This is a genomic window from Mesorhizobium sp. M0800, assembly GCF_040320095.1.
Taxonomy (GTDB): domain Bacteria; phylum Pseudomonadota; class Alphaproteobacteria; order Rhizobiales; family Rhizobiaceae; genus Mesorhizobium.
The window spans coordinates 57,672-114,078 of the sequence record NZ_JAMYOZ010000019.1; the positions used below are offsets into that span (position 1 = coordinate 57,672).

Annotated in this window: 51 protein-coding genes, 5 pseudogenes and 1 riboswitch (2 of these 57 only partly in view); of the genes and pseudogenes, 37 read left to right on the forward strand and 19 right to left on the reverse strand. The window is 59.6% G+C overall.

The annotated features are described in order from the left end of the window. From thiC to NKI18_RS21265, 6 genes and pseudogenes are all read left to right on the forward strand, one after another. Window positions 1–314, forward strand: a pseudogene (gene thiC / locus NKI18_RS21240) (phosphomethylpyrimidine synthase ThiC); it begins 1,521 nt to the left of the window's first position. After that, entirely contained in the window at window positions 311–1,312 is a 1,002-nt protein-coding gene (thiO, locus tag NKI18_RS21245) for a glycine oxidase ThiO (RefSeq protein WP_352859941.1), read from the forward strand. Before thiC ends, thiO begins: the two are co-directional and overlap by 4 nt. Beyond that, window positions 1,281–1,478, forward strand: a complete 198-nt coding sequence (gene thiS, locus NKI18_RS21250) for a sulfur carrier protein ThiS (protein WP_254818579.1) — start codon at window positions 1,281–1,283, stop codon at window positions 1,476–1,478. Before thiO ends, thiS begins: the two co-directional genes overlap by 32 nt. 3 nt (window positions 1,479–1,481) lie before the next feature. Beyond that, the gene (locus NKI18_RS21255; RefSeq protein ID WP_352859944.1) at window positions 1,482–2,255 is read left to right on the forward strand and encodes a thiazole synthase; all 774 of its coding nucleotides are present in this window, start codon (window positions 1,482–1,484) and stop codon (window positions 2,253–2,255) included. Continuing rightward, window positions 2,252–2,857 (forward strand): thiamine phosphate synthase, encoded by a 606-nt coding sequence (locus NKI18_RS21260; RefSeq protein WP_353020370.1) that lies wholly within the window; start codon window positions 2,252–2,254, stop codon window positions 2,855–2,857. The genes NKI18_RS21255 and NKI18_RS21260 overlap by 4 nt, the downstream gene beginning before the upstream one ends. Beyond that, window positions 2,848–3,609, forward strand: a complete 762-nt coding sequence (locus NKI18_RS21265) for a hydroxymethylpyrimidine/phosphomethylpyrimidine kinase (protein ID WP_353020372.1) — start codon at window positions 2,848–2,850, stop codon at window positions 3,607–3,609. Before NKI18_RS21260 ends, NKI18_RS21265 begins: the two co-directional genes overlap by 10 nt. A 21-nt stretch (window positions 3,610–3,630) precedes the next feature. On the opposite strand, the gene NKI18_RS21270 is transcribed toward NKI18_RS21265, so the two are convergent. Further along, a complete protein-coding gene (locus NKI18_RS21270) occupies window positions 3,631–3,804 on the reverse strand; it encodes a hypothetical protein (protein WP_353020373.1) in 174 nt (57 codons plus the stop codon). Window positions 3,805–4,007: 203 nt separating this feature from the next. On the opposite strand from NKI18_RS21270, the gene NKI18_RS21275 reads away from it, so the two are divergent. Beyond that, the gene (locus NKI18_RS21275) at window positions 4,008–4,427 is read left to right on the forward strand and encodes a hypothetical protein (RefSeq protein WP_353020375.1); all 420 of its coding nucleotides are present in this window, start codon (window positions 4,008–4,010) and stop codon (window positions 4,425–4,427) included. Window positions 4,428–4,847: 420 nt separating this feature from the next. After that, a pseudogene (locus NKI18_RS21280) lies at window positions 4,848–6,048 on the forward strand (IS256 family transposase). Between the two features lie 465 nt (window positions 6,049–6,513). Here NKI18_RS21280 and NKI18_RS21285 read toward each other — a convergent pair. Genes NKI18_RS21285 through NKI18_RS21295 form a run of 3 tightly spaced genes read right to left on the reverse strand, consistent with a single transcriptional unit; the run spans window position 6,514 to window position 8,733 of the window. Continuing rightward, on the reverse strand, window positions 6,514–6,915 hold the full coding sequence (locus NKI18_RS21285) for a ubiquitination-like system serine protease family protein (protein WP_032898265.1): 402 nt from the start codon (window positions 6,913–6,915) through the stop codon (window positions 6,514–6,516). Continuing rightward, window positions 6,915–8,102 (reverse strand): ThiF family adenylyltransferase, encoded by a 1,188-nt coding sequence (locus NKI18_RS21290; RefSeq protein WP_352859948.1) that lies wholly within the window; start codon window positions 8,100–8,102, stop codon window positions 6,915–6,917. Before NKI18_RS21290 ends, NKI18_RS21285 begins: the two co-directional genes overlap by 1 nt. Continuing rightward, on the reverse strand, window positions 8,077–8,733 hold the full coding sequence (locus tag NKI18_RS21295; RefSeq protein ID WP_032898264.1) for a multiubiquitin domain-containing protein: 657 nt from the start codon (window positions 8,731–8,733) through the stop codon (window positions 8,077–8,079). Before NKI18_RS21295 ends, NKI18_RS21290 begins: the two co-directional genes overlap by 26 nt. Before the next feature lie 150 nt (window positions 8,734–8,883). Between NKI18_RS21295 and NKI18_RS21300 the strand changes: the two genes are divergently transcribed. From NKI18_RS21300 to NKI18_RS21315, 4 genes are read left to right on the forward strand one after another with little or no spacing between them, the layout of a single operon-like run. Beyond that, on the forward strand, window positions 8,884–9,090 hold the full coding sequence (locus tag NKI18_RS21300) for a ribbon-helix-helix protein, CopG family (protein WP_010913797.1): 207 nt from the start codon (window positions 8,884–8,886) through the stop codon (window positions 9,088–9,090). Beyond that, window positions 9,087–9,734: a hypothetical protein gene (locus tag NKI18_RS21305; RefSeq protein WP_023697175.1), complete on the forward strand. Its 648-nt coding sequence runs from the start codon at window positions 9,087–9,089 to the stop codon at window positions 9,732–9,734. Before NKI18_RS21300 ends, NKI18_RS21305 begins: the two co-directional genes overlap by 4 nt. 15 nt (window positions 9,735–9,749) lie before the next feature. After that, window positions 9,750–10,280: a helix-turn-helix domain-containing protein gene (locus tag NKI18_RS21310; RefSeq protein WP_023830723.1), complete on the forward strand. Its 531-nt coding sequence runs from the start codon at window positions 9,750–9,752 to the stop codon at window positions 10,278–10,280. Then, window positions 10,277–11,233: an ImmA/IrrE family metallo-endopeptidase gene (locus NKI18_RS21315; protein ID WP_352478730.1), complete on the forward strand. Its 957-nt coding sequence runs from the start codon at window positions 10,277–10,279 to the stop codon at window positions 11,231–11,233. The genes NKI18_RS21310 and NKI18_RS21315 overlap by 4 nt, the downstream gene beginning before the upstream one ends. Before the next feature lie 108 nt (window positions 11,234–11,341). On the opposite strand, the gene NKI18_RS21320 is transcribed toward NKI18_RS21315, so the two are convergent. The 4 genes from NKI18_RS21320 to tnpA all read right to left on the reverse strand — a co-directional run bounded on the left by NKI18_RS21320 (window position 11,342) and on the right by tnpA (window position 14,018). Further along, on the reverse strand, window positions 11,342–11,575 hold the full coding sequence (locus NKI18_RS21320; protein WP_353020377.1) for a hypothetical protein: 234 nt from the start codon (window positions 11,573–11,575) through the stop codon (window positions 11,342–11,344). A gap of 2 nt (window positions 11,576–11,577) precedes the next feature. After that, on the reverse strand, window positions 11,578–13,254 hold the full coding sequence (tnpC, locus tag NKI18_RS21325; RefSeq protein ID WP_353020379.1) for an IS66 family transposase: 1,677 nt from the start codon (window positions 13,252–13,254) through the stop codon (window positions 11,578–11,580). A 66-nt stretch (window positions 13,255–13,320) separates the two neighbouring features. Next, a complete protein-coding gene (tnpB, locus tag NKI18_RS21330) occupies window positions 13,321–13,668 on the reverse strand; it encodes an IS66 family insertion sequence element accessory protein TnpB (protein ID WP_352531377.1) in 348 nt (115 codons plus the stop codon). Further along, window positions 13,665–14,018, reverse strand: a complete 354-nt coding sequence (gene tnpA, locus NKI18_RS21335) for an IS66-like element accessory protein TnpA (RefSeq protein ID WP_353020381.1) — start codon at window positions 14,016–14,018, stop codon at window positions 13,665–13,667. The genes tnpB and tnpA overlap by 4 nt, the downstream gene beginning before the upstream one ends. A 1,048-nt stretch (window positions 14,019–15,066) precedes the next feature. Here tnpA and NKI18_RS21340 point away from each other — a divergent pair. The 4 genes from NKI18_RS21340 (at window position 15,067) to NKI18_RS21355 (ending at window position 19,095) form a co-directional block, all read left to right on the forward strand. After that, a complete protein-coding gene (locus tag NKI18_RS21340) occupies window positions 15,067–15,432 on the forward strand; it encodes a hypothetical protein (RefSeq protein ID WP_352478728.1) in 366 nt (121 codons plus the stop codon). A 280-nt stretch (window positions 15,433–15,712) separates the two neighbouring features. After that, entirely contained in the window at window positions 15,713–17,368 is a 1,656-nt protein-coding gene (locus tag NKI18_RS21345) for an MFS transporter (RefSeq protein WP_353020383.1), read from the forward strand. 180 nt (window positions 17,369–17,548) lie between these two features. Next, window positions 17,549–18,046 carry an NAD(P)/FAD-dependent oxidoreductase gene (locus NKI18_RS21350; RefSeq protein ID WP_353020385.1) on the forward strand — a complete coding sequence of 166 codons (498 nt, stop codon included), beginning with the start codon at window positions 17,549–17,551 and terminating at the stop codon, window positions 18,044–18,046. Window positions 18,047–18,903: 857 nt separating this feature from the next. Continuing rightward, window positions 18,904–19,095 carry a hypothetical protein gene (locus tag NKI18_RS21355; RefSeq protein WP_023727257.1) on the forward strand — a complete coding sequence of 64 codons (192 nt, stop codon included), beginning with the start codon at window positions 18,904–18,906 and terminating at the stop codon, window positions 19,093–19,095. 175 nt (window positions 19,096–19,270) lie between these two features. Here the strand turns inward: NKI18_RS21355 and hemN are convergent, their stop codons facing one another. Continuing rightward, window positions 19,271–20,632 carry an oxygen-independent coproporphyrinogen III oxidase gene (hemN, locus tag NKI18_RS21360; RefSeq protein ID WP_352859951.1) on the reverse strand — a complete coding sequence of 454 codons (1,362 nt, stop codon included), beginning with the start codon at window positions 20,630–20,632 and terminating at the stop codon, window positions 19,271–19,273. Between the two features lie 1,044 nt (window positions 20,633–21,676). Between hemN and NKI18_RS21365 the strand changes: the two genes are divergently transcribed. The 10 genes and pseudogenes from NKI18_RS21365 (at window position 21,677) to NKI18_RS21410 (ending at window position 31,552) form a co-directional block, all read left to right on the forward strand. After that, complete coding sequence (locus NKI18_RS21365; protein WP_352859952.1) at window positions 21,677–22,837, forward strand: porin; 1,161 nt, start codon at window positions 21,677–21,679, stop codon at window positions 22,835–22,837. A 14-nt stretch (window positions 22,838–22,851) separates the two neighbouring features. After that, a pseudogene (locus NKI18_RS21370) lies at window positions 22,852–23,061 on the forward strand (bifunctional hydroxymethylpyrimidine kinase/phosphomethylpyrimidine kinase); the annotation flags it as partial. Window positions 23,062–23,463: 402 nt separating this feature from the next. Next, window positions 23,464–24,180 (forward strand): hypothetical protein, encoded by a 717-nt coding sequence (locus NKI18_RS21375; RefSeq protein WP_352859954.1) that lies wholly within the window; start codon window positions 23,464–23,466, stop codon window positions 24,178–24,180. Then, window positions 24,177–24,995, forward strand: a complete 819-nt coding sequence (locus NKI18_RS21380) for a Fic family protein (protein ID WP_352859955.1) — start codon at window positions 24,177–24,179, stop codon at window positions 24,993–24,995. The genes NKI18_RS21375 and NKI18_RS21380 overlap by 4 nt, the downstream gene beginning before the upstream one ends. 15 nt (window positions 24,996–25,010) lie before the next feature. Further along, window positions 25,011–25,133 (forward strand): hypothetical protein, encoded by a 123-nt coding sequence (locus NKI18_RS21385; RefSeq protein ID WP_023679689.1) that lies wholly within the window; start codon window positions 25,011–25,013, stop codon window positions 25,131–25,133. A 37-nt stretch (window positions 25,134–25,170) separates the two neighbouring features. Further along, on the forward strand, window positions 25,171–25,908 hold the full coding sequence (locus NKI18_RS21390; protein WP_352859957.1) for a hypothetical protein: 738 nt from the start codon (window positions 25,171–25,173) through the stop codon (window positions 25,906–25,908). A gap of 235 nt (window positions 25,909–26,143) precedes the next feature. Continuing rightward, a complete protein-coding gene (locus tag NKI18_RS21395) occupies window positions 26,144–26,854 on the forward strand; it encodes a hypothetical protein (RefSeq protein WP_352615354.1) in 711 nt (236 codons plus the stop codon). 1,029 nt (window positions 26,855–27,883) lie between these two features. Continuing rightward, window positions 27,884–29,221: a serine hydroxymethyltransferase gene (gene glyA / locus NKI18_RS21400; protein ID WP_353020420.1), complete on the forward strand. Its 1,338-nt coding sequence runs from the start codon at window positions 27,884–27,886 to the stop codon at window positions 29,219–29,221. Between the two features lie 54 nt (window positions 29,222–29,275). Then, a complete protein-coding gene (gene metK, locus NKI18_RS21405; RefSeq protein ID WP_352842145.1) occupies window positions 29,276–30,451 on the forward strand; it encodes a methionine adenosyltransferase in 1,176 nt (391 codons plus the stop codon). 108 nt (window positions 30,452–30,559) lie between these two features. After that, window positions 30,560–31,552 (forward strand): adenosine kinase, encoded by a 993-nt coding sequence (locus NKI18_RS21410; RefSeq protein WP_352842147.1) that lies wholly within the window; start codon window positions 30,560–30,562, stop codon window positions 31,550–31,552. A 32-nt stretch (window positions 31,553–31,584) separates the two neighbouring features. On the opposite strand, the gene NKI18_RS21415 is transcribed toward NKI18_RS21410, so the two are convergent. Continuing rightward, window positions 31,585–32,247 (reverse strand): transposase, encoded by a 663-nt coding sequence (locus tag NKI18_RS21415; RefSeq protein ID WP_352542143.1) that lies wholly within the window; start codon window positions 32,245–32,247, stop codon window positions 31,585–31,587. Between the two features lie 289 nt (window positions 32,248–32,536). On the opposite strand from NKI18_RS21415, the gene NKI18_RS21420 reads away from it, so the two are divergent. Together NKI18_RS21420 and NKI18_RS21425 are read left to right on the forward strand one after the other, a co-directional pair. Further along, window positions 32,537–32,788: an MFS transporter gene (locus tag NKI18_RS21420; RefSeq protein ID WP_352842149.1), complete on the forward strand. Its 252-nt coding sequence runs from the start codon at window positions 32,537–32,539 to the stop codon at window positions 32,786–32,788. A 62-nt stretch (window positions 32,789–32,850) separates the two neighbouring features. Then, entirely contained in the window at window positions 32,851–33,684 is an 834-nt protein-coding gene (locus NKI18_RS21425; protein ID WP_352515945.1) for a helix-turn-helix transcriptional regulator, read from the forward strand. A gap of 22 nt (window positions 33,685–33,706) precedes the next feature. Here the strand turns inward: NKI18_RS21425 and NKI18_RS21430 are convergent, their stop codons facing one another. After that, window positions 33,707–34,255, reverse strand: coding sequence for a hypothetical protein (locus NKI18_RS21430; RefSeq protein ID WP_353020387.1), 549 nt, complete (start codon window positions 34,253–34,255; stop codon window positions 33,707–33,709). Between the two features lie 562 nt (window positions 34,256–34,817). Next, window positions 34,818–35,017, forward strand: a riboswitch (cobalamin riboswitch). A 95-nt stretch (window positions 35,018–35,112) separates the two neighbouring features. Between NKI18_RS21430 and metE the strand changes: the two genes are divergently transcribed. Continuing rightward, window positions 35,113–37,458: a 5-methyltetrahydropteroyltriglutamate--homocysteine S-methyltransferase gene (gene metE / locus NKI18_RS21435; RefSeq protein ID WP_353020388.1), complete on the forward strand. Its 2,346-nt coding sequence runs from the start codon at window positions 35,113–35,115 to the stop codon at window positions 37,456–37,458. A 44-nt stretch (window positions 37,459–37,502) separates the two neighbouring features. Here the strand turns inward: metE and NKI18_RS21440 are convergent. The 3 genes and pseudogenes from NKI18_RS21440 to NKI18_RS21450 form a co-directional block, all read right to left on the reverse strand. Further along, window positions 37,503–37,727: pseudogene (locus tag NKI18_RS21440) on the reverse strand (FMN-binding negative transcriptional regulator); the annotation flags it as partial. After that, window positions 37,714–38,616: a dihydrodipicolinate synthase family protein gene (locus tag NKI18_RS21445; protein ID WP_352572127.1), complete on the reverse strand. Its 903-nt coding sequence runs from the start codon at window positions 38,614–38,616 to the stop codon at window positions 37,714–37,716. The pseudogene NKI18_RS21440 and the gene NKI18_RS21445, both read right to left, overlap by 14 nt. A 52-nt stretch (window positions 38,617–38,668) precedes the next feature. Next, a complete protein-coding gene (locus NKI18_RS21450; RefSeq protein WP_353020390.1) occupies window positions 38,669–39,901 on the reverse strand; it encodes a trans-sulfuration enzyme family protein in 1,233 nt (410 codons plus the stop codon). A 73-nt stretch (window positions 39,902–39,974) separates the two neighbouring features. Between NKI18_RS21450 and pdxR the strand changes: the two genes are divergently transcribed. The 4 genes and pseudogenes from pdxR to NKI18_RS21470 all read left to right on the forward strand — a co-directional run bounded on the left by pdxR (window position 39,975) and on the right by NKI18_RS21470 (window position 43,409). After that, the gene (gene pdxR / locus NKI18_RS21455; protein WP_352572149.1) at window positions 39,975–41,480 is read left to right on the forward strand and encodes a MocR-like pyridoxine biosynthesis transcription factor PdxR; all 1,506 of its coding nucleotides are present in this window, start codon (window positions 39,975–39,977) and stop codon (window positions 41,478–41,480) included. 161 nt (window positions 41,481–41,641) lie between these two features. Beyond that, window positions 41,642–41,719 (forward strand): annotated as a pseudogene (locus NKI18_RS21460) (MOSC domain-containing protein); the annotation flags it as partial. Window positions 41,720–42,091: 372 nt separating this feature from the next. Next, window positions 42,092–42,643: a B3/B4 domain-containing protein gene (locus tag NKI18_RS21465; protein ID WP_353020392.1), complete on the forward strand. Its 552-nt coding sequence runs from the start codon at window positions 42,092–42,094 to the stop codon at window positions 42,641–42,643. A gap of 439 nt (window positions 42,644–43,082) precedes the next feature. Beyond that, the gene (locus NKI18_RS21470; protein ID WP_352822101.1) at window positions 43,083–43,409 is read left to right on the forward strand and encodes a helix-turn-helix domain-containing protein; all 327 of its coding nucleotides are present in this window, start codon (window positions 43,083–43,085) and stop codon (window positions 43,407–43,409) included. Between the two features lie 274 nt (window positions 43,410–43,683). Here the strand turns inward: NKI18_RS21470 and NKI18_RS21475 are convergent, their stop codons facing one another. Together NKI18_RS21475 and NKI18_RS21480 are read right to left on the reverse strand one after the other, a co-directional pair. Then, a complete protein-coding gene (locus NKI18_RS21475) occupies window positions 43,684–44,739 on the reverse strand; it encodes a cytochrome-c peroxidase (RefSeq protein ID WP_353020393.1) in 1,056 nt (351 codons plus the stop codon). A gap of 799 nt (window positions 44,740–45,538) precedes the next feature. Continuing rightward, window positions 45,539–45,841 carry a DUF982 domain-containing protein gene (locus NKI18_RS21480; RefSeq protein WP_353020395.1) on the reverse strand — a complete coding sequence of 101 codons (303 nt, stop codon included), beginning with the start codon at window positions 45,839–45,841 and terminating at the stop codon, window positions 45,539–45,541. 549 nt (window positions 45,842–46,390) lie between these two features. Between NKI18_RS21480 and NKI18_RS21485 the strand changes: the two genes are divergently transcribed. Then, window positions 46,391–46,861: a Ros/MucR family transcriptional regulator gene (locus NKI18_RS21485; RefSeq protein WP_352823474.1), complete on the forward strand. Its 471-nt coding sequence runs from the start codon at window positions 46,391–46,393 to the stop codon at window positions 46,859–46,861. A 227-nt stretch (window positions 46,862–47,088) separates the two neighbouring features. On the opposite strand, the gene NKI18_RS21490 is transcribed toward NKI18_RS21485, so the two are convergent. Beyond that, on the reverse strand, window positions 47,089–47,301 hold the full coding sequence (locus NKI18_RS21490) for a cold-shock protein (RefSeq protein ID WP_023679670.1): 213 nt from the start codon (window positions 47,299–47,301) through the stop codon (window positions 47,089–47,091). A 450-nt stretch (window positions 47,302–47,751) separates the two neighbouring features. On the opposite strand from NKI18_RS21490, the gene NKI18_RS21495 reads away from it, so the two are divergent. The 3 genes from NKI18_RS21495 (at window position 47,752) to NKI18_RS21505 (ending at window position 52,662) form a co-directional block, all read left to right on the forward strand. Further along, on the forward strand, window positions 47,752–47,928 hold the full coding sequence (locus NKI18_RS21495) for a hypothetical protein (protein ID WP_353020397.1): 177 nt from the start codon (window positions 47,752–47,754) through the stop codon (window positions 47,926–47,928). 1,404 nt (window positions 47,929–49,332) lie between these two features. Further along, window positions 49,333–50,679, forward strand: coding sequence for a M16 family metallopeptidase (locus NKI18_RS21500; protein ID WP_353020422.1), 1,347 nt, complete (start codon window positions 49,333–49,335; stop codon window positions 50,677–50,679). Between the two features lie 525 nt (window positions 50,680–51,204). Beyond that, the gene (locus NKI18_RS21505; RefSeq protein ID WP_353020398.1) at window positions 51,205–52,662 is read left to right on the forward strand and encodes an NAD-dependent succinate-semialdehyde dehydrogenase; all 1,458 of its coding nucleotides are present in this window, start codon (window positions 51,205–51,207) and stop codon (window positions 52,660–52,662) included. 619 nt (window positions 52,663–53,281) lie between these two features. Here the strand turns inward: NKI18_RS21505 and NKI18_RS21510 are convergent. Both NKI18_RS21510 and NKI18_RS21515 read right to left on the reverse strand, forming a co-directional pair. After that, the gene (locus NKI18_RS21510) at window positions 53,282–55,297 is read right to left on the reverse strand and encodes a class I tRNA ligase family protein (protein ID WP_353020400.1); all 2,016 of its coding nucleotides are present in this window, start codon (window positions 55,295–55,297) and stop codon (window positions 53,282–53,284) included. 332 nt (window positions 55,298–55,629) lie between these two features. Then, on the reverse strand, window positions 55,630–56,407 hold the 3' portion of the coding sequence (locus NKI18_RS21515; protein ID WP_353020402.1) for a phytanoyl-CoA dioxygenase family protein. It continues 2 nt past the right edge of the window; only the last 778 of its 780 coding nucleotides appear in the window; the start codon is cut by the window's right edge — 1 of its three bases falls inside, at window position 56,407; it ends in the stop codon at window positions 55,630–55,632.

Here is a 56,407-nt window from a genome sequence, read left to right on the forward strand (position 1 = left end):
TCAGGGACGATTCCCTTTCCCGCGCGCGCTTCGAGTTCCGCTGGGAGGACCAGTTCAACCTGTCGCTCGATCCCGAAACCGCGCGGTCCTTCCACGATCAGACCTTGCCCAAGGAGGCGCACAAGCTGGCGCATTTCTGCTCGATGTGCGGGCCGAAATTCTGCTCCATGCGTATCTCCCACGACATCCGCGCCGAGGCGCAGAAGGAGGGCATGGCGGCGATGGCGGCGAAATACCGCGAGGGCGGCAATCTCTACATACCGGCGGACGAGACCGGCGCACCGGCCATGCCACAGGCGCGTGCGCCATCATGAGGGTGCTGGTCAAAGGGGCCGGTGTTGCCGGCCTCACCGCCGCCTTCGAGCTCGCCGCACGCGGCGCGGTGACCACCGTTGCCGAGACAAGGCCTGCCATCGAGGGCAATGCGTCGTGGTTCGCCGGTGGTATGCTCGCGCCATGGTGCGAGCGTGAAAGCGCCGAGCAGCCGGTGCTGGATCTCGGACGCGACGCCGCCGACTGGTGGGATGCGGTGCTACCGGGTCAGGTGATACGTGCCGGAACGTTGGTCGTGGCCGCGCTGCGTGATACTGGCGAGCTCGACCGGTTCGCCAGCCGCACGTCGGGATATCGGCGGGTCGCCGAAGATGAAATTTCGCTCCTGGAACCCGACCTCGCCGGCCGCTTCTGGCGCGGATTGCTCTTCCCCGATGAGGCTCATCTCGACCCGCGCCAGGCGATGGTAGCACTTCATGACAAGCTCGCGGCCATGGGCGTCGAATTTCGCTTCGGCGCCGACGCCCAGCCTGTTTCCGATTTCGATCGTCAGATCGACTGCACTGGAATCGCAGCAGCCGATGACAGGCTGCGCGGCGTTCGCGGCGAAATGCTGATCCTGCGCACGCGTGATATCTCGCTGTCGCGCCCGGTCAGGCTGCTGCATCCGCGCTTTCCGCTTTATGCGGTGCCGCGTGCCGACACGCAGTTCATGATCGGCGCGACTATGGTTGAAAGCCAGTCCGCCGGACCGGTGACGGCGCGTTCGATGATGGAACTGCTCGGTGCCGCCTATGCCCTCCACCCGGCTTTTGGTGAGGCCGGGATCGTTGAAACAGGTGTCGGCATCCGTCCAGCCTTTCCCGACAATCTGCCGCGCGTGGAGGCACTTGGAACTGCCGTCGCGATCAATGGACTCTATCGCCATGGTTTTCTTCTCGCGCCTGCCATGGCGCGCCAGGCGGCCGACCTCGTTTTCAATCAAGACGCAACCAAGGAACTTGCTCATGAAACTGATGGTCAACGGCGAAGCGCATGAGGTTGCCGCCGCCACGCTGGCCGAACTGCTTGCCGCGCTCGACTATGAGGGCGATTGGCTGGCGACGGCGGTCAACAGCGACCTCGTGCACAAAGCCAAGCGGGCGGAATTCCAGTTGAGCGACGGCGACCGGATCGAAATCCTCTCGCCCATGCAAGGCGGTTAGACCATGTTAGAGCTTTATGGAACCGAGCTTCCGTCGCGCCTGCTTCTCGGTACCGCTCAATATCCTTCGCCGGCCATCCTTGCCGAGGCCGTCAAGGCGTCGGGAACCTCGGTGGTGACCGTCTCGCTGCGCCGCGAGATGGCAGGCGGCAGGGCTGGCGAAAAATTCTGGTCACTGATCCGCTCGCTCGGCGTCAGAATCCTGCCCAACACTGCTGGCTGTCACTCCGTCAAGGAAGCGGTCACGACCGTGAAAATGGCGCGCGAAGTCTTCGGTACGAACTGGGTCAAGCTCGAAGTGATCGGCAACCACGACACCCTGCAGCCGGATGTGTTTGGTCTGGTCGAAGCCGCCCGCATCCTGTGCGAGGACGGTTTTGCTGTATTCCCCTATACCACCGACGACCTTGTCGTTGCCGATCGGCTGCTTGCGGCGGGCTGCAAGGTCTTGATGCCGTGGTGCGCGCCGATCGGTTCCGCTCTCGGACCGATCAACATCACGGCGCTGCGCTCGATGCGCGGACATTTCCCTGATGTTCCGCTGATCGTGGATGCGGGGCTCGGACGGCCGTCGCACGCGGCAACCGTCATGGAGCTCGGCTTTGACGCCGTACTCCTGAACACCGCGGTCGCCAGGGCGGCCGATCCGGTCGGCATGGCGCGCGCGTTCGGCAAGGCGGTCGAGGCCGGTCGTGAAGCTTTCAGCTCCGGGATGCTCGAACCGCGCGACGTCGCCGTGCCGTCGACGCCGACAATTGGCAGGGGGGTTTTTTCATGAGGCTCGATCCCTTCTACCTGATCCTCGACAGCGCCGCCTGGATCGAACGGCTGGTGCCGCTTGGCGTTAAGATGGTTCAGTTGCGCATCAAGGATAGGGACGAGGCCACGCTGCGGACGGAAATCCGCCGCGCGAACGGCGTCTGCGCGGTCCATGGTTGCCAACTGATCGTCAACGACTATTGGCGGCTCGCAATTGAGGAAGGCTGCGACTTTGTCCATCTCGGCCAAGAGGATTTGGCCGCGGCCGACCTGCTGGCGATTAAGTACGCCGGATTGAAGCTCGGGCTCAGCACGCACGATCATCTCGAACTGGAAACGGCCATCGCTGCCGAGCCCGACTATATCGCGCTCGGCCCCATCTATCCCACCATCCTGAAGCAGATGAAATGGGCGCCGCAAGGGCTCGAGCGGATCAGCGAGTGGAAGCATCGGGTGGCGCCGATCCCATTGATCTCCATCGGCGGCCTCAACCCCGACCGGCTCGACGGTGTCTTCGAGGCTGGTGCGGACAGCGCGGCGGTGGTCACCGACATCACGTTGAATGCCGATCCCGAAGCGCGCACGCGAGAATGGATCGAAAAGACAAAGCCATGGCGCTGAGGCGAGAACCGCATGTGCTCGTGGTCGGCGGATCAGACTCCAGCGGTGGGGCTGGAATTGCACGCGATATCGAGACGATCTCTTCCATTGGCGTGCGCACCTGCCTGGCTGTCACAGCGCTGACGGTGCAGACGCACGACGCCGTCATGGAAATCCATCCTTCGCAGCCCGATCTTGTGGCCGATCAGATGTGCGCCGCGCTGCAGGCCAACAAGGTGGCGGCAATTAAGATCGGCATGCTCGCAACGGCTGAGATCGTCGTTGCCATTGCCGGCGTGCTGCGCGAAAATCCGCAGGTGCCGGCAGTGCTCGATCCGGTGCTGGCCTCGAGCTCCGGCCGGGGGCTTCTGGAAGCAGGCGCCATCGCTGCCATGAGGCGCGATCTGATGCCGCTTTGCTGCCTTGTGACCCCCAATCTCTTCGAGCTGGCACTCCTTGTTGGCTCGGAGCGGGCAGTGGATGAGGACGGCGTAGTGTGGCAAGGCCAAGAATTGCTGGCAGCCGGCGCGCGGGCTCTGCTGATCAAGGGCGGCCATGCATCGGGACCGCAATCAACCGATATTCTGTTGCGCCCCGATCACGAACCAGTCCGCTTTGACACGCCGCGCCTTGCCGCATCGATGCGCGGGACGGGCTGCATGCTGGCCAGCTCGATTGCGGCACATCTGGCGAAGGCGCAATCAATCGAGTACGCCGTGCGCCAGGGCAAGCTCTTTGTGTTAGAAAAGCTTCGGAAAACCCCAGCCGAATAGCCGTAGAGCCGGCTCAAGCGTTCAGCGGCTGACGCTGAAATGGAAGCCGTAGCCCTCCTGCCCTTTTTTCACAGGGCGTGACGGGACGAGGCCGCTTTGCAGATCGGAATTCAGCGGCGCCGAGACAAGCTGCCCTGCCAGGCCGGGAAAGTAACGGGACTCTTCCTGCGGCGAAGCGCACTGCCAGTCAGGCATGGGGATGCACTTGTGCCTCCTGGCGAGTGTGAGGCCGCAGGAGCGAGGCATTTCAGCGCGGCGGGGGCCGCCGGATCTGGCCCCGCAGTGCTGGAGCAAAGCAAAGGCCGGTTTGAGACGATTCCGGGGATTTCTACGAGGCTGCTCGCGACGCCGGCGTTGAGTTCTACCAGCTCCTGAGCGGCATACGCGACCAAACCCGGTTGAGTGTCACCGCAGGGATGTTCCACGAGTGGGACAAACAGCTGCGGGACTGGCTGGTCCGCGAATTACGACACTGGCATCGAGGGGATACGGCAGCTGCGAAGGTCTGGTCAGCGGATTTCGCCAAGATTGCAAACCTCCTGGAAAGTTTCGGCTGGAAAGTCCGAAGCACGGACTGCTTCAAGACGCTCGATGCGTGCCGGTTGGTGGTCAACGTCTACAAGCACGGCGCCGGAAAATCGCTGGATGACCTGAAGAAAACCTGCTTCGAGTATCTAGACGATCCGCTCAAAGGCACTCGGCCGCCGTGGTCAGAGAAACTGCTGAACCACACGCACCTCAAGGTGAGCGATGACCAGTTCCAGACGTTCTCAGACGCGATTGTCGCGTTCTGGCGCGACGTCCCGGCAATGCCGTAGGTGGCAGCAACAGGTTCCTGATTGGTTTGAAAAGGCCATTCTCAGTGATCGCGCCCAACGATAAGCATGCCAAGGTTTTACCCTCGCATATATCTTCGCTCCCGCTCCCGGCCATAAATTCTGCCACATATCTGCATTGCCGGGAAAGGTGCCATGCGTAACGCATTGGTCGATGGGCGAAGATTCCGCCCGCAAGCGGGTTTCGGGGGCTCTTGCCCGCATTGCGGTACAGACATGATCCCGCGCGCGGTAGCGTCTGGGTTGGTCGTGTCCCATCAGGTGGTGTAGCTCGGCGGTAGCGAAGCCGCTCACGAGCGCGCCGTTAGTAGCGCTGTAGCGAGCGAGCGGCGTGTGGGTGGTCATCGGCGCTTTCCGGTAGGGTTTGGTTGTTGACGCCAACCCATTTCGGAAGGACCACCGATGACCGACGACATGATGAACCTGCGCACGCTCGTGGAGAATACCCCGGATGCCGATCTGCTGCGGGAGATGATCGGCTTTGCCGCCGAGCGACTGATGGAAATGGAGGTGGGCGCGGCCACCGGCGCCCGCTATGGCGAGAAGAACCCGCTGCGGCTCGCCCAGCGCAATGGCTACCGCGACCGGGACTGGGAGACGCGGGCCGGCACGGTCGAGCTGCGCATCCCGAAGCTCAGGAAGGGAAGCTACTTCCCAGGTTTCCTCGAACCGCGCCGCATGGCCGAGAAGGCGCTAACCGCCGTTATCCAGGAAGCTTATGTGCAAGGCATCTCGACCCGGTCGGTTGACGACCTGGTCAAGGCCATGGGTATGAGCGGCATATCCAAGAGCCAGGTCTCGCGGCTGTGCGAGGAGATCGACGGGAAGGTGAAGGCCTTCCTCGAGCGGCCGATCGAGGGCGATTGGCCATACCTGTGGATCGACGCCACTTACCTGAAGGTCCGCCGCGGTGGGCGGATCGTCTCGGTCGCCGTTATCATCGCCGTCGGCGTCAACGCGGGCGGCCGGCGCGAGGTACTGGGCATGGAGATTGGCACCTCGGAGGCCGAGCCGATCTGGACAGAGTTCCTGCGCAAGCTGACACGTCGCGGCCTGCGCGGCGTCAAGCTCGTCGTCTCCGATGCTCACGAAGGCCTCAAGGCGGCCGTCACCAAGGTGCTGTGCGCGACATGGCAGAGGTGCCGCGTCCACTTCATGAGGAACGTGCTGGCCCATGCCGGCAAGAGCGGCCGCAGGGTCGTCTCAGCCTTCATCGCCACCGCTTTCGCCCAGGAAACGCCCGAGGCCGCGTCCGTACAATGGCGCGCCGTCGCCGACCAGATCCGGCCGAAGGTGCCGAAGCTGGCGACAATCATGGACGACGCCGAGCCCGACGTGCTGGCCTACATGACCTTCCCCAAGGAACATCGCGCCAAGCTCCACTCGACGAATCCGATCGAACGTCTCAACGGCGAGATCAAGCGGCGCACCGAGGTCGTCGGAATCTTCCCGAACGACGATGCGGTCGTGCGCCTCGTCGGCGCAATCCTGCTCGAACAGAACGATGAATGGGCAGTGCAGCGGGCCAGATAATATGACTCTGGAAACGATCAGCCAGATGAGCGATGATCCCCTGATCAGCCTGCCAGCCGTGGCGCGCTGATCAGCCCGGCCCATGCCGGAGAGCACGGCGACTAATGCCGCCACCTACACCACGCCGCGGGACACGATCTCTGGGTTTGGCATTAGGCCAATAAACGAACACATCGTTGGGTCAGCAGACACCTATCTGTTCGGCCGGTCAGACCGCCAAATTCGATTCATTCAGAATTGGATGGGTACCGACCAAAATGAATCCCTAATCGACCGACTTCACAGAAAACGAAGCGATCTCCGGCCCTGACGAGCGAGTTTCGGCGTTGTCCGGGTGCTCCTGGATGAAAGATCGGGCTTCGCGCCTCATTTGGACAACGCCGCCAGGTAACCGTTTCCCTGAAACCTGCCCTTCATTCAGATTTGCAACATCAACGACTACCGGCTTCCTAGACCTACTTGGAGCCAATCGGAGGACAGCCGTGTCGGCGCCAGCCCGACCGCAAATTGCGGCCGACCCCATGGCAAACGTTGATTAGCCAATGAACTTGATCCACAGGCGCTTGAACCATGCGACGATGGCCCTGAGCCCCTTCGGCTGGGCGCCGCGCTTGAGCAGACGGTCATGGACGCGGCCCGCTTCGATCTGCGCGCGAGACATCTTGCCGGCCCATTGGATGCGGCCGCTTTTAATGATGTAGTGCGAGCCACAAGGGAAGTCGTGATTGCCGATCGACGGCCATATCGAGGCTCCCTCGTCTTCCATAATGAGGTCATATTCAGTCGGAACGAGCGGTGTTGAAACCTCCTCGCCGCACCCACACGCGCAATTATGCAGCGCGACGTGGCATTCGCGCGACACGTAAAGGACACCGTCTTCCAGTTGTTCCGGAATGTCTTCGACGAAGACCGTTGTAAGACAATCCACCCGAGCCATCATGTCACCCGGTTTGTGATATTGTTGCCCTCGATCATGTATGTCGCGTTCCTTTCGTTGCGCTCATCACGATAGAAGGTCAGCCAGCGTTTCCAGCGCATGACCGCCATAATCGCGTTCAAAGAATTGAGTTCGGCGATCTGGATTTCGGTTCCGTACACATCGGCCTCTTCGTCGTCGTCACCGAACGACAGATGGGTAGCCACTTCCGCCCACGGCATGCCAGGGGCAATAAACGTTGCCCTTGCGCAACCGTCGAGCGTGTTGTCGTCCAGCCCTATACCTATGCCAGTGTCGACGAATGCAATGCCCAGGCGAACCAGCCCTTCGGCAATCACGCGCCGCGACGATCCCTTATCAACGCAGACAAATACGAAGTCATAGGCTGAAAATTCGTCAATGTTGTCAGCCGTCACTCGAGTGGTGTGCGGCTTCACGCCCTTGTGCATGCGCGCGTAGAGCGCAGCGTAATAATCTACCTTGCGGGGGAAATTCTTCGCTAGCACCAGTTCGGGAGCACCAGGCGAACGGAAAAGATTGTGGTTGAGAAGCTGGTCGTCATCGTAGATGTGGATCTCGGCAACACGGGTCTTGGCGGCGAGGTCGAGCAGATAGGCACCGGTTCCGCCGAGGCCGATGATCGCGATGCTGCCCCTGAGTTTGCAGTTGGCGGCGAGGATTCCGTAGCGGACTGACGCAGAATCGGGAATCGCGAAGGGACTATCGTCCTCCGCACTGGCCAACGTGACGCCTGTACGCGCGTTGGCGGTCTTGTCGTGAGACCGCGCAGCAGCACCGAGGTGAGACTCATAGGTGACAACCTTGTCGTAAATGTTGGCATACTGGCCGGTGCCTTCTGGCTTCGACGAGAAATAATGGTGGACCTTGATGTCCGACCCCACAGTCGCTTCCTGACTATTATGGATGATATTTGTCATTGGCGTGCCATCGCGATGGCAAGGCGTCTCGCCGGCGAACCACATGGTGTGGTCCGTCAGTGGAGTCGAGGTCAGGCCTTCCGTATCCAGCGACAGAGTGCAGACAAGTGTGCCTCGACCAAGCGACATGTCCCGCTTCACATAGGGCACGCTGTGAACGAGGAGGACGAGGTCGCGCATCTCAAGCTCAAACCCCTCGTCCAGCAGTTGCTTCAGATGTGGATCACGACTTATCAGATCGGCGGACATTGAAGACCATCCCATTCTTGACTTCGATCTTTTCGCCCTCCACCAGATCACCTTCCGCGCCGTGTACACCTTTCAGGTAAGTTATCGTGTACTTGAATTTCTCGAAGTCGGCGTCAGGGTAGGCGAGAAGTGCAACCTCACGATAGCTGAGCTTTTTCTTGGGCACCGTACGCGGTCGCCCGTTGACTTTGATGACCACCGTCTTCGCTTCGCGGCTGCGGATGCGCTCGACTCCCTGTCCGCCCAGAGTCACCTCGCCATCAGCGGGAATGACCGCGTCGCCGGCGCTGTCCAGGATTAGCTCGAGTTCCTCATCGATGCTGGCGTAACGGTAGATGTCAGCTGCGGAGAGTTTGGCCGCCCCCCATTCCCAGCCGCGCTCGTTGACGGTGAGGGAGAAGGTCCGATCACCTTCGAATGAAAGGAACTCAGGCTGCGGCATCTGTCGCAGGTCGGTCGGCTCCTCAAGCCCGATCGAACGCGTCGACCCGTCCGCAATCTGGATGAGAATATAACCGCTAGCTGGATTGAGCCCGCCGATGGTGCGGACCTCGCGACCTGAGATTATGGCGTCATTGGTGGCGATCACGCGACCATCCAGCTTATATGTAAAGTTCGTTACGTCAGGCATTGAAGCCTCCTTGTTTCGCATTCTGCACAAATCATATATGGAGTTTTTAGCCAATGTCTAGCTATTAATTGGCTAATTAATGATTGTTTTTTGATTGACAGGTATGGACTTTATAGCTACATGGAGAGTGCTGGTTAGGGAGAAGCGCCTGTGAAGCGTACGATGACGCTTAATTTGTCGGACGCAGAAATGAGCGTCCTTGAAACCATGTGTGAAGAAAAAGGATTGTCTAAAACCGCACTCGTTCGCCAAGCGCTGCGGCTCTACAAATCAGTCGATGATCGACTGGCGCGGGGCGAAAAGGTGTTCGTCGAAAGCGCGGATAAATCAGAAAAAGTAGAGCTTATGGTTCTATGAAAGGGCTGATCGATCGAGTCTTTCTCAAAAATCGTGCCACAGGCCTGTACGAAGATGCACACCTGTATCATGGCTTGGACAGCACGAATCTCGCGCATATCGAAGGACGCTGGCGACCTCTTTTTGAGTTGCGTCGGAGGGAGGCTAAGGCTTCCCTTCAGACGTTAGCAGAGGTCAATGCTGAAGACGCCCATTGGGAATGGGGCAAGAAGGCGCTGGTTGCGCTGAACGACCCCTTCCTGTTCGATTTCTTCGTGCTTGAATGTGGTGGCAGTACCCAAGCCATCATGATGACGCGCAAAGGCGGTCAGGATTGCTTCAGTCGCCACCCCGAGCATCAGCGAGCGCCGCTGATCTACGTGGAGTTTTTGGCGACGGCTCCATGGAACCGACCAAAGTTGGTTGCTGACCCAACTTACAAGGGCGCGGGCCGTGTGCTCATCGGTACGGCCGTCAGCTTGAGCCTAGAAGAGGAATTTGGTGGCCGAATTGGTCTGCATTCACTTCGTGGCGCAGAAGTTTTCTACCGGGATGCGATCGGAATGACGGATTTCGGAACGGATAGCGAAGGAGTACATAAAGGACTTAGATACTTCGAGCTTTCCAGCAGGGATGCTGCGACTTTCCTATCCGTGCAACACTAACAAGAGGAGTCGACCATGAAATTACATTTCACTGCCGATTGGCTGCGCAGCCATATCGAACATGATCCGGATGTCGATTGCGACGTGGGGCTCCCGCTCCGCGACGCAGCTCCGCTTGAGCGTCTTATGCAGGAGAAGTCTCGTCATCAAGCAACTGCGGGGCAGCCTAATTCGGCTGCCCCCGAACAGAAATCTGCTGTGTTGTTTAAGTTGGTGCATCAGCTTCGACGCAAGGACGGTTTAAGCATTGCGCAGTTGGCTGCCAAAATTCGTGTTGATGCGGCGGAATTGGAGCAGGTGGAGAAGGATCCCAACTATGTTCCAGGCCCGCGTACCGTTCATCAGCTAGCCGAGTTTATTGGGGTTTCAGCACGTGCTGTAGGACTGCTGACTGCGGCGGCGTCCGCGCAGAATGACAATCTCACCGAAGCGGTGCATCGTTTTGCTGCGAGTTCAGACGACCTATCGAAACTAAGCCAGGCTGAAAGGCGCGACCTCAACGATTTCGTTAAGGTACTGGCGTCAATCGATAAGAAGAATGGATGACCATGTCTGCGATTGAGCCGATAATCGGGAACTTTGAGCGCCGAGATATCCATGAGCACATATCACGTTTGCTACGTGATCTCGGCAATCCAGAGCCCCCATTAAGGCTCGAGCAGGTGCGCGCGCTGCAAAAGCTTGACCTTACCTATTATAGCAAGGCGAACTTGAGCCTATTAGATGAGATCGCCCACAGGGCGCGAATGGCTGGGAACGAGATCACCAGCACGGCTAAGCGCATGGTCGATGTAGTCCAGCAATATGGCCTTCGTGGTATCCTAATGTTGAAGGAAGGCGACAAAAGAATCTTCATCGATGACGAGGTAGCCGAGCTAAAGCGACGCTTCCTCATCGCACATGAAATTACACATGACCTTCTACCGTGGCATCGCTCCCTGCTTCTGGGCGACAACGAGTTCACGCTGAACCCAACATTCCATCAGGCAATGGAAGCAGAAGCTAACTATGGCGGACGCCATCTCTTGTTTCTCGGAGGAAGGTTTCGACCGGAAGCGCTGGACTGCTCATTGGAATGGAAGAGTATCGAGCAGCTTCGCAAGCGCTATGGGAACACACTTACAACAACACTTTGGCAAATGGTTTGTGAACGCGACCCGGAGTTTCCTGCCTTCGGCGTTGTCAGTCGGCATCCGTATCACAGAGATATTTGCGAGAAGGCGGGGAATGACAATGTAGCGTATTTTCCAAGATCGAAAGCTTTAGCTGAGCACTTTCCCGGAATCACCACCACAGTTGCCTATTCCGCGATCTGCGATCACGCAACGAACCGCAAACGGGGTCCAGTAGGCGAAGGCGAAAGCATCTTTTATGATGCGAACGGCGAACCCCATGTATTCTGGTTGCACAGCTTCTCAAACACCTACGATCTGCTCACTTACTGCATCTACAAGAAGAAACACCAGCGCATTTTCCCTGTCGGCTATAGGGCAGCCTAGGCACAGGCAGACGGTTATCTCAACGGCAGCTTGCCCCATATGTAAGGTACCTATCCGGTGAAGACCGCAGACGTGTATCCGGCGGCCATGAGCACCGCGGTGCTGGGGTCAAGCTTTCGATGGGGAGACGCGATGATATTCTTCGAGGAGAAGTTCGACCTCCTCGATGCCTTCATCGGTGAAGGCCAAGATTCCGTCGTCATCGTTGGCCCCGTAGACCCAGATGACGCCGTCCTCGGGCTCGAGACCGAGGGTCAGTTCCTGGATGAGCGCTTCGCTGACGCCGAGGTCCCTGGCGACACGTTCGACGATGTAGACGTGATGCACCTTATTGCGCTGCATGATCAGGCCGCCGCTGATTGGGTCCGCAGTTGTGCGGATCTCCAATTCCACGGCAGCAAATCATCGATCCGATGGGCTGGGTGGGCTGCGATGCGCGCCAGGATATCGGCGAGCCAGGCCTGCGGGTCGATATCGTTCATCTTGGCGCTGACGATCAGGCTGTAGAGAACGGCAGCGCGCTGTCCGCCGCGATCGGAACCGCAGAACAGCCAGGACTTTCTGCCGAGAGCGATGCCGCGCAGGGCTCGCTCGGCTGCATTGTTCGATAGGCAGATCCGCCCGTCGTCGAGGAACCGGGCGAAGGATGACCAGCGGCGCAGCATGTAGTTGAAGGCCTTGGTCAGATCGTGTCCGCGCGAGAGCTTGTCGCGCGTCTCGATCATCCAGCGCTCGAGTTCGGTGACCTGCGGCACGCTCCGCTCCTGGCGCACGGCGTGGCGTTGGGCCGGCGACAGGCCGTTGATCTCGCGCTCGATATCGAACAGGGCATCGATGCGCTTCACGGCTTCAACCGCGAGCGGATAGACCAGGTTGGGCTTCTCGCCGTGCGCCTTCTTGCGCGCCGCCGCTTCGATATCGGCCAGCTCGAACACTTTGCGCCGGCTGTGGGCCCAGCAGCTGGCTTCCAGAACAGGCGCCGGCTGACGGCCCGTCGCATAGAGATCGCCATAACCACCAAAGGCATCGGCCTGCAGAATGCCGCTCCAGCCGGCAAGATGCGCCGCGGGATGTTCCCCTCGGCGATCGCGGGAATAATAGAACACCGCCGCCGGCGGATCGACACCGCCGAATGGTCGGTCATCACGCACATAGGTCCATAATCGGGCGGTATCGGTCTTGCCCTTGGCCAGGACCGGCACCGTCGTGTCGTCGCCGTGCAGACGTGAAGCGGCCAGCACATGGGCTTCGAGCCGCTTGAACAGCGGCATCAGCGCCGCGACGCCGGCGCCGACCTGGTCGGCGAGCGTCGACAGGCTGAGCGGCACGCCTTCGCGGGCATAGCGTTCAGCCTGCCGGTTGAGCGGCTGATGCTGGCCGAACTTCTCGAACAGGATCATCGCCAGCAGGCCCGGACCGGCCCAGCCCCGTGGGGTGGCGTGGAACGGCGCCGGAGCCTGGCTGATCGCCTCGCAGTCGCGGCAGGTAAACTTCTCCCGCACGTGCTGGATCACCTTCCATTGCCGCGGCACCACCTCCAGCGTCTCGGTGATATCCTCACCCAGCTTGCGCAGCCGATGACCGCCGCAGCAGTGGCAAGCGGCCGGCGCCGGCTCGACCACGCGTTCGCGCGGGAGATGCTCGGGAAATGGCTGGCGCGTCGGTCGCTTGCGCACATAAGGCGCCACCTCGGTGGTCCGGGCCGCTGCCTGTTCGGCGGCGATCTCGTCTTGCGTCGCCGTGCTCTCGAGTTCCTCGAAGGTGAGTTCCATCTGGTCGTGCAGGCGGGCGGCACGTTCAGAACTTTGACCATGCAGCGCCCGCTGCAGCTTGCGGATCGTCAGATCCTGATGTGCGATCAGCGCCGCATCATCCGATGCCTTGGCCCTGGCGACCGCCAGTTCGGCCTCGACCAGCGCAGCGCGTGCGGCCTCGTCTTCGGCTCTGGCCAGCGCCGCGGTCAGCGCTGCTCTCAGCGCGCCAATATCGTCCGGAACAGCATCCTGGGCGGTGGCAACCATGCCCTGGAGTGAATCATAAAACGCGTCCGCTGACTCGCGGAAAATGGCGCAAACTCAAAGAAAAACTCAGCCCGCGAGCTCAGGGCGGAACGTGTGACGCGGGTTGCGCCAATCGATCCCGTCGAGCATGTAGGCGAGCTGCGCCGGTGATATGGAAACCGTGCCGTCCGCCGGCGACGGCCATAGAAACCGGCCCTTCTCGAGCCGTTTTGCATACAGCGACATGCCGAGCCCATCATGCCAGATAATCTTGACCAGATTGCCGCTGCGGCCGCGGAAGACATAAAGATCGCCGGCATGCGGATCCCGGCCCAGCGTCTCCTGAACCTGCAGAGCGAGGCCTTGCATTCCGCGACGCATATCGGTCCGGCCGACCGCCAACCAGATGCGCACCTGGCTCGGAACCGGGATCATGAAACGCCCAGCGCCTTCACCATCGCCGCCGCCAGTGTCGGCGGCGTGGTCAGCGGTATCCGCAGCCGCACCTTGCCGGCGATCTCCAGCTCGATCACCGCTGGTGGCGCCGCCGGCACCGAAGCGGCGAAAGGCTTATCGGGAACCACGACAACTTCGGCAAAGCCCGTCTCGCGGGTTCTCATCGTGCGCCGCCACTTATAGATCAGGCTGGTCGCGACATCGTACTGACGCGCTACCGCCGCCACCGTGGACCCGGGCGCGAATGCCGCGGCCAGTATCCGGCACTGATCCTCTTCACTCCAACGACGACGACGCTCAGGCCCGGTCAATAACGTCACATGGCTCATGCTGTGCTGCTAACTACGCTCGAAAGGACAACCTTAAGAGCGCAGCCTCGCTACCGTTCCATGCTCGCGCAAGGCGGCCCTCGCCGGAGGCGTACTATGTAAGCACACCACCGCTGTTTCGCTTGCGGCATATTTCTTGGCGGACGTCGCTTATTGTCGGCGCGACATTGGTATGAGCTCGCCGAGCTGGCCGGACGGCCCCTCACCGCGGGTCGGCGCCACGAGCTTCAGCTTCACGACGCGAGCAGGCTCTTGCGAGAGCCAGCCCGGAGGAAGTGCAGCCAAGCTCTCAACATCATGAGCGAACAACGGCAGATCGTGCCGAAGCTCTTCCTTGGACAGCCCCCGTCATCCACCACGGTCCGAAATACATCAGCCAGTAAGGTAGGTTGCTGCAGCGGCCAAACGTATGCTTGTCATCATATGCGGTTAGGCTTTCCGACCAGGGGACTTCCGTTGCAATGGTTGGATCAGGCGTTGGGCCGATCTGCTTTTCATCCATGTCTCGCTTTGGCGATGAACCAGGCCCCCGTTCCAATTCAGAATATCTCGATCTAGCGCACTTTCAACCGTTCTCGGCCTTCTTCGGACAGTGCCCAATCGTTGCATATGGTCGTGGGTTCCAAATTGGCGCGCGGCTGCTCGCGACCAATACATCCTCAACTTGGCGAGGCGATGTAACGCCCGGCTGAACCAGAATGGCGCGGGTATTGAGCATCACCGATTGGATCGAACCTCTTATTTTAGCTTCGCGATAATCTTGTCTGGATGCTTGCAAGCGTCCATCATGCCGCCGTACATACGCTTAAGGATCTCGCCCATCACCGTACGAGCAGCAAACATTTCCAAACTCGATCCTGCAACTTGAGGCTTTGCGTTACTGCATAGCTGCATTGCAAAATGTGTTTGCGCATTGCACAACTTTTAGCCCTTAAGCTTACAGCTGATGCACGCGATGGTTCCCTCCCATTCCATCGTATCAGCTGTTCCTCTCTGAAGGTTTTGACTTTACACCTAAAGGGCCTCGGTGTTCCGATGGCCCTTTTTTTTGGCGGTCGCCACGTCGTTAATGGAACGCGGCTCGATCGCCTGTTCAGCCATCAGGCTTTGGAACCCGTTCTGCCCGGCCGACCCCTCCCGACAACGGTCTGACCTTCGCCAGCCTTCTACGGGCAAGCGTTGGCGCCAAAAGTTCAGAGCCGCGTCCGTAACATTCAACGATGAAAGCCAATGTCATCAGGTCGAGCAGAAACTCGTCGATCGCATGTGTGAGCGCATCAGACTTTTGTCCGAACTGAAGGAGCAGGGCGCGCGCGTCTTCGATCGCGGCCTGGCAATCGTCTGCATCTATCAGTCAAAGATCTGCAAGCGTCCTCACTTTTTGGAAGCCACACTCAGCATCGAACGCCGCTGATAAGTGAGTTTCCAACAAAAGAACAGGGTAACGTTTCGCGAAAAATCGCTCGGCAGCGCGTCGAACGAGCTTGATGCCTCAAATGACATGTGAATTCCGGCACACCAACATGTCGTCGAAGGCGAGTGAGCCGGCCCATTTCTGCGTCTCGGCCGCCAGACCACTGGAGGAACTGTGGCCACATCGTCGGAGACAAATGGGTCTATCTATTCTTCCAGCCGCCACGGTTCAGCCTAGATTACATGGGAAGCGACAATAACGGAAAGCAAAGGATCGCAAAATGAGTAGGGTGGCTGGATCAAACGAAGATTTGGCTGCACCAACGACCTTTGGGCCACTTCTGCAGCCCACCTTTCGCTCGATCTGGCTCGCCACGCAGGTTTCAAGCCTCGGCTGGTTGATGCAGACTGTCGCCATCAGCTGGCTGATGGCAACGATCTCGACTTCCGATCTGATGGTTGCGTTGGTTCAGGCTTCATCGAACCTGCCCGCCTTCGTCTTGTCTGTCTTCGCCGGGGCTCTCGCCGACAATTTCAGCCGGCGCAGGGTGATGTTCGCCGGTCGGTGCCTTATGGTGACTGCCTCCGCGATGCTGACCGCATCGGTGGCGCTGGGCTTTGTCAGTCCGTGGATGATCCTCGGCTTCAGCTTCTTGATCGCAAGCGGCGGTGCTCTCAATGATCCGGCCTGGCAAGCGTCGGTTGGCGATATTGTGGATCGACGAGATGTTCCCGCTGCCGTCACCCTGCTTTCTGTCGGATTCAATACCGTCCGGACTGTGGGCCCGGCGCTCGGCGGCATTGTAGTTGCCTCGTTTGGCCTTATGGCGGCATTCGCGGTGACCACGCTCACCTATTTCGTACCCTTGGCCACTATTTGGCGCTGCAAGTGGAAGGTTCGTTCTTCCCCTCTTCCACGCGAGTCGATGAGGACGGCGATCTATGACGGGCTGCGCTTCACGGCGATGTCATCGGAAATCAAGGCCGCGATCGCGCGCGGAACCCTCTTTGGCTTGGCGAGCATCGCCATACTCGCGCTGCTGCCGGTGGTTGTCCGCGATCAGCTGGGAGGAGGCCCGCTCGCCTATGGCGCGCTCATGGCCGGCTTCGGGACCGGAGCCGTCTTCGCTGGCCTCTCCAACAGCCTGTTCAGACGGAGCTTGTCGCAGGAGCGGCTGATGAGGCTCTCCTGCGTCGCCTGCGCGGCGTGCTCACTTTCCCTGGCACTGACAACTTCGATCGGGGTGGCGGCAATTGCACTCGCTTTGGGCGGCGCGGGTTGGGTCACCGCCTGGTCAGGGGTCGGTGTGAGCGTGCAGCTGGCAAGCCCGCGCTGGGACGTGGGGCGCACCATCTCGATCTACTATGCTTTGATAGATGGTGGCATCGCGCTCGGCAGCTGGGTGTGGGGCACGGTGGCCGAAAACCATTCGCTGGCCCTGGCGCTGGAGGGTTCCGCTGCCTCCCTGATGTTCGTCGCTGCAGCCGGCGTTCTGTTTCCTCTTCGCGAGCGCCGCGACTCAGAGCCCGATCCTCTGGAGGAATTCGATGCCCCGGCTGTCGCTCTCAATCTGAAGCCGAGAAGCGGCCCGATCGTGGTCAAGGTCGAATATCTGATAGCCGAGAGAAATCTCGAGGCTTTCCTCGACCTCATGCGGCAGCGGCGTCATGTACACAGCCGGGTCGGTGCTCGGAATTGGACGCTCCAGCGGAACTTGCAGAAGCCTATGCATTGGACGGAAACGTTCCGCACGCCGACCTGGACGGACTACCTTCGCCTCAATCATCGTCTGACGGAAGTGGACAAGGAACTGGACGAGCGTGTCTTCCAGTTGCACGCGGGAGAGGAAGCGCCTCAGATGACACTTTCCATCGAGCGACCGACAAGCTCGGCCCGCAAGCCCGAGCACTCAGCTTTTCGCCATCCCCGTCATTGAAGCCCGGCCGGCACAGAAAACGCGATTCTTGTCTATCGCGCTCAAACCGGTGCGGGAGACGGACAATCCACCAAAATTCGATGATGGGTGGCAGAGAAGAACCCCAGGCTGAGAGTGCGACCGATCGGTCCCCACGGTGAAGCGGAGCCTGGGGCTACAGCGGCACGCGACTATTGCCGCGTGTCACCTTTTGAATTTAAAGTCTTCCTAGTCCGCCTCGCTGATCCGGGCCAATGCTATCTTGAGGTTGGCATTTTGTCCCGCCAGCTCGCTGAGACGATCACGTTCGGCGGCGACCACATCCGGACTGGCGTTGGCAACGATGCACCCGCGCGGAGCGTGCTGTTGCTGGAAGCAGGAAGGCATGATCGGCCAAAGCCGGGAGAGGTGCTGCCGGCAGTAGCGAATGGGCTGCTGCGTCAGCTTGGTGTCTGGACGCCGTTCGCCGAGGCCGGCTTCGTTGAAAATCGTGCGCTTGTTTCGGTGTGGGCCAATGAAGTTCCCAGCGAGCGGCACGGCATGTTTTCCGCTCAAGGTGCCGGCTGGCAGCTCGACCGGACGCGATTCGACCGGCTGATGTGCAGGCGGCCAAGGCGGCAGGTGTGGACACGCGGTTTGGCTCGGCCGTGGGTTCGGCAGTGCGCGACGATCAAGGCTGGCTGCTCAAGCTGGCGATGAAGCTATCGTTGCCCGCGCCGTGGTTTGGACGACCGGTCGCAGTTGGAGGCTGGCGCGATGTTTCGGCGCCAAGCTCACCATGCACGGACATCTTGCCGCCTACACACGCTTTTTCGACCGCGCACCGGGCGATTGCAGCATGGTTGTCGAGGCGCGTCCCGAAGGCTGGTGGTACAGCGCCGACTTGCGCGTGCCTCACCGATCCGGATCTGGGCAGCGAACTGCGCAAAGCCGGACATTGGTACCGCGCTTTAGCCGCAACGCAGTCCATCGCGCCGCTCGTGCCGCCCAACGCAATCGAGACCGCCAGCATGATCAACGCGGCGGGAACCGCAACGATCGATCCCGCCGCCGGTGACCGCTGGGTCGCGGCGGGCGACTGCCTGTTCTGTGCCGATCCACTGTCATCACGCGGGATCGTGCATGCACTCCGCTCAGGGATCCTGGCGGCCTACGCGGCATCGGACATGCTGGACGGGCGTGGCGATTCGCCTGCGCCCGCTATGCAAAATCGCCACACGCGGCTTTGCCGATTAGCTCCCGGCGCTGGCTGCCCACTATGCAGCCGCCGCGCGATGGGACACGCCTTTCTCGCAGCGGCGGCGCAGCCATGTCTTCCACGCGTCTAGCATCGAAGGAGGGAGGTCAGAGGTGGTCTCGGGACGGGGTGCTCGGCACTTATGAACCGACCGAGCGCCAGCGAGTGGTCGTCGGCGGGCTCGATGGCGGCATCAGGTCAGGGAACTCGGCCTCCATGATCATCTCCGATTTAATTCAAATTTGTCTGTATATATTGACGATTGCACTACCTTCACCTCGTAGACGGCAATGCGGGCGGGTAGAGAGGGTTCTATGATATGACAAGCGATTTTTCCGCCGCCCGAGTGCATTTAGATCGAGCGTATGACTACCTTTGTGGGGATGACCCGATGAGTCAAAGGGGCCGCGAAGCCTTGGACCTGCTAATTGAGGCGGTTGCCGTCGAAGAGTTCAAGCAGCCACGCCAAAGCGCTGAGGTGCTAAGGTTTCCGATCGGGCGCCGCTGCTGAGGTAATCTCCACGGCCGCCATGTAGCCTCGCGGGTGAGGCGCTCACGGCAGGGACTCGCCGCCCCGGAGGGCCGGGAACGAACGCATTGGCAAACGGAAAGCCCACTTGCCAGACCAGCGCCCGGCCGGCGTGGCAAGTAGGCCGGCGGTTCCAAGCGGAGACATTGATGCCGGACTATGTCGTGCTTTGCATCGCATTAAGCTGCTGCGGGATATACGTAACGCCATCCCTAAAAACATCGAATGCGGCAGCGACAGCGCGAATCCCAAAGCGATGCTCCCGCCGTACGCGGACAAAGCCGTTTTCGAAGTCCACTATCCCGTCCTTGGCCAGCATGGCCAAGCGCTCAGCCGAATCGCGAAGACGGATCGGATCAGATCCGTGGGCGACACAGATTGCCGGCACGTCAGCCTCGAAATCGCACATTAATCGCTCGATAATTGCGGCTCGCACGCGGTCGTCGTCTGTGAGGCGATGGCCCTTCGATGTAGCCAGTCGGCCAGCTGCGATGTGCTGGATGTAGGAATCCCGTGTAACTTCGTTTTGAACGTATCCCTGGCCGATGCGGCCGATAGCCGACGCGCCGAAACCGATCAGGGTTCTGCAGGTGTCAGCCGAGTAGCCCAACGAGTTACGTCGCAGGCGACCTGTTTCCTGTGCCAGCGCGAGCTCGTCGTCCGGCAAGGCGAAATGGTCGAGCCCGATCTGTCGGTAGCCGGCGGCAATCAGCGTCACGGCGACAGCCGCATACTGTTCAGCGCGGGCAGCGCTGTCGGGAAGAAATTCCGCCTCGATGAGGCGCTGATTCTTTACTTGGGATGGGATGTGCGAGTAGCCGAACAAGGCAAGCCGGTCGGGGCGCATGGCGACCGCCGCCCTCACTGTTTCGACGCACGACTCCACCGTTTGACGCGGCAGGCCGTAGATGAGGTCGAAGTTGATGCGGCTTACTCTATGCCGGCGCAGCACTTCCACGGCAGCCGACGTCTGGGCCTCGCTCTGGATTCGGTTGATCGCTTTTTGAACAATGGGATCGAAGCTCTGTACGCCCAGGCTCGCGCGGGTCACGCCGGCCGCTCCCAAGCCTTCCGCCATCTCGGGCGTGAGCGTGCGTGGATCGATCTCGATGGCGACCGTAGCTGTTTTCGAGATGGCGAAGCGGCATCGCAGGAACTCCATCAGAGCGAGGAACTCGGCTGGTCCAATGAGAGACGGCGTTCCGCCGCCGAAATGTATGTCGCTCACGGGCAACGTCTTCGGCACTCGCTCCGAAACCAGACGGATCTCGTCACGCAGCGCCGCCAGATAGTTGAGGATGGGCGCATCACGGCGGGTGATGGTGGTTGGGAAGCCGCAATACCAGCAGGCTGATCGGCAGAACGGAACGTGCAGATAGAGTGACACCGGATCATCAGCCGGCAGGTTCCTGAGCCATTCCTCATAAGCCTCGGCGCCGACCGCCCCAGAGAACTCCGACACAGCCGGATAGATAGTGTACCAAGGCAGGCCGGCCTCGCGATATTTTGTGGTCTGCAACAGTTACCGTCCCATGCTGATAACCACCAACCTTACCGCTGCGCTCGCCTGTGTCTTTGCGCTATGTCAGTCCGTTCCGCTTTGGTCTCGAAACTTGTATTTCTCAGCAATAGCGGCCGTTCAGTCTTGGCTGGACGGTCAGCGACTGGCCATGGCTGTTCCCGCCGCGACCCTCACGCGCACCGTTTGGTTCCACCATCCCTTCCCTTCAGCCTGCGCCTGGTCGAGTAGATTCTGCTGAGCGCGGCTGCCGCATCCAACGAGATAACACGGCGTTGGGACCACACTTTGCTCGCCAGCTAGCGCAGCCCCCATAGTGATCTCTGGCATTTCGATGAGCTCGTTGTGTGAATTGCTGGCAAGAAGCATTAGCTGTGGCGCGCCGTCTATCAGGACGAGAGGCTGCTCGACGCGACCGTCAGGTCGGCCGCAATGCCAAGGCCGGCGCGTCTACTGACTCCGTGGTGGAGGCAAGGCTCGCGTTCAGCGCGTGATTACCGATCATCGCGCTCGCCAAAATGACGGCGTCGTACCGAGCGGTGCCGCCGCATGATGTCTCAACGTCGGGGCTCACAGCAAACAAAGCTGTCGCCATTGAACGAAACTGTCGCGAAGCGAACAGACGAAACGTAGCCGAAACGTTTGCCGTTCGTGCTTGGGTTGATCCGCAGGCAAAAAGGAAGGAAGAGCGAACCAAGGTCCGCCGGCACACTTGAGCTTCAAGCCGCAGCTGCGTCGTCAGGATGGCACGTCATTTGCAGTAGAAGCCTTTGTGACGGCCCGCCAACAACTAGCGGAGATGACGGGGATGATTTGTACAGAAATGTTGGATGGCGTCGTTTCGGCGATTATTATATTTGTAATAACAATCGCATATTTGTAACAATAACACCCAATCATATTCTCAATTTCTGATGAATATCTGGCGTGACGAGCGCATCAAAACTGCTCAAATTCAACTCAATGCGCATCGTTATCGACTGTTCCTTAGCAAGAGTTCATCACTGACGTCCATTCCTTTTACTCTTTGAACGGAGATCAACAATGAACATTAGGAGCCTCCTCCTCGGCTCAACTGCGGCACTGATTGCCGTTTCCGACGCTCGCGCCGTGACCGCCGTTGCCGAGCCTGACCCGACTGAGTACGTTAAAGTCTGCGACGTCTACGGCTCGGGCTACGTCTACATTTCAGGCACTGAGACCTGCGTGCGCGTCGGCGGCTATGTCCGTTACGACGTCGGCTTGGGCCATGTCGGATTGGTTGATCACGCCAGAACCTCGGATGTGAGGACTGGTGAGCATCAGGGCACATGGCAAAACAACACGCGCTTCACATTGAAAACTTGGACCGGCCAGGAGACCGAACTCGGCACGTTGAAGACCTACACCGAAACCCGCATGAACTTCGGCAACCGCCACACTTCGGTTTCGGACAGTTCTCGGCCCTATGCCTTCAACGGAGACAGCACTTTGACTTTCGCCTGGATTCAGCTTGGTGGCCTCCGAGTTGGTAAGGACTGGTCGGCCTTCGACATGTTTATTGGCGGCGCGGGTGACGTACTCAACCAGACGCCGGTTCCGTACGGCCCTTTCGATACCAATGTGGTTCAGTACTACTTCGACGTCGGGAACGGCTTTTCGGCCGTGGTTTCGCTCGAAGAAGGCTCGGGCGTGGTCGGCACAATCGACAGCTACGCACCGCACGTAGTCGGCGGCTTAAAATACACACATGGCTGGGGCGCGATCACCGGCGTTGCCGCTTATGATAGCAACTACGAATCGGTGGCCGCTAAGGTCCGTGTCGACATCAATGTCACCGACGAACTGTTGCTGTTCGGAATGTTCGGCTACGGTTCCAATGGCAAGCTCAACGACGACTCCATCAACGCGATCGACGCTCATGGTCGCGGCTTCTATAAGAGTTGGGGCGGGAACTGGGCTTTCTGGGCTGGCGCCACTTACAAGCTCAACGAGACAACTTCGTTCAACCTTCAGCTCTCCGGTGATCAGCTCAAGAACCATGGTGTCGCTGCAAACGTCGCCTATGCGTTTCTTCCAGATTTCACAGTTACGGCGGAACTCGACTATGGCCGATACGGTAACTTCGCCGTCGGCAAGGTGGACGGCGCTTCCAACATGAATTGGACCAACGCGAACAAGAAGAGCAGTGTCGGCGGAATCCTGCGTTTCGAACGCTCATTCTAACGGATGAAAGGGCGCTGAGGCAGGCATCGCATGTACTTGTCGTCGGCGGATCGGACTCCAGTGGGGGTGCCGGAATCGCGCGCGACATCGAGACGCTCTCCTCCATGGGCGTGCGCAGCTGCCTTGCCGTCACTGCGGTGACGGTGCAAACACACGACAGCGTCACGGACATCCTTCATCTGCAACCCGGTCTGGTGGCCGATCAGATGCGTGCAGCGATCTCGCGGGCGTCGCGGCGTAGTGAGCGCGGGCGCGGCCGTGATGATCGTGGCGGGAGGGAGAGGTAAGGAGCGTCTTTCCTTTGAGAATTCGCGTTTACGGGTACCCACGATGCACAACGGGCGAGTTTTTCAAAGAGGCGCGTCCTCCTTCGAAGCGCTTCGGAGGGCCAGGCTCTAGGCTCGCCCCGAGCCCCTGCGTAGCCTGCGGGGGAGCTGGGTCTCGGCCCATCCGGGTAACGATCCTTCGCGCGGCTATGGAAACGATCGCATTTGCCGATTATCGCATAAAAAACTTGTTATCGCACGACTAAAAAAACTTGCAACTCCACAGCATCATTGACTTGTCGCCTATCAGCACTATATACTTGTAATCGCACAGCTCTAAAAACTTGCAAAGGCACGGCCATGGCCAAGCCCCATGAAAAACTCGCTGTATCACTGGCCGTCCTCAAAGAGCTGCAGGAGGGTGGGCGGCGCATATTCAAATCAGATAAGCTGACCCGCGTCCACCGGGAGCGGCTGCTGCAGAACGGGTTCCTGCGCGATGTTATCAAAGGCTGGCTCATGTCGACCGGCCCGCAGGCACGGCAGCAAGACACCACCCCTTGGTACGCGAGCTTCTGGGAGTTCTGCTCCCTTTACTGCAATGACCGGTTCGGCAAGGACTGGTTCCTCTCACCGGAGCAGTCGCTGCTTCTGCACGCGGAAGCGCCCACTATTCCGCCTCAGGTGGTGGTGAACACCCCCAAAGGCACGAATAACAAAATCGACCTGCTGTTCGGCACTTCGCTCTATGACCTCAAGGTCAAGGAGATGCCGGCCGAACTGACAGAGAAAAACGGCCAGCGCGTGTTCACTGTCGAGGCCGCCCTTACCCGGGTGCCGGAAGCGTTCTTCCAGCGCGCCCCTATCGAGATGCAGATCGCCATGGCGTCGGTGCGCGACGTATCAACCGTTCTGGCCCTGCTGCTTGATGGCGGCCATTCCGCCGTGGCGGGACGGCTTGCGGGGGCCTTCCGTCGCGTAGGACGCGACTCCTTTGCCGATGAAATCGTGGCCGCCTTCAAAGCCGCCGGCTATGACGTGCGCGAATCCGATCCGTTCGCGGGACAATTGGAGTGACAACTATTGCGGCGGGCGTACCGCCGTTGGTCGCCCGCCTGCGCGCGATCTGGCAATCGCAGCGCGAAGCCATCATCGAGATATTCCCGAAGGCACCCGGACTGCCGTCCGACAAAGACGCCTATATGAAGTTCGTCGAGGATATCTACGAAAGCGACGCCTACCATTCGCTGTCGATAGAAGGGTACAGCGTCACCCCGGAACTCATCGACCGGGTGCGCGAGGGGAGCTGGAATCCGGAGATTGATGAAGAGGACCGCAAGAACCGAGATGCGCTTGCCGCGCGTGGCTACTACCTCGCATTCCAGAAGGTCAAAGACTCTGTTGCCGCGATCATCAACGGCAAGCCAGCCGGCGCGTTGACGCGGGACACTCACCGGGAGTGGTACCGGGAGCTGTTCGCGCCGTCAGTGACCGCCGGCATCCTCAAAGCCAGCGCGCTTGCGGGATATCGCAATCACCCTGTGTACCTGCGCGGCTCGCAGCACGTGCGGCCGCGTACCGAAGCGGTGGCCGATGGTATGAATGAGCTGTTCGACCTGCTGGAGGCGGAGAAGGAGGCCTCCGTGCGTGCCGTGCTGGGGCATTGGCTTGTGGGCTATGTGCACCCCTATCCGGACGGCAACGGACGAATGGCGCGGTTCCTCATGAACGCGATGCTGGCTTCAGGCGGTTACCCCTGGACAGTCGTCAGAGTCGATGACCGGAAGGCCTACCTCGCAGGGCTGGAGGAGGCGAGCGGCAATATGAATGTGAAAACGTTCGCCGCCTTTGTCGGCGAACGGGTGAAGTGGTCTATGGAGAAGGCGGCGTGAGGTCGGTGGTGTGCCATGTTTAACTTGCTTGTCTCGGGCCACGGCGAGTGGTGGGAAACGCCGCCGTTCACGTCAACCATTGACCGGTTCAAGGAATCTAGCGGCGCCGAGGCCGAGGCTATCGACCTCGCGCCCTGAAACATTGCGCCGGCTGGAGGAAATCCCGGCGCTTTTGATGTACGAAGTCGGGGCGGGAGGCCCGCACGCGCGCGTGGTCCGGCACAGCCGCATACGCAATATCGTTCGGCGCGGACACGAACTGGCCTTCACCTTCGAGCCCGATCCGAAACATGCCTTTCTCGACCGGTCAGCGGTGTTGAGAATTGCGGACCGGCTGGGCATTCAACAGTTCGAACAGCACCGTACGCACTGGGCGATCAAGGATGGTGACATTCCGGCCGAGCTGATTGCCACCAGCACCGCTGAACGGGCGCAGCGCACCATTGCCGTGGTTGCGGCAGAATATGTAGAAGCGCGCCGCGAGGGACGAAGGAGAGAAGCTGCCGAACTGGCCGAAGAACTGGAGGATTTTCCTCCCTCGCTGGAGAAAGCACTGTCGCTCGTGCCGGCGCGTATCCTTCAGCAGCCGACACCCGAATTATACCCGATCCTTGGGATAGAGCCCCGCACGCCCGAAGGCCGCAACGCCGTCGTGGCCGTCGTCGCAAGGGATCACAATGGGCAGGACTTGCCTGCCGACTGGTCTTATTCGCTGGCGTGGTTCCTGGACCTTTACGGCAGCGCGACGGAAGCGGGGCGCCTTGACGGCGCGCTGGCCGAATGGGCAACGCATGTGATCGCGCTCGGCACTGGCGAGGGAGAAGCCGCCGCCCTGGTTGAAGATATCGGCTACGCACTCTGGCTCTGTTCGCGAAGCCCGAAACTTATCGGCGATCTGGCCGGGAATCGCTGAGATAGCGCAGGAGGTTTTGTCGCTTACCAAAATCAACTGGAACTCGACCCAGATCAACCAGAAGCTTCCCATTCCCATTCTAGCAGCCAGAAGAGTGGGTGAGCTCTTTAAATATCTATCCGAGGAATCGATAAGCTCAGACTATCTCGCAAGTATACATAGTTTTTTTTGTTATAGAGTCTGCTCGGCTGCAGGCAAAGAGCCAGGATAACCTTCAGCACGAAAGCAGAATTGAATGAAGGTGGGCTACATGGAGTTCTCATTTGGGTATGCCTTCACCGAAAACCTTATCCGGTCATCGTCAGCCGCACCTGTAGGCGCGCCGGTCTTTCCAAACCTCATACAGGAGCGGCATTCTGGCTTTGACATCCGCATCAATTTCCCAGGGGTTCCGCTGTTTTTCCAGTACAAGCTTCCGGAGCTGATGAAGCGAGGAACTGCCTTTGAGGTTGCGAGCGGACATTGTCCCGGTTTGTCGATACCATTTTTTCGGATTGCGATGATGCGCAGGGATGTGTCGCGTCAGCATGAACTGCTTCTTCGGTTTGAGGCGCGCTATCCGTCAAACGTCTTCTATGCGGCTCCTTGTATCGCAAACATCAGCGATTTCGACCGCTCTTATAATGGAGCAACCGTAGCACGGCAGTCCATTTTCGTCTCACCAGGGGATATTGGGCCCTTGCCAGACGACAAAGCGTACAGCCTTGCCTATAAACCTGGACTGGCAACTGGATATTTTGCTCGAAACCCAAGCCCACCAAAGTTCAAACATTTGATGATCTCGCTGCGCTCTTTAAGGAGCAGTTCGCCGAGAAGCGTTTTGCGGAAGTCGGCGAGGCGGCGCGTGAGATGCGCGAAAACGTACTTGAGCTTGCTTCGCCGTCAATGCGGCAAGCCGAACAGCTCATTGCTGAACGGGTCGGCGCGAGACGCATTCAGATTCTAGACGGCGCAGCCAGACCGCCGAGGAAGAGCGCGCAGTCACTGACATTCTCGGAGCGCGGGAAATTGCGCGTGTCGATCTTGGCGTCGACCTGCTGGTGGCCCAACCACGCTAACGACATCATACCTCGCTGATTAGCCCAGCTTTTGTCTAGGCCACAGTTATGAGACTACGAACTACTTGGCCAGGAAGAAGATCGGATTGAAAGCGAACCTTCCTTGTCATCTTTGCATCACGGTCAGTCTGCACGAGATTGACCGCTGCAAGCCGGGAGCAAGACCGGGCTGCGCAAACGTTGCAACAGATCCTTCAAGGAAATTCATAGACTCTTAGCAACTCCGGTTCGCTGTGAATGGTAGGCTTATTGCAACGTTTGAGTCAGTGGAGTCCGAACCGTGGCTTATTCTCCGACCCGCCGAACTGCGTGCAATTTCGGCTAAAGGCAATGGCAAGAACAGCGCCCATCTTGTTTGTTCGACACAGCCATATTGGCTCAAAACAGTATCTTCACGGCCACCGAGATTGTCCGGTCGGTGGACAAGCAATCATATTATTTCGTTCGAAAGCTGCAACATCTGTAGAGAACGCGAAATGACAAATTCAGTAGGACGAGTGCCCAGGCTTTCCAAGTGGCTTGGTCCTGCCCAATGCTGACACTGGTCAGTCGCCTTCGGACGGCAGCGCATCTAGATCGCCTTCGAATCCTAGGCCTTTGCGCGCATGCGGACCTAACTGTCTGCCAGCTAGCGGAGATTCTGGGTCTGCGTCGTGAGCACGTTGTACGACACGTCCGGCTGCTGGCCAGAGCCGACTTTCTTTACTGCAACGAACAACGTCCGTGGTGCTCGTACCATCTCAAAGCAGGAGGTAAGGACGGCGGGCTGGTTCAACTGTTGGTTGATCTCCTGCCCCACGGCGATGGCTATCACAAACGAGACCTTCAACGGCTCGAAGCCACACAAGACGCGCCGTCGAAGGGGATCGCATGCTTGACCGTGAAATAGATCAGTCCAATTGGAGCGCGAAACCACCATGTACAACTCCGCCGACGGCGCCATCGCGCCGCGCGACACTTACGGACGGTCTCGATTGGCCGCGGTTGATTGCCGCGTTCACGAACTGCTTCTGAGACAGGAGCGGCAGGAGCGGACGACCCTTAAGCTCATCGCCTCAGAGAACTTTGCGTCCTCGGCCGTGCTGGAAGCGAACGGCTCGATTTTCACGAACAAGTACGCCGAGGGGTACCCCGGTGCGCGCTACTACGCTGGAAATGAGATCGTTGATGAGCTTGAGAATCTAGCCATTGAGCGCTTGAAAACACTATTTGGCAGCGAGCATGCCAACGTCCAGCCTTATTCCGGCTCGCCGGCCAACCAGGCTGTCTATCGTGCGCTTTTGAGCCCCGGTGACAAAGTCATGGGCTTGCCCCTCCCGGAAGGGGGCCATCTGACTCATGGTTGGGCCATCAACTTTTCCGGAACTGACTATCAACGCGTCCCCTATGGACTAGATGAAAAGACACAGCAGATTGACTATGACCGCTTGCGCGAGACAGCCAAGCGGGAACGGCCGCGGCTCATTTGGGTCGGCGGAACTGCTTACCCGCGTGTCTTTGACTACGCGGCAATGGCAGAAATCGCCCTGGAAGCGAACTCCTATCTCGTAGCCGACATTGCGCACATCAGCGGACTGATTGCCGCGGGAGCGCACCCGAATCCCGTGCGCCATTGCGACGTGGTCAGCAGCACCTCCCACAAATCGATCCGCGGTCCCCGCGGTGGTTTCATTTTGTCCAGGAACGAAGATCGCTATCAGGCCCTGTATCATACAAAGAGCAAATACAATCTCGCCAGGCGAATAGACCGGGCGGTCTTTCCTCACCTGCAAGGCGGGCCTCATATGAATGCCATCGCTGCGCTAGCAGTTGCCTTGCACGAAGCCGCGAACCCGTCCTTCCGAAGCTACGGCCAACAGACCGTCAAGAATGCCAAGGCTCTTGCACAGGCACTGATCGAGCGAGGGTATGACCTGGTTACCGGGGGGACGGACAATCACATGCTGATCCTTGATCTGCGCGATCGACCACTATCGGGCAAGGCCTATGCCGAGCGGCTAGCAAAGGCAGGCATCATCCCAAACTTTAATATGGTGCCTGGCGACCCGCGGGATCCGGCGGTCACAAGCGAAATTCGCCTGGGGTCGCCAGCAGTGACGTCAATGGGCATGCGCGATGTGGAAATGGTGCAAATTGCTGGCTTCATTGACTGCGTCCTCCGGCGGCCTGATGACGAAGATCTCCATGCCTGCGTGCGAAGAGACGTTGCCGATTTGTGCGCTGCGTTCGAGGTCCCGGGCATCACCAACAGGTAAGGTGGGCTAAGCAAAATGCACCATACAACTCCAACACCCGAAACGAGGCATTTCATGGCTAGGCAGTTCGTGTTCTCTTCCGAATCGGTTGGCGCGGGACACCCGGATAAGTTGGCCGACAACATCTCGGATGCCATCCTCGACGCCATCCTCCGCACCGATCCCAAGGCACGCGTCGCCTGTGAAGCGTTGGTAAAATCAGGGATAGTCGTTGTGGCTGGCGAGATTACTAGCGATGCGCGGGTGGATTATAGCCAAGTTGCGCGCGATACGATTCTCGATATTGGATACGACGATGAGGCTGTCGGCTTTGACGGCCGGCGTTGCTCCGTCGTTCATGCACTCACCGAGCAATCGCCCGACATTAGCCAGGGCGTTGACGAGGGACGAGGGCAGGACCTCCAGCAGGGAGCGGGAGATCAGGGCCTCATGTTCGGCTACGCATGCCGCGAAACCGATACCCTGATGCCTTTGCCGATCCAGCTCGCGCATCGCTTGACGAAACGACAGGCAGATGTCCGGAAAGCACGACAGCTTGGCTGGTTGCGTCCTGATATGAAATCCCAAGTCTCAGTGCGCTATGAGGGGTTGCGCCCGGTCGCCGTTGATACCATCGTCGTATCGACCCAACATGACGAGCAGGTCTCGCAAGAGACGGTCCGCGAGGGCGTCATTGAGGAAATCATAAAGCCTGTCCTGCCGACCCAGCTGGAGACGGAAGGCATCAGAATTCTGGTCAACCCGACGGGGAGGTTCGTAGTCGGCGGGCCGCGCGGCGACTGCGGTCTCACTGGACGCAAGATCATCGTCGATTCCTATGGTGGGATGGGTCGTCACGGCGGCGGCGCCTTTTCGGGCAAGGACCCGTCCAAGGTTGACCGCTCAGCTGCCTATGCGGCCCGGTATGTCGCAAAGAATATCGTCGCTAGCGGACTTGCGGACGTCTGCGAGGTGCAGCTTGCTTACGCAATCGGCGTGGCCAGTCCGGTTTCTGTCATGGTCAACACGTTCGGAACAGCGAGGGTTGAGGAAAGAAGGATCGAGCGCCTCATTCTTGAGTTGTTCGATCTCAGACCGAAGGGCATTATCAAGATGCTTGATCTCTTACGCCCTATCTACCGCAAGACCGCGACCTATGGCCATTTCGGCCGTGAAGAGCCTGATTTCACCTGGGAGAAGACAGACAGGGCCGACGAATTGCGTCGCGAGGCAGGACTTGCCGCCCCGTGAGGGCTGGCGCCGAACCGATTGGCAAGCGGAAAGCCCATTCCCACTGGCCAGACCCGCCCGCGCCCGGCGTGGCAGAAAGCCGGTGGGTTTTTGGCGGAGACATGATTGATGCCGGACTATGACGTGCTTTGTATCGGAAATGCCATCGTCGACATCATCGCCCAGTGCGACGAGGCGTTCCTGGAGACCAACGGCATCATCAAGGGCGCAATGAATTTGATCGACACGAGGCGCGCCGAACTGCTCTACAGCCGCATGGGCCCGGCCATTGAAGCCTCGGGCGGCAGCGCCGGCAACACGGCGGCGGGCGTCGCCTCCTTCGGCGGTCGCGCCGCCTTCTTCGGCAAGGTCTCCAACGACGCGCTCGGCGAAATCTACGCGCATGACATCCATGCCCAGGGTGTCGCCTTCGACACCAGGCCGCTTAACGGCGAACCGCCGACAGCGCGCTCGATGATCTTCGTCACGCCGGACGGCGAGCGCTCGATGAACACCTATCTCGGCGCCTGCGTCGAGCTCGGCCCGGAGGACGTCGAGGCCGACAAGGCGTCGGGCGCGGCCGTCACCTATTTCGAGGGCTATCTGTGGGACCCGCCGCGCGCCAAGGAGGCGATCAGGCAGACGGCGAAGCTCGCCCATGCCGCCGGGCGCGAAGTGTCGATGACATTGTCGGACTCGTTCTGCGTCGACCGCTACCGCGACGAGTTCCTCGATCTGATGCGCTCCGGCACCGTCGATATCGTCTTTGCCAACAGCCACGAGATCAAGTCGCTCTACCAGACATCGTCCTTCGACGAGGCGCTGGCGCAGATCCGCAAGGATTGCAAGATCGCCGCCGTCACCCGCTCGGAAAAGGGCTCGGTGATCGTGCGCGGCGACGAGACCGTCACCATCGAGGCGACCAGGATCCGCGAGCTGGTCGACACGACAGGCGCCGGCGACCTCTACGCCGCCGGCTTCCTCTACGGCTACACGCAAGGCCGCAGCCTGAAGCAGTGCGGCGATCTCGGCTCGCTGGCGGCCGGGCTGGTCATCCAGCAGATCGGCCCAAGGCCACGCCAGAATTTGCGCAGAGAGGCCGAGCAGGCGGGGCTGCTGTAGGTGGCGAGCCAAGAACCAGCTGCCCACCCTCCTTAATCCAGCCCGAGCCTTTTCTTCAGTTCCGCATTCTCCTTGCGGAGACGATCGGCAAGCAGGCTCTTTAGCCGCTTGTTTTCTTCCTCGAGCGCGACGAGATCCTTCAGCCCGTCACTGTCCGCCGCAGGCGCCGCCGCCTTCTTCCAAAGATAGTATGTCTGTTCCGAGATGCCGGCTTGCTTCACCGCGCTCTTGAGAGTAGCGCCGCCGCCGATCGAGGTCTCGATCTGCGCCAGCTTCTGGGCACGATCCTTCGCGGAGTAGCTCTTTCGGCCCGTTCGCGCTGACGGCGGTGCTTCAGTGGTCGCGGATATCGGCTTGGCAGGCGCGCTCGCCTCAGCTTCTGGCTTCCTCGACCGCCGCGCTCTCGTCTTCGGTTTTGGCGTTTCCGTTTTGTCTGCCGGTTCGCTATGAACTACTGCTGACTCGGTCTCCAGGGGATTGGCCATGAAATGCTCCACTCGCGGTTTGTGCAAAGGTTCAGCATCAAGGGCCACTACAGTAGAGTCAACAAGCTGACGATTTAACGGCTCGACTTCCTTTGTTGTCTCGGCCATCGCCGCGGCGATGTCGAAATTGCCCCAGATGGAACGTGCGGATTTTTGATAATTGCGCTTTTGTTTGATTTCCACGGTGAATGGTCGCGTCTGCCGCCTCATAGTTCCTTCCTGAATAGGAGAATGAAGTCGCCGCTCGAATTTTTTGGCGCTTCCTGCTTAGCGCGGAGCATTATCGTATAGCCGCTCAACGGGCAAGTGATGCCGGTCTTCGATGGCTGACCATCTGGGGAGATTTGAGCGGCTTCGCACGTCCTGCGCATGCCTGTAAGGCCGCCAAGTTTTCTGGGTTAGCAGGCGCGCACTGTGGCAGCTTGGCTTGTACGGCGAGGCCATGGTTGAGTGAGGCGAAACAAATCCAGCCCCGCGGTCAATCCCGAGGCTTCCCACAATGGCGAAGAGAACATCTTCACTCGTTCCTTTTGAGCACAAGACCTTCCGTTCGCTATGGTCGGCTGCACTCATTTCGAACCTTGGCACCCTAGTGGAAGGTGCGGCGGCAGCTTGGCTGATGACGAGCATCGCAGCAGTAATTTTGGATCGCCCATTCGTGCTGTGTACCAGCCCTGTGTCTTGCGCAAGTGGTCATGAACGGCTGCCGGAGCCTCGAAGACGCCCTAAAAACACATGCTGCGATTTTTGAACACGCTTGACGTGTTAGATTAATTCATCCACGATGCGTGTGTTGAACACGCGAGGTGAGTTATGAACATGAAAGAGCTTAGGGTTCGACTGGGCATGACTCAAAAAGATTTGGCAGAGCAGATGGCAACGACGCAACAGACTGTGGCCCGTTGGGAAACAGGCAAAACGCAGTTGAACGTCGAGCAGATCAAGGACCTTTGTCTCACGTTGAAATGCACGGTCGAGGAGCTGCTGGGCTGGAAGATTGATGTCGAGGAGTGGCGCACGAGCCCGTTTGCAATTGCCGATGCCGAAACGCGATACGGCACGCTCAGAATCAAGACGACTGTTGGCAGCCGCCAATATCCTATCGATGAAAAGGCGCGTGAATCGATTTTACGTCAGTTGAAGGAACTTCATAATCTTCGTAGAAATAACACAAGCAGGCCATGGCTGTATTGTTGGAGCCTTGACAACAAAATACTCTTGATAAATCCGCAATATGTCCGCACCATTGAGCTTATCGGTGACGATGTAGAGGAGATGCCAGAGTATTATCATCCAGAAATCTATCGGGCTTTGGATGACTGGGATAAGGGTGAGGTTTCAGGAAAGCTGAAGAAAGAATGCGATGCCATCATCGCAGAGATGGGTGATCAGGAAGCCGTGCGCATGGCCTCCTATGTTCGCGTCACATATGACGACGGAGAAGATGAGTGGAACTTCTTGGATGAAGAAACCGCTACGACTTTCTTCGGATTGGAAGCTGCGACCTTTGACGTTCCCCAGTGTAGTTTCGCCGAAGTGGAGGAAGAAGGTTACTACCGAGCGCGATACGCCAACCTTGATCGCGTCGCGGTGATGGAGGTTCCAAGCGACCGTTATCACAGATTGACCGCGCCCGAGGAAGCTTAGAACCATCCACGAAGGGCGCATGTTACATCTCGACCTTGCGTGGTGCGTTTTCAGTACGAGATGACGTTAAGCGTAGGTAGTGGCAGGTAAGAGTGCTCGACCAGAAGCTCAACTGCCTCCTCAATATCGCTGCCGATGTGCCGCAGGACACGTCCACGGGAGCGTGGATAGGCGTGAAGTTCCTGCACTCCACGGTCCGCTCTCCCATCGCCGGTGTGTGCCCGACGCCATCTTGTGGACGAGCTTGGCCGCCTGCACCCGGTTGTATTCCGGCTTGCGGTCCGCCTGGGCGGTCCGCCGCGATGGCTATCTCCATGTCAATCGGCGCCGAACTTTGACGCCCGCTGCTTTTGATGAATTTGGCGAGGTCCCGCGCATAATCACTCTTGGTCTTCTCCTTGAGGCCCTGTGTCGCGAACTTGTGGTCCAGCAGGGCAAACAGGTCCAAGTCCCCTTCCGCCTGTGGCGCTGGCTTGCCCTCACCGCCCTCGGCTTCCCAATTGGGGACCGCTTCTGCGCGCTGTACCGTGGCGATTGTCCGCCCAAGACGCATCACAAGATCGAACGCCAAACCGTGCGCGTGCACGACGATTTGCCGCTCAGGCCTCATTTGGACAGGACTTGAGCTGGCCCGGTGGTTTGAGCCGGGTTACCTTGAGCCGGTGGGCTGCGAACAAGCAGTTCGAGACATTGGCCTCGATCACTTCGCAACACGCCGCTGCGCCTGGCCTCGGTGTGCTCCCCCCGAAATCGTTGTGTCATATCACCGAGTCACCGAGGGCATCACGGCCAACAGCTTCCACATGGGAAACAGCCTCGCCATTGAGCCGAATATGGTCGCGAGCAGATCACCAACGAAGCGGTCGGAACCTCGGAGCCGAAGTTCGACGCCGAGGTGGTTCGCATGATGCGCTAAGCAGCACCACGGCGCTTGCCGGTATGTTTGCTGCCGGCAGCCGACGAACTCCATCCTCCTGGACAAGGGCGCCGTGCGTCATTGCTTTGATTTACCGGCCGCTCAAGGCTTCCACAGTTTTCGCTTTCGAGGCGACCTTTGGAACATGCCAACGGAAATTTAACATAACGACATAAACATTTCTTTATGCGGCGTTGACAAAGAAGCGAACCGCTGTAATTGTCTCCCGCGTCGTGGTTCTCCGTACGGCGCTGCCGCAGCGGAGCTAAGAGGGAAGCCGGTGCGATGCCGGCGCTGCCCCCGCAACTGTTAGCGGCGAGCCAACCCCACTCATGTCACTGAGGCGAATAGCCTTGGGAAGACGGGTAGAGGCTATGACCCGCGAGCCAGGAGACCTGCCACGGCGAATTACGTCCACGGGCGGGGTGTCTCGGTGGCCGCTGCAGCCTGGCGTTCGTGCCGGCCTGCTAGCGCCTTCCTTGTCACCGACGCCCCAACCATCGGGGTCTGGCATGACTGTCTCTCAGCAAATTCCTGTAGCAACGCTCGGCGTGCCCCGCTTCGGTCGTCGGCGAGAACTGAAATTCGCGCTTGAAAGCTACTGGTCCGGAAAATCTTCCGCCGCCGACCTTCTCACGACGGCGAAGGCGCTCCGTGCCGCTAGTTGGGAAGAGCAGCACGATCGCGGCGTGTCGAAAATCCCGTCGAACGACTTCTCGCTTTACGACCATGTGCTCGACACCGCAGCCATGGTCGGCGCCCTTCCGTCTCGTTACGCCTGGAATGGCGGCGAGGTCCCACTCGACATCTACTTCGCTATGGCGCGCGGCAACCAAGGTCAGACGGAGGATTGTGGACACGCTGGTCACCAGCATGCGGCTCATCGGCCTGGTGTAACCGCGATGGAAATGACCAAGTGGTTTGACACCAACTATCACTACATTGTGCCGGAACTAAACGATGATCAAACGTTCGCTCTTTCGTCGACGAAGCCGGTTGATTACTTCCTCGAGGCTAAAGCCCTCGGCATTCACACACGCCCAGTCATCCTTGGACCGGTCACCTTCCTCAAGCTGGCGAAATCGCCTGCCGAGGGATTCGATCCCATCGCGCTCCTGCCGCGGCTGCTGCCCGTCTACGAGCAACTCCTGCAGAGGCTGAAGCTGTCGGGAGCCGACTGGGTGCAGATCGATGAGCCAGCGCTTGTCCTCGATCTGAACCCGAACGAACGAGCTGCGTTCGAATTCGCCTATGGCCAGCTGTCGAAAGCCGCGCCCGAGCTGAAGATCATGCTGGCTACCTATTTCGGGCCGCTGGGAGACAATCTCGAAACCGCGGTTTCTCTGCCCCTGGCCGGGCTGCATATTGATCTCGTGCGCGCTCCCCAGCAGCTGGAAACGGTGGGTCGGCTCGCACCGAAGGATCTGGTGCTCTCGCTTGGCTTGATCGATGGCCGCAACGTCTGGCGTGCGAACCTGCCCGCCATTCTCGACCGCATCAAACCGATCGTCGCCGGCTGGCCCTTGGACCGCGTCGAGATCGCGCCTTCTTGCTCGATGCTGCATGTGCCGATTGACCTGCGCATGGAGACGGAACTCGACGCGGACATCAGGTCGTGGCTCGCCTTCGCGGCCCAGAAGACCGACGAGTTGGTGTTGCTGGCCCGGGCCCTGTCCCAAGGCAGGGATGCGGTGGCAGGCGCGTTGAAAGCGTCTGCCGAGGCTGCCGCCACCCGCGTGACATCCACGAAGATCCATGACCCGCTTGTTGAGGGGCGGATCGCCAGCATTGACGACAGCATGAAGCGACGAGAGAGCGCTTTTGCCGAGCGCTCCAGAGTCCAGGCCGGCACGCTCGGGCTGCCGCCGTTCCCGACGACGACGATCGGATCCTTCCCGCAGACGCCGCAGGTACGCAGGGCGCGGGCCGCTCATGCGAAGGGCCAGCTGAGCTATGTCGACTACGAGACCTTCCTGAAGAAGGAGATCGAGGCTGCAATTCGCTGGCAGGAAGAGATCGGGCTGGACGTGCTGGTGCACGGTGAGTTCGAACGAAACGACATGGTACAGCATTTCGGCGAGCAGCTGTCCGGCTTCGCCTTCACCCAGCATGCCTGGGTGCAGAGCTATGGGTCGCGTTACGTGCGCCCCCCCATCATCTTCGGCGACGTATCGAGGCCCAATCCGATGACGCTGCGCTGGTGGCAGTTCGCCCAGTCGCTTACGGAAAACCCTGTGAAGGGAATGCTCACAGGCCCAGTGACCATTCTCAACTGGTCATTTGTTCGCGACGACGTACCCCGCTCCGAAGCATGCCGCCAGATCGCGCTCGCCATCCGCGACGAAGTGACGGATCTCGAATGGTCCGGCGCAAGGATGATCCAGATCGATGAGGCCGCGTTTCGCGAAGGATTGCCACTGCGCCAGTCTGATTGGAACGACTATCTCGACTGGGCTGTCGAATGCTTCCGGATCGCTTCAACGGGTGTAAAGGACGCGACTCAAATCCATACCCACATGTGCTATTCGGAGTTCAACGAGATCATCGACGCGATCGCTGAAATGGATGCGGATGTAATTTCGATTGAGACGTCGCGCTCGAAAATGGAACTGCTGGACGCCTTCACGAGCTCCAAATATCCGAACGAAATCGGGCCCGGAGTCTACGACATTCACTCACCACGTGTCCCGGAAGTCGGGGAGATTTCGGATCTCGTCATGCTTGCCCGCGAGCGACTGTCGGATTCCCAACTGTGGGTAAACCCGGACTGTGGCCTCAAAACACGCAAATGGGAGGAGGTCCGCCCTGCCCTCATGAACATGGTCGATGCAGCACGCGCGCTCCGGGAGAAAGTGTAGGCCGGAAGGTTTCCTGGTTGCTCACCATGTGGTGAGTTCTCGGCTGCCGCATGTGGGCCGTGGGAACCGTTTTCTCCCTGTGACGTGTCGAGTTCGAAGGGGATGTGATTGGCGTCGAGACCGCTCCGGCCATGGGTTATCAGCATGCCAAGTGCGCTGTTCTCGATCAGTTCGTAAAGGACTTCTCGGCTCGGTTCATCGAAATGCGCGGGTACATACATGACAGGTTTCTTCACTGGCCGCCGGGTTCGCTGTTCACCGGTTGACATCCGATGGCAAGCGTTCCAACGCGGCGGCGATCTGGCGCTTCGCTGCTGAGGGCAGAGGCAGGATGGGACGCGGGGGGTCGGCACGGCAAATGTCGAGCAATTCGGCGAGTGCATAGACGACGCGAAGGCTCGAGAACTCCTTGAAGAGTCTCCAGAGCGGCGCAAGCGTGGCATCGATCCGTCGCGCTTCGGCCGCATCGCCCTGTTGCGCCGCCGTGACGATCTTCACGCAGACCTCGGGCAGGATGCCGGCGAGGACGCTGTACCATGTGTCGGCGCCGGCGATCATGGCCTCTGCGGCGTTCCAGTCGCCGCTGTAGCCGATCGAGAACCCTTCCGGCACAGTGCGCCTCTGGTCGGCCAGATGGCTCTTGATCGCTTCGCCCTTGTCTGTCGGATTTTTGATAGCGACAATCCCACCCACCTTTGCCAGGCGGCTGACGAGTGCTGGGGTGAAATGGAAATGCGTCGTTCCTGGATTGTCGTAGACGACGATCGGCAGGCCGCTCTCGCACGCCACCGTCGAGAAATGTTCGAACACCTCGTCCTCAGTGAGCGGGGTGTAGGAGGCGGCCGCAAGCAGCCCCGCGGCAACTCCAAGGGCCTTGGCGTCCTGCGCGAACCTCACTGCTTCATCGGTGCGCAACGCGCCCACACCCACCACGACCGGCGTTCGCCCGGCGATTTCGTCCAAGGTCTCGGCGAGCGTCCGTCGCCGTTCCTCGCGCGACAGATACATGTAGGTGCCGGTGCTGCCGAGAAGACCGATGGAGTCGACCTGAGCGGCGCCAAGCCGAGCAATCAGCCTGCGCAGAGCAACGGTATCGACGCGGCCGTCACGATCGGCGGGCGTGATGGGAAACGCGGAAAGGCCGCTCAGGAATGCCATGGCAAGGCTCCGGGTTTGTACGCGAGCGCGGGACTGGCCGGACCACAGGTCATCACAAGGCGTCCAGAGCCCGCCGCAGGTCGGTGATCAGGTCCTCGGCGTCTTCAAGACCCACCGAGAGACGCATGAGGTCCTCGCCGACTCCATCGGCCAGATGCGCATCCTTGCGGATCGGCTGACGAGCACGGGTCAGGCTTGCCGGATGATAGATGAGGCTGTCGGCATCGCCGAGGCTGACAGCCCGGGTGATCAAGTTGAGCCGGTCCATCATCCGGCGCGCGCCCTCGAACCCAGCGTGGAGGCCAAAGGCCAACATGCCCGAGCCTTGGGACATCTGCTTTCGCGCCGTCACCTGATCAGGGTGCGAGTCGAGGAAGGGATAACTCACCCATGCCACCGCCGGGTGCGCCTCGAGCGCCTGAGCCACCGCAAGGGCAGTGGCGCTGTGCCGTTCCATGCGCAGCGTGAGCGTCTTCAGACCGCGCAGGATCAGGAAGGCTGACATGGGCGAGAGCGCTGCGCCGGTGATGTAGCGCAGGCCCGTTTCGTGCAGCGTGCGGAGCGTTTGCGCGTCGCCGAGAATCGCCCCGCCAAGGGCATCGCCGTGCCCATTGATGTATTTGGTCAGCGAGTGGAGCACGAGGTCTGCCCCATGTTCGAGCGGCCGCTGGAGCGCGGGGGAGGCGAAGGTGCTGTCGACTGCAACCTTTACACCGCGCGCGTGGGCGCGCTCGGCAATGGCAGCGATGTCGAGGATGCGGCTCAGCGGATTCACCGGCGTCTCGAAGAAAACAAGCCGGGTCCGCTCGGTAATCGCGGCATCGAGATTTTGAGGATCGGACAGGTCGACCGCGACGACCTTGATGCCGAAGCGGGGGACCGCCTGTTCGACCATGGCAAGCGTGTTCGCATAAAGCGTCTTGTGGACGATGAGTTCATCGCCTTGGGACAGGAGCGACAAGATCAGTGTGCCGAAAGCCGCCATCCCCGAGGCAACGACCAAACCTGCCTCGGCTCCTTCCAGATTGGCGAGCCGTTGCTCGAGGATCTCCGTCGTCGGATTGTATTCGCGCGCATAGAGCCTTCCGCCAAGCGCGGCGGCGGCCTCGTTCGCTGCCACGCTTTCGAATCCATAGGTCGAGGTCAAGAAGACTGGCGGCTGAACGGCATAGGAAAAGCCGGCCGGATCGTAGCCATGATGGATCGCCCGAGTGGCGAATCCGGGACCGGTGTCGTTGAGCGACCGCGTGAGAGCATCGGTTTCGGATTGATAGGAACGGGTCATTCGGCCTCTAGATCTTTCTTGGGTTTCCGAAAGATTGACGGCAAACTGGCCAATGTGAAATATCCAGTTGGCGATGAATGAAATGGTCCAGTCTTCAAGTGCCGGTTCTGCAGGTCGCACGCACGCGATGGGTGCACGCCAGATCTACGAGGCTCTTCGCGAGCAGATCCTCGGAAGTGTCTACGAAACCGGCAGTCAGCTGCCGTCCTCCCGAGGCCTCGCAAATGACCTTGGGGTTTCGCGAACGACGGTGACGGTCGCCTATGAGCAACTGGCTGCGGATGGTTTCATCGACGTCCGTCAAGGCGCACGACCCCGCGTTGCATCCTCGCTGATCGGTCCTGAGACGAGCCGCACTGTCGCGAAACGAGTCGGCCCGGTTCATCTGTCCGCCTATGGCGAACGACTGCGCGTCACGCCGCCCTGGCCGGATTATCTGCCGACTGGACTGAAGGTCGATTTCCGCTATGGCGACCTGGCGCCGTCAGACTTCCCCGCATTGGTCTGGAAACGTGCGATGAACGAGGCGATGGGGCAGCGCCCGTTGCGTCTTGCCTATGACGACCCTCGCGGCTCGCGCCGGCTGCGCCAGGCGCTCCAGGGCTATCTCTGGCGCGCCCGAACGCTGAGCTGCGACCTCGAGCAGATCATCATCATCAACGGTTCGCAGCAGGGCCTCGATCTGTGCGCTCGCCTGCTTCTCGATCGTGCCGACCGCTTCGTCATCGAGGACCCGTGCTACAGGATGGCGCGTCAGGTCTTTGCCAGTACGGGTGCCTTGCCCATCCCCGTCACCGTCGACGAGGACGGGATGAAGACGGAGTTGCTGGCGGGGATCGGGGCGCGACTGGCCTATGTCACGCCATCGCATCAGTTTCCGCTGGGCGGCGTCATGCCGATCGCGCGCCGCCATCAGCTTCTGGAATGGGCGCGGCACAACAACGCCTATGTGATCGAGGACGACTACGACAGCGAATATCGCTACGACATCAATCCGGTCCCTCCGCTGCACAGTCTCGAGGACCACGGGGCTGTCATCTACCTCGGCACGATCTCCAAAACGCTCTCGCCGATGCTGCGCATAGGCTACCTCGTCGTCCCGACGGAATTGCAGGAGGTCTTCGCTACCGCCAAACAATTCGCGGACCGGCATTCGCCGGTGGCTGAACAGGAGGCTCTGGCCTGTTTGTTCGAGAGTGGCGGCTACGAAAGCCATGTGCGGCGTGTGCGCAGGCTGAACGGCGAGCGGCGGGAGACGTTGTTGGGCGCCTTGCGGCGCAGCTTCGGAGATCGCATCGCTGTCCAGGGAGCAGAGGCCGGTCTGCACGTCGTCGTTTGGTTCGACGAACTGCCGCGATCGCGGGAAACGACCCTGGTCGAAGCCGCCCGAGACGCGGGCCTGGGGCTGCACCTGATCTCGCCCCTTTACGAGCGGCAATCGGACGAAGGCCACATCGATCGCGTGGGGCTTGTCATGGGCTATGCCGCCTTGAGCATTCGGCAAATCGAGAAGGGCGTTGAGATCCTGCGAGCGGTTGTCAAGCAGGTGCAAGACGCGTTGCCGGGACACGGTGGCTAAAACGGCGGGACGTGGCGTGCTGGCGAGGAAACCGACCCTTGGGCTGAACCGCATTTCGTTGCAAAGCCAACTGGACTGGGAATACGTCATGCAACTGGTGCTGTTGATCAGGCCAGTTTGGCGGCAGATTTTCGTGCGAGACGAATTTCCGAAAGCGATGCATGACCTGGCAAGGAAAGCTGCTTCACATCCATATCGCGCCCGCTACCTCCTATGAAATGGAGGATCTGGAGGAGGCGTAGCTTGTTGCCGGCCGAGGTGGGCTCGAGCACCCGCAAGACATAATCGACGATCTCTATCAGGCCTTGTCCACCGCCGAATAATGGAATTATCCAGCGCATGGTGCGGCATGCACCATGCCGATGCCAGAAGATCTGGACGCTCGACAAGCACCTTTCTTCAAACATTTCCCGAACGACCCCCAGCGCAAAGCCTCCCTATGAGAAAAGAGCATCCCATGTCTTTCACGCCATTGGTTGCCCCCGAGATCAAGGCCCGCTACCAGGATTTTCATCTGATCAGCATTGTGGTGCGGAACGCTGAAATCGACGTGCCGGATGCACAGGCGTTGAACGACACGATTGCGGCGGCGGAACAGGCGGCGCTTCGCGATGACGCCCAAAGGGACGCGCGTCTTGCGGCGGGCCGTTGCCTACGAGGCTTTCGGCACAAAGGCCAATCGAACGCCGTGCTCGGCCGCCGCGCTTCTCAAGCGGGTGCGGAAAGATGGCTCTCTCCCGCGGATTTCCCCACTGGTTGATGCCTACAATGCCGTCAGCGTGTTGTATGGCGTTCCGATTGGCGGGGAGGATCTCGATCTCTACCAGGGGGTCCCGAGACTTTTAATTGCGAAGGGAGCGGAGCCATTCGACACGATCCAGCAAGGTGAAATGGTAACCGAGCATCCCGAACCGGGCGAAGTCATCTGGTGCGATGATGCCGGTGTCACGTGCCGCCGCTGGAACTGGCGGCAGGGGCGGCGCACCATGGTCACGGTCGATACCCGCGCCATGTGGCTCGTGCTGGAAGCCCTCGGCCCAATGTCAGCTAAACAGATGACGGCCACCGGAGAGCATCTGATGGGACTTATCCCAGCGTTGTGCCCGGGTGCGCGAATCGAAACCGCGCGGATCGACGAGTCCACTACATCTCGTGTTCCTTAGGGCATGGCCCCATCTTTCGGAGAAACACCCCACTCAGCCCTGTCCGGATCTGGCGCTCCTTGCTCGCTCCGCTGGCCTACACAGTTGATTGCGAACGACCCAGAACGGCTCTCGAAAACGAGCGTCGAACGAAATCAGATCACTGCCTGTTCTCCCTTAGCGTTGTTTGGCGTACTTTTATCGCGATGCCTCCAGTGGGGATGGTCCAAATTGCGCAAGCTCGGTCGAGTGATCGCGGAGAAGCTTAATGTCGACTACATCGAAATTCATGGAGCGGTACGGACAACGGGTGCGAACCCGGGACGTCGTCCCGGTGTCGTCAGGCTCTCCCGTCCGACTGAGCCTCAGTTTTCTTCACGGCGCGAATACACCTGAGGCCGCCCGGATTCTCGTTAAGAGACAGCTGCCGCTCAGGACGGCCCACGCGATACTCACGGAGATGGTCGATCACGGCAAGGCGTTCGTGACGGTTCCTTGCGTCGACCTATTGGCACTGAAGAATGAACTGTCGTCCGCAGGCGTGATCGCGAAGGTTCATGCGCCGCGGCCGATAAGTGTTCGCGAAGTCCGGGATCGCACGAAGCTCTCTCAGGAGGCATTCTCCGTGAGGTATGGCCTCGATCTGGCAACGCTTCGAAACTGGGAGCAAGGTCGCTCGAAACCGGATGCAGCGGCGAATACTCTCCTTTGGACCATCGCCCGGAATCCGGAAGCAGTCGAAGAATCGCTGGACATGGAGGACGGAGTGGCTGCCCCTTCGCCCTAAGGGGGCCGATCACTTCGGCGCGCGGCAATTCGGCCGCCAGCGCGATGGCCGGCCGCCGCGGTATCGACAGCGCGCGAGCCTCATGCGTCAGACGCCTTCCTTGGCATGTCGCACGCCAGATCCCAACATGATTCCATCGCAACCAGCTGGTGACGGAAGCAGTGTCTGCACTTTGGAAACGAGCCATTTGCGTTCTCATGGACGTCGCGACTCGTCTCGTCCAGTAAAAGTCGCAATCATTGTCAATTGCGATGTTCCGCAGTCAGCTGGCCGTTTATTTTCCTAAGATCTGCGTTATAGGCCGGGGTGTTGTCGCCGTTTCGGCGGGTAAGATGGGATAGGCGACCTCGGGTGCCTTTCCGGTCAGCGAGTTGAGGAAGGCAACAAGCAGGTCGACTTCTTCGTCCGCCAGTACCACGCCAAGCTGGGTGGTTCCCATGATGGCAACGGCCTGTTTCAGATCCCAAACCTTGCCCGAATGAAAGTATGGCGCGGTGAGTGCAACGTTGCGCAGCGGCGCCACGCGGAAAACATAGGAATCGTCGGCTGCATTGGTGACCGCAAATCGGCCCTTGTCTTTTTCCGGCAGGACCTCGGCGCTGGGCTGTTCCACGAGGCCGAATGGGTAATAGGCTTGCCCACCAACGTTGATACCGCCATGGCAGGACGAGCAGCCTTTGTCCATGAAAAGCGCCAGGCCCTGTTTCTGTTCGGAAGTCATGGCGGCGTCATCGCCATTCAGGAAACTGTCGAAGGGGGCCGGCGTGACCAGTGTCGCCTCGAAGGCTTCGATTGCCTTGGCGAGGTTGTCGAAGGTGACCCGATCGGCTTCAGCCGGAAAAGCTGCATCGAACCACTCGACATATTGCGGCATGGACTTGAGCGTGGTGATGACTTGGCCCGGTGTATTGGCCATTTCGATCCCGGCTTGGACCGGTCCCTTCGCCTGAGCCTTCAGGTCTTCGGCACGACCATCCCAGAACTGGGCGATGTTGAAGACAGCGTTCAGTACAGTCGGCGCGTTGCGCTGTCCCTTCTGCCAACCATGGCCGATCGAGGTTTCGTGATTGTCGTCGCCGCCGGTGGCCAGGTTGTGGCACGAGTTGCACGACAAGACGCCTGACGCAGAGACGCGTGGATCGAAGAACAGTGCCTTGCCGAGAGCGATCTTTTCCGGGGTGATCGGGTTGTTGGCGACTGCCGGCGTGGTGGGTGGCAAAGCCTTGAAAGTGGCCAGTGCCGTTTCTCTGAGGTCTGCGGGGATCGAATCCGCAGCAAAGGCGGTGGCCGTCAGCAAGGGGACAGCCATCATACTGAATAGGATTTTCATAAATGATCTCGCTGCCTCGTGCACGCAGCCACTCTGGGATATGCGGCTCATGAACGCCCTGCGCTAGATCAGTTGCGGGAGAGGACCGGGTGGTCTGACACCTGTTTTTGCGGCAGAGCTTGGACCGTCCCGGAATTGAACGCTCTTCTCGATTGGATTTTGGGAGGCGGAGGATCGCTGCTCGGCAAGCGGCGGCGCCGGAGCCGTGGTCCGGTTCTCTCTGCGCCTTCTACTATGAAGAAATCGGGTCCGCCGCTGTCTCAGATTTCGGTTCGGGTTATCTGCTCCGCTGCAGGTCCTGCTCGATTTCCGGCGTGCCTTCGCCAGATCGACGTGGGCCCAAATCGATCCGCGATCGCGTCTTGTAGCACCCTTTGCGGGACAATCTTATTTTCGACTGTGGAGGGCCGTTTGGGGTGAGCGAAATTACATAAATCTCAAAGGGCGTCCGAGTAGCTGTTTGATCGGCTTGTGACGCCTATAGCCTCCATTGAGCGAATATTGGCAGACCACGGAGCACAATTTTGGCTTCGTTTATCATCTTGCTTCAATGGGACAACTGCGTTGCAATAACTACACGGCAATTTACCATCATGAATTTGAGAGAACCAAGTCCAACGCAGTGATTTCACATCGGAAGCGTTGCAGTCCTGTCGCGAGAAGCTGGTTTACAAATACAACAAGATGATTAACATCGCCATAGGGCGCAAAATATTGTTTGTTCGCTATAGTACGCTCCAGATGCCGGCGAATCTCCTCGTCGGCGTACCCGCTCCAGCCTCACATACGACTGCGACGCCTATACTTGCGCTTTTCCACTGCCCGACATGCAGGCAGCGAGCCATTGCATCGCGGAGGTTGCATCTTCCAATATGGCGACCTGTTCCCCAAAGCGGAAAAAAGTCTTGCGCGCTGCGCTCGCAGATATTCGTCCGTTGTATGCATCAAAGCACGTCCTGAGGGCGGCTTCGTAGATCCGTTCTCTGCGATCTTCTGGCCATTCGTTGAGAAAATCGATAGCATCCGCAGGACTGGCAATCTCTTGCACGATGTGCGCTGCACGCCTTACGAAAAGTGGGCTGCTGAAAGTCCCTGAGCTCATTCGTTCCTCCCGACCTGCTGAACTGCTAGTTTGCGTGAACAGGCGCCTTCTCCCGCCCACCTTTGCGGAATGTGTTGTCACAGCGATAGCGGTTCAATAGCAAAGCAGCGGCGTGATGTCCTCGGTTTACCAGGGGCCAATCCCTAACTGCTGCGAGGGCGGCTCACCGGATGATAATCTACATCGTTTCGACCATTGCGAATCAACGCTTGATACTTCCTCCACGCGCCACCAGGAAGCTGCCACTGCTCTGCCATGGATTTCACAGCCAAAGAGAGGATGGCGAAACAGAAATAGCCCGCTTCGTTTCGAGATTACTGGTCATTTCGGCGCAAAGCTTACGGCCGAGACGCGCCTGAAAATGCGCAAGCACCGCGGCAGCTCGCCAACAACGGACGGATCAACGGTCACGACGGCGGGATACCGCGCCGTAGATCTCGCTGGACGAACATCGCAACAATCCTGTCGAGACCTTTGTTGCTTTCAGCGGCAACCGCCACTATGAAGCGACGCTTCGCCGACTGTGTTTCACGCCGCCTGGAGAGTTTCATGACAGAAGAAGCCGAAAAAAACATCGACACCCTCATCGAGCTCACGGCCGATGTCGTCTCAGCCTATGTCTCCAACAATCCGATCCCGGTGGGGGATCTCCCTGCCCTCATCGGCCAAGTGCACGCGGCTCTGAAAGGGACGGCCGGAGGTGTCTCTGCACAAGAGCCGGTTGCCCTTACGCCTGCAGTCCCGATCAGGAAGTCGGTGACACCGGACTACATCATCTCCCTTGAGGACGGAAAGAAATTCAAATCGCTAAAGCGCCATCTGTCGACCCACTATGGGCTGACGCCGGATGGATATCGGGCCAAATGGGGCCTGCCGGCGGATTATCCCATGGTCGCGCCGAACTACGCCGCGGCGCGCTCGTCATTGGCCAAGACGATGGGGCTCGGCCGCAAACCGAAAGAGCCGGAAGCGCCGGAGCCGGCGCCGACGAAGCGAACCCGCAAGAAGGTCGCGGCTTGATTTCGGCAATCGCAGATTCGTTCTGGAGCGTTGCAGACATCGGCTTAATCTGCGCGTCATATAAAAAGGCGGGCCAACCCCGCCTTCCTTTCAAACAACTTTGTTTCATGAGGAATTCGCGACGCCTGCAGCAATCTGCTGCCCTCAGTTTTTGCTCGCTCCTATCGAGCGGCCGTGAGGACCTCCGGACCTACGCGCCCACTCTTGCCAGGACGCAGGAGAAAATTTCAACCAGCTTTGCTGAGGCTGCCAGCGGAGGATTTGCCAGTGCGGCGGTCCTGCTCGATCTCATAGTTGATCTTCTGGCCGTCAGCGAGGGTCGAGAGGCCCGCGCGTTCGACAGCGGAAATGTGGACGAAAACATCCGGACCGCCATTGTCGGGCTGGATAAATCCAAACCCCTTGGTGCTGTTGAACCACTTTACCGTTCCAGTCGGCATATACGTGTTCCTTTTTAACAATTGCAACGCGGGCAGGCCATTAGGGCCAGCCCGATTCATAGCCGAAACTTAGGCGCAGCAGAACGAAAAATTTCAAGGCCCGGCTTGATTGGTCGGCGGCAACTGGCGCACTCCATCGCGACCGCCTACAGCCAGCAGGCTCTGGCATGGCCCAAAGCACCCGATCTTCGAGCGCTCCCGCCACGTGCTACGGCTGGTCCTTGGAGACGGATGCGCTGACGTCGACCCAACTACATCGCGCACTAAGCGCCCTCGCCGCGTGATGCCTTATTCGTCGGGCCACCAGGTCAACGGCTGGGTGGTTCACGGGCCCACCCTCGTGCATAACCCCTTGGCAAGCGCTTTGAGGAGTTTCGCATTGGATTGTTTCAAGACGATCGAGGTTCTAATCGATGCGGCCAGCCCGGATGCGATCGATAAGGCGCAGTTTTGCTGGATCAGTTCAAGGGTAAGTCAGAAACAATCGCCCAAGCGATCGACGACTTCCTGCTTGATTTGATGACCTTTCTGTTTGTGGTAGAAGCTACCCACGAGCGGTTCCACAATCCGGCGCGGCGGTTGGCGCGCGTCAGAATGAGCAGGATCAGGCTATTGTTGACTGGATAGCCTTAAGCTCAGAGGCCGCCCCGATTAGAGGCCTTTGCAGCAGGCGCCAGGCCATCTTGCCGCATGAGGCCGGCGGAAGATGCGGACTGCTGAAAATAGACGGTAAGCTGCGATGCCTACCTGCCGCAAGGGCATCGCCGTTCAAACACGCGAACCCGCTATGCGGATCAGTCTGATCGGCCCTATGCCGCGCGCTACATAGGCCGATCCGCACAGCAAAGCGATGACGGCCGAAGACTATTTTGATGTCATCGGATTTCAAGATGGCCACAATCTCAAAAGCCCATTTGACGAACCTGCGATGTTGATGGACCTTACCTGTAATCAGCCTCCGACAACGGGTCTGTTTGAAATCAATGACGGTGGCTTGTAGGCGGCCGGCAAAACTTTTTCGTGACGTTGCTATATTTGCACGTCTCAGTTTGGGATCGCAGATGGCTCTGACAAAGTCCCGTTCTCTTGGAGTCCTGACGCTCGAACGAGTGCTGGCCTCCAGCGACACGCCGTCGCTAGGACCGCCCGGTTCGCTGGTGAATCCGTCAACATTTGACTTTCGGATCAGCTGGGAAACTGTGTCCGGCGCTTGGGCGGAATCTGTTTTCTCCTCAAGTTCGACCAAGGCCCCATGCAAACGATCCCTGTTCCGCAGCAACTCATCACGCGCAACGACTTCGGGCAAGCTCATCCGCCAAAAGCGCTCAACGCATCCTTCTTTCTCGCCTGATGTCCTACGATCTTCGTTTCCAGCGCCTCGCGAATATTCCCTAACTGTTGCAGATCCTTGATGAGATCCGTCTTCGCGCGCGAAAAGGCTCCACGCGCTCGAACCCGCCACGCTCCTGTCTCCTCTGCCGTTCAGCCTCGACCCTGGCGTGCCTGTCGAGGACAGCCTTCCGCTGGGGCGACCAACAGCTAAATTCTCACTCACTCAGTGCAGCGGCTATTCGAAGCGCATCCTATGCCGCTCCCCCGGCAGCGGGCCCAATCGTCTTCCGAACGTGGAGATATCGTCCCAAGCCGCGCGCGCGTCGCGTTCGGCCCTGTCCGATGTCCGACGATGTCGAATACGCAACATAGCAGCGCCCGATCTATCGCATGCCTCGAACGGTTTTCTGATCTGGCGCAGTTCATGCCTAGTCATCCGCAAACGCGTCACGCACCAAGGAGAAGTCGCCCCCCATGATCAAATCACCAAGAAATACCGCCGCAGGTCTCCTGGGTTCATCCAAAGACGAGGCTCGAGTAAGGCCTAGCACCATGAAGCCGGTTGCTCATCTGGCTCGGCGCTGTCCGCCGATCCTCCCAGGGGGGGAGACGAGGACGCAGCGCCTTCATCAAAATGAGGAACAAATCACTTTGCCTCGAACCTTGCCTTTCGACCAGCCAGCACAACCGGAGCCATCGATCAAACTTCGGTCCCCCTGGCTGCGCAAGGCATTCATTGCCACCGCGCTGGCCCTGGTGACGACCGCTCCGGCTCCGGCCGCCACCGACGACTGCAAAGTGACGGATTTCCTGCTCGACAACGGCATGGAAGTGGTCGTCATCCCCGATCACCGCGCGCCGATCGTCACTCATATGGTCTGGTACAAGATCGGCAGCGCCGACGAGCCACCGGGCAAATCCGGCATTGCCCATTTCCTCGAGCGTCTGATGTTCAAGGCGACGACCAACCACGCCGCCGGCGAGTTCGACCGAGCCGTCTCAGCCATCGGCGGCTACAATAACGCCTTCACCGCCTATGACTACACCACCTTCCTCGAGACGGTGGCGCCCTCGGCGTTGGGTGAGATGATGGGCTTCGAGGCCGATCGCATGTTCAACCTCATCCTCAACGAGGATGATATCAAGACCGAGCGCGACGTGATCCTGGAGGAGCGCCGTTGGCGCAGAGAGACGAACCCGCAGGCTCTGCTGGACGAGGAGGTCAACGCGACGTTGCGGCAGAACCAGCCCTACCGCATTCCGGTCATCGGCTGGATGCAGGAGATGGAGAAGCTGAACGGCACCGACGCATTCACCATCTACAACAAATACTACCGACCGAACAATGCCGTGCTGGTGGTGGCCGGCGACGTAGAGCCTGAGACGGTGAAGGCGCTGGCCGAGAAGACCTATGGCAAGGTTGTGCGCGGGCCGGACCTGCCCCCGCGCAACCGCCCGGTCGAGCCGAAGCAGAACACCAGGCGCACAGTGACGCTGACCGATGCGCGCGTTTCGGTGCCGAGCTTTTCCACCCAATGGGTGGTGCCGTCCTATCATACGGCAGAGCCCGGCGAGGCCGAGGCGCTCGACCTGCTGGCCGAGATCCTCGGCGGCGGCAACCGCAGCCGGCTCTATCAGGAGCTTGTCCTCAAGCAAGGCATAGCCTCGGCGGCCGGCGCCTTCTTCCAGGGCACCATGCTAGACGACACCAATTTCACCATCTCCGGCTCGCCGCGCGGCGATGCAAAGCTCGTCGATCTCGAAGCGGCGGCCGTTGCCGAAGTCGCCCGGATCGCCAAGGATGGCGTCACCAGCGACGAGCTGGACAAGGCCAAAGACCGCTATATCCGCTCGGTGATTTGTGCGCACGACGAGCTGGACCAAATCGCCAGCATTTATGGCAAAACGCTCACCACCGGTGGCAATGTGAAGGACGTGCTCGAGAGGCCGGACCGCGTCCGCAAGGTCACGACCGAAGAGGTCAAGGCGGTCGCCGCGCGTTATCTGGTGCTCGACCATTCGACCACAGGCTATCTTTTGCCGTAGCAACAGGCGGGGAATTGATCAGGAGCTCCATCCCCATGCAAATGCGCCGGCCGGTCTTCCCTCGGCGCGCCTTCGCCACCCTGTTCCTCTCCATCCTCTTCCTCATCTTGCGGGCGCTCGCCGGGTAAACGGGATCTGTTTAAAGCAGCGAGGAGCGGCGCGGGCCTTGCCAGGCATTTGCCGGGTTCAGGCGTCATTATTGGGGTGCGCTCCTCCTCAGGCCAGCCTCTCTTCGAGTCGATAGAGTCGCCGATTCGTGGTCCGCAGATTGTAGGCGCAGGCCACCAGCATCCACTCGGCGCGGCTGGCGAAGCCGACGTCCGTTGTTCAATCGTTCGACTAGTAGAACCGCGAGGCATCTTCTAGCGTATTCAGGTATTCTCCCTTTCCAGTTGGGTGCCGTGGTCTACCAGCTGTCTGGCCGAGGCCCTATAAGGAACCCGGACGTCGCGGAGTACACACCGCACCTGCTATATATACCTGCTGCGTTGAGGAGGAATCCGGTATTGCCCCCTGTGCCTGCCGATGATCCGTCACCTGAGATCCCCTGACCTGTTTGGACCCATTGATCGCCTGCCGGCACTTGGCACGCGGACTAGCGAGCGGACATTCGAGGTCCTCAACCCGTCGACTGGCGAAGTGCTGGCAGAACTACCCGACATGGGTGTCGAGGAGACACGCGCTGCGATCGACAAGGCCTATGTCGCGCAGCGTGGATGGGCAGGGTTGACCGCACGTGAGCGCAGCGACGTTCTATGGCGATGGCATCAGTTGATCATCGACCACGCCGACGATCTCGCCGCGATTCTCACCGCTGAGATGGGCAAGCCGCTTGCCGAAGCCAAGTCGGAGACATCGCATGCTGCGGCCTATCTGCAATGGTACGCCGAGGAGGCCAATCGCGTCTATGGCGAGACGATCTCCGCACCATCGATGGACCGCCGAATGCTGGTAATCAAGCAGCCCATCGGAGTTGTTGGCACGATAACGCCATGGAATTTCCCGGCCTCGATGGTGGCGCGCAAAATCTCCCCAGCCTTGGCGGCGGGCTGCACGATCGTCCTCAAGCCCGCTGAACAGACGCCGCTCGTGGCGGGAGCAATGTTCGCCCTCGCCCATCAGGCTGGCTTTCCCGAAGGCGTCGTCAACCTGATCTATGCGTCCGAAGGTGACGCGGTCGGCCGCGAACTTTGTACCAATCCCAAGGTCCGCAAGATCAGCTTCACCGGGTCGACTGAGATCGGGCGCCTTCTCATGCGCCAGTGCTCGGACCAGATCAAAAAAGTCAGCCTTGAGCTCGGCGGCAATGCACCTTTCATCGTCTTCGATGATGCCGACATCGATGCAGCGGTTGACGGTGCGATCCAGGCGAAGTTCCGCAATGCCGGCCAGACCTGCGTTTCGGCGAACCGCCTTTACGTCCACTCGGGCGTTCAAGACGAGTTCGTCGAGAAATTCGTGCAACGGGCTCGCCAACTTCAAGTTGGTGACGGTTTCGCTCCCGGAGTGGACATCGGACCGCTCATCGATAAGCACGCTTTGGCCAAGATCGAATCCCATATTGCCGATGCCGTCGCCAAAGGCGGCGCAATTCGATGCGGGGGCAAACGCATCGGCACGAATGGCACGTTTTTCCAACCGACAGTCCTGACCGGTGTCTCCAGCGAGATGACCGTCGCGCAAGAGGAGACATTCGGGCCGCTGGCACCGATCATTCGCTTCAAAGATGCGGATCAGGTCGTGCGTGAGGCCAACGACACGATCTACGGCCTCGCGGCCTACTTTTATGCCTCCAACCTGAAGCGTGTCTGGCGTGTGGCCGAGGCCTTGGAATATGGAATGGTCGGGGTAAATACCGGCCGGATGTCTTCAGAAGCGGCGCCGTTCGGTGGGATAAAACAGTCCGGCATCGGGCGGGAGGGATCCCGCCATGGCCTCGAGGACTACCTCGAAATGAAATATCTCTGCATGGGCGGCATCTGAATTTTCGGCTTGCAGGGTTAACAGCCCGATAACCTAGCGAGCCCGATCTCCAAATATGTGAATTGTAGGATCGCTCCTCGATTGGGAACTGAGGGGCGGCTCCGTACCCGAGCAAACACGCAATCCTGAAGGAGCACCCTGGCTGGACTTATCTCTCGACGAGACAAGCGTCTGCATTGTCGGCGAAGACGGCGTGCATGTGACGGAGGATACGCTTGCGAGGGATTTGGCGGCCCTCGCCGACTATCTTCAGGCGACGGGCAGTCGTTGCGCGGTATGGTTGGAAGCTTGTGCACCATCGCGATCGTGAACGCTGGTTGTGCGCAATATCCGGTTTCTGGGGCAGAATTTTGAACCTGCTACCTTCTGATTGTCAGTAGCTCAGTTGTTCTTCGGCCGACTGCCGCGCCAGTACAGGCTCGGACAGTATCGAAGATACCATCAGGCAGGCATTCGCATTCGACATTTCGCGGGCCAGGGTGTCGACGATGCTGGGTTCAGGTCCGCCAATCTGGTCTCTACCGTCTGATAGCGGGTTCGGTCGCCAGTGGCAGCGAGTAAAGATACTTTGCATCATCGGCTTTGATTGCCGCGCAGATCTGGTCGAGATTGGGATCGCTCACTGGTGCACCTTTAGTGCTTCCTCCTCATCGAGATGAGGATTGCCGGATTTGGCGTAGAACACCAACACGGGTCCGAGATCAAAGCGCGTCCCGGGCGCAAGGCGCTGGACGGACCGGGGCCATGTTTCGGTTGTGACGCCGTCGATGCCTCGCGCCACCGTGCTGGCGAATCGGGGCATCAGCGGAGCGAGTGTCGGTGCCAGGATCGCAGCGGCCGTCGTCTGAAGGGCTAGCGAAGTCCGATTGCGGGCGGGATAGAAACGTCGCGCCGCCGCATAGTATTGCGCCCGACGGTAGATCACGCAATCGCGCACGAAATCGCAGACCTGAGCGGCCGCGCGCCGGACCGAGAAGCCTTCGTCCGAATAGGCGCGCTCCATCGCGGCGCGATAGATCTCTATCCGAGCAAAGAAGGCGCGGTCGGCCGGGCTCCAGTCGCCTGCATCGGGCACACGGCCGCCAAAATCCTGCTTGATTTCTTGGTTCAACGCATGGAGCCAGTTCAGCCAGATCCCTTGGAACATCTCGTTCTCGGTGCGGCGCAGCGCGTCCAGCGTGAAATCCGTCCGCTCACCTTCCGGGCGTGTCAGGCCCAAATGGAGGCGCACGACGTCGACTGTCTTTGGGCTCAGAACCTCCTTGCCCCAGACCGCATGACGGCAGCTGGTTGAGAACTTCTTGCCGTCGAGCAGGTAGAACTCGTTGACGTGATAGTGGATGCGTGGCGTCCAGTGGGAGAAGACCTCGGCGTAAAGAGCGGGGTAGAGTAGCGCGTGGTAGAACGAATTGTCGAAGCCGAAGAAATGGACAATCTGCCAGTCGTTGCCGGGCATCTCCGCCTTCCAGTCGCGACCCAGCAAGCGGCCGAGCGCCTGGATGTTGTAAAGAAAACCGAAGGCCATCTCCGGCCAGACCCAGATCACTTGCCCCGGGAACCCTTCGGCCGGCAGGCCCCAGTCCGAGGGGTGGGTAATGGGCACTGAAAAGTTGCCGCGTCGGCGTAGGCGCGCGAAGAGATCCAAGATCCGTAGCGGGACGCCCGACGCCCTTAGATGCCGGTCGATATTGTCGTAGCATCGGTCCAAGGCGAGTTCCGGGCGGCGGACGGAGCCGACCAGCGGCGCCTCGGCAGACTGCCGTGACCGGGCTGCACCCAAGTCATGGCAAAGGTTTGGGGCGCCGCATTCCTCGCAGATGTTGCCACCGGCGGAGCCGCCGCAATCGGGGCAGAGGCCGCTAACATCCGGCTCGTAAAGATAGTGGCCTGTCACAGCATCGAAAAGCGCAGGGCTCTGGCGCAGATCTACCGCCGTGCTACTCAGAAGACTGCGGAAACACGCGGCTTGAAACTCGCCGTAACCGTCATCGCCCATTGTGGGTTGGAAGCTGTGGACGTCACAATCGAGAAGTGCAAGCGTGGCGCGAATCTCGTCGGCGTAGTAGCGCGCCACGTTTGCAGGCGTGGATTGATCGGCATCGGCGCGTGTCGTGACGTAGCTCTGGTTGTCATCGCTTCCAGTGAGGTGATATGCTTCGACTCCTTTCATGCGCAGGAAACGAGTATAGACGTCGGCGCCGAAATAGGGGCCAGAAAGATGCCCCAGATGCAGATCGCCATTTGGCGTTGGCGGCGTGGAGAAGACGAAGATCGGCCCGCGTGGAGCCGTGGTCTTTGCAGCGGCATCAAGGGCGGCCTCGCCGTCTCGCCAGTAGACATCGACGAAATCTAGGTCTTCGTTTCCGTCGTTGCGCAGCACATGGGCTTCAAAAGGGTGGAACAGAACGACATCGCCCGCCTCGACCGAGATTTCCCCAAGGTCGGTCCTGACCTTGCCCGATCCTGACAGGATCACGAAGGCCTCGATTTCGTCGTGCCGATGGGGCTCGGATGTGACGCCGGGTCCAACCTTTCCGAATGAAAACCCCGTGCGAGGGCTTCCCGTTCCAAGCGTGGCCATGTCGATACCGAACGCCCGCGACAGCTCCGTTCGAGAAAACGTGTATTTGCGCATGACAACGAACCTAAGCTGTTGAAGCAGTGGGACGTTCGGCTGCCAACCAACAGCCTCCCGTGAACTCGTGGAGAGAAACGGTAGCCAGACCCGTTGGCGGCCCCGGCCAGGATAGTGCAGCTCTGGCCGCCAAGCGGGCGACCAGGGGGGCACTAGTCGGGCTGTAGGCGCCACAGAAGATCGCCTTGCGGCAACCTCCACAATCCACGTGCCGAAGCGTCTTAACAGGCTGAGGTCGATGCTCCGCGAGCCGTAAATCAGAACGCCATTCTCTCCCGCATTTTGAGCGGTCGATCAGTTTCGTGTGCATGCCTCCGCCTGGCTGCGTGAGCTCAATCGCGATAGAAGATGCCGTTTGGGGGCTTGAGTTTGTCGAGATCGGCCACTTTGCCCTCGGGCGGGTTAAGGGCGCGCTTAAGCACGTTATATTCAGCGCGGGTCGGTCCACCGGTTGAAGCACGCTGGAACACCAAGTAGAGTGTCCGCCGCGAACGATTGCTTTTGTTCGGTCGTGAGTAGTGCGGTGCGTAATCGTCGAATATGAAGATGTCGCCAGCCTTCCATACTACGGGTTCCCAGGAGAACATTTCGGCGACTTGAGGATCGATCACCCCACGGGCATCCATGGGAAACACCCCCTTCTTGTGGTTGCCGGGGCTGAAGAAAAGCCCGCCGTTTTCCGGGTCCGAGTCGTCGATGCCTATGGCAACCACCGCATGGACCATCCGGTCGGGGAGTTTGTGTGGAATGTGATAAATGTCCTGATGCGGGAGATAGCCGCCGCTGTCGGGGTAGTGGAAAATCAGCAACTCCTTGAGCCTGCGCGAATCTTCGCCAAGCAAATCATCGACCGCTGACTTTATGCGCTGATCTTCTAAGAGCAAACGACGCAATGGATCATGGAAGTGGAGAAAATTCTCGATCTTGGAGATGATCATTCGATTGTCCGTCGTCTTCTCGAACCACATGAGCCATTTATCATCGCTGACATCCCAGCGTGACATATCTTCGACAAAAATAGAGATATCTTCCTGAGCCGCTGGAGCGAAGAACCTTTCGAGCCTGACGTATCCGTCTTTCTGCCACTTTTCTCTTTGTGCATCAGTCAAC

Bases quoted from the DNA above. Each gene is read 5' to 3' on its own strand.
- NKI18_RS21445 (WP_352572127.1), bottom strand. From the start codon at position 38,616: ATGGCATTCCTGAGCGGCCTTTCCGCGTTTCCCATCACGCCCGCCGAT.
- thiO (WP_352859941.1), top strand. From the start codon at position 311: ATGAGGGTGCTGGTCAAAGGGGCCGGTGTTGCCGGCCTCACCGCCGCC.
- NKI18_RS21395 (WP_352615354.1), top strand. From the start codon at position 26,144: ATGAAGGTGGGCTACATGGAGTTCTCATTTGGGTATGCCTTCACCGAA.
- NKI18_RS21505 (WP_353020398.1), top strand. From the start codon at position 51,205: ATGATCCGTCACCTGAGATCCCCTGACCTGTTTGGACCCATTGATCGC.
- NKI18_RS21315 (WP_352478730.1), top strand. From the start codon at position 10,277: ATGACCATGTCTGCGATTGAGCCGATAATCGGGAACTTTGAGCGCCGA.
- NKI18_RS21420 (WP_352842149.1), top strand. From the start codon at position 32,537: ATGGCGAAGAGAACATCTTCACTCGTTCCTTTTGAGCACAAGACCTTC.
- NKI18_RS21465 (WP_353020392.1), top strand. From the start codon at position 42,092: ATGACGCCCAAAGGGACGCGCGTCTTGCGGCGGGCCGTTGCCTACGAG.
- NKI18_RS21290 (WP_352859948.1), bottom strand. From the start codon at position 8,102: ATGTCCGCCGATCTGATAAGTCGTGATCCACATCTGAAGCAACTGCTG.
- metE (WP_353020388.1), top strand. From the start codon at position 35,113: ATGACTGTCTCTCAGCAAATTCCTGTAGCAACGCTCGGCGTGCCCCGC.
- NKI18_RS21345 (WP_353020383.1), top strand. From the start codon at position 15,713: ATGAGTAGGGTGGCTGGATCAAACGAAGATTTGGCTGCACCAACGACC.
- NKI18_RS21305 (WP_023697175.1), top strand. From the start codon at position 9,087: ATGAAAGGGCTGATCGATCGAGTCTTTCTCAAAAATCGTGCCACAGGC.
- NKI18_RS21485 (WP_352823474.1), top strand. From the start codon at position 46,391: ATGACAGAAGAAGCCGAAAAAAACATCGACACCCTCATCGAGCTCACG.
- NKI18_RS21450 (WP_353020390.1), bottom strand. From the start codon at position 39,901: ATGACCCGTTCCTATCAATCCGAAACCGATGCTCTCACGCGGTCGCTC.
- NKI18_RS21365 (WP_352859952.1), top strand. From the start codon at position 21,677: ATGAACATTAGGAGCCTCCTCCTCGGCTCAACTGCGGCACTGATTGCC.
- NKI18_RS21425 (WP_352515945.1), top strand. From the start codon at position 32,851: ATGAACATGAAAGAGCTTAGGGTTCGACTGGGCATGACTCAAAAAGAT.
- NKI18_RS21490 (WP_023679670.1), bottom strand. From the start codon at position 47,301: ATGCCGACTGGAACGGTAAAGTGGTTCAACAGCACCAAGGGGTTTGGA.
- pdxR (WP_352572149.1), top strand. From the start codon at position 39,975: ATGAATGAAATGGTCCAGTCTTCAAGTGCCGGTTCTGCAGGTCGCACG.
- NKI18_RS21390 (WP_352859957.1), top strand. From the start codon at position 25,171: ATGTACGAAGTCGGGGCGGGAGGCCCGCACGCGCGCGTGGTCCGGCAC.
- glyA (WP_353020420.1), top strand. From the start codon at position 27,884: ATGTACAACTCCGCCGACGGCGCCATCGCGCCGCGCGACACTTACGGA.
- NKI18_RS21355 (WP_023727257.1), top strand. From the start codon at position 18,904: ATGACAAGCGATTTTTCCGCCGCCCGAGTGCATTTAGATCGAGCGTAT.
- NKI18_RS21320 (WP_353020377.1), bottom strand. From the start codon at position 11,575: ATGCAGCGCAATAAGGTGCATCACGTCTACATCGTCGAACGTGTCGCC.
- NKI18_RS21270 (WP_353020373.1), bottom strand. From the start codon at position 3,804: ATGCCTGACTGGCAGTGCGCTTCGCCGCAGGAAGAGTCCCGTTACTTT.
- NKI18_RS21475 (WP_353020393.1), bottom strand. From the start codon at position 44,739: ATGAAAATCCTATTCAGTATGATGGCTGTCCCCTTGCTGACGGCCACC.
- NKI18_RS21295 (WP_032898264.1), bottom strand. From the start codon at position 8,733: ATGCCTGACGTAACGAACTTTACATATAAGCTGGATGGTCGCGTGATC.
- tnpA (WP_353020381.1), bottom strand. From the start codon at position 14,018: ATGAGCCATGTGACGTTATTGACCGGGCCTGAGCGTCGTCGTCGTTGG.
- NKI18_RS21265 (WP_353020372.1), top strand. From the start codon at position 2,848: ATGGCGCTGAGGCGAGAACCGCATGTGCTCGTGGTCGGCGGATCAGAC.
- metK (WP_352842145.1), top strand. From the start codon at position 29,276: ATGGCTAGGCAGTTCGTGTTCTCTTCCGAATCGGTTGGCGCGGGACAC.
- tnpC (WP_353020379.1), bottom strand. From the start codon at position 13,254: ATGGTTGCCACCGCCCAGGATGCTGTTCCGGACGATATTGGCGCGCTG.
- thiS (WP_254818579.1), top strand. From the start codon at position 1,281: ATGAAACTGATGGTCAACGGCGAAGCGCATGAGGTTGCCGCCGCCACG.
- NKI18_RS21385 (WP_023679689.1), top strand. From the start codon at position 25,011: ATGTTTAACTTGCTTGTCTCGGGCCACGGCGAGTGGTGGGAAACGCCG.
- NKI18_RS21415 (WP_352542143.1), bottom strand. From the start codon at position 32,247: ATGAGGCGGCAGACGCGACCATTCACCGTGGAAATCAAACAAAAGCGC.
- NKI18_RS21470 (WP_352822101.1), top strand. From the start codon at position 43,083: ATGGTCGATCACGGCAAGGCGTTCGTGACGGTTCCTTGCGTCGACCTA.
- NKI18_RS21480 (WP_353020395.1), bottom strand. From the start codon at position 45,841: ATGAGCTCAGGGACTTTCAGCAGCCCACTTTTCGTAAGGCGTGCAGCG.
- NKI18_RS21375 (WP_352859954.1), top strand. From the start codon at position 23,464: ATGGCCAAGCCCCATGAAAAACTCGCTGTATCACTGGCCGTCCTCAAA.
- NKI18_RS21260 (WP_353020370.1), top strand. From the start codon at position 2,252: ATGAGGCTCGATCCCTTCTACCTGATCCTCGACAGCGCCGCCTGGATC.
- NKI18_RS21255 (WP_352859944.1), top strand. From the start codon at position 1,482: ATGTTAGAGCTTTATGGAACCGAGCTTCCGTCGCGCCTGCTTCTCGGT.
- NKI18_RS21410 (WP_352842147.1), top strand. From the start codon at position 30,560: ATGCCGGACTATGACGTGCTTTGTATCGGAAATGCCATCGTCGACATC.
- NKI18_RS21510 (WP_353020400.1), bottom strand. From the start codon at position 55,297: ATGCGCAAATACACGTTTTCTCGAACGGAGCTGTCGCGGGCGTTCGGT.
- tnpB (WP_352531377.1), bottom strand. From the start codon at position 13,668: ATGATCCCGGTTCCGAGCCAGGTGCGCATCTGGTTGGCGGTCGGCCGG.
- NKI18_RS21285 (WP_032898265.1), bottom strand. From the start codon at position 6,915: ATGGCTCGGGTGGATTGTCTTACAACGGTCTTCGTCGAAGACATTCCG.
- NKI18_RS21310 (WP_023830723.1), top strand. From the start codon at position 9,750: ATGAAATTACATTTCACTGCCGATTGGCTGCGCAGCCATATCGAACAT.